The organism is Mesorhizobium sp. IMUNJ 23232, assembly GCF_044326205.1.
Classification (GTDB): Bacteria; Pseudomonadota; Alphaproteobacteria; order Rhizobiales; family Rhizobiaceae; genus Kumtagia.
In genome coordinates, this window is record NZ_JBIRCY010000023.1 from 54,540 (window position 1) to 111,291 (window position 56,752).

Below are 56,752 nucleotides of genomic sequence, written 5' to 3' on the forward strand. Positions count from 1 at the left end.
TCTCGTCGGGCGGGGAAATTCACGTCGTGGCGGACGTGCCTTATTCTTTCAGGCCGTACAATGCTTCCTGAAAGCGAGCCAGTTCATTCTCCGCGATCCGCGCCGTCTCAGCCTCGCCCGGATAGTCGCCGGCAGCCACGTCGGCGCGAAAGCCAGAGAGCGCCTTCACCCGCTCGTCGCACACTTGTCTGTGAAGCGAGGCGAGATCGCCCCAGGCACGGGCATGGCGCGGCAGGCGTTTTGCCTCGCCACAGATATCCGAGGTGAAGAGAAAGATGACGTCGGCGTCGGGGCCGGAGCCGAGCGACACGGTGACCAGACCCGTGCGGCGGTTGATCTCTGCCATCACGGCGCCGGGAATGACCTCGCATTCGACGGCGAAGGCGCCGGCGTCCTCCAGCCGGCAGAACCGGTCGAACAGGTCCAGCGCCTCATCGGCCGTCTTGCCAACGGCGCGCACGCCACCGACCCAGGTCGATTTGCGCGGCACGAAGCCGAGATGGCCCATGACCGGAATCTGCTCTGCCGAAAGCATTTTCACCGTATCCCAGCCGCGCCCGGTGATGACGGCGTCAGCGCCGGCGACGATGGCCGAGAAGGCGGTGCGCAAAACTTCATCGGCAGTGATGGCATCGGCAAAACCCAGCGCGGCGGTGACGAAGAGCTTTTTCGAGCCCTCGCGCACTTTCGGCACGTTGACGGCGCGGCAGACCACCATCTCGATGCCCGCGGCTTCGGCGGCCGCCGCCTCGTCGGCGGTCTCGGCGGTGACCTGAGCGACATGCCGGCCGCTGCCTTTCAGGGCGCGCAAGCCGGCGACGGTGACGCTGCGCTCGACCTCACGGCCGCCGAAATCGAAGATGCGGGGCATGTTTCTGCAAGACTCCGCGTTGACCGGGAACTGCGCCACCCCCTCCGCCTCGCTTCGCTCGGCACCTCCCCCATCGAGGGGGAGGAGATCGGCAAGCCTAGCGCCCTCCCTCCCCTCAATGGGGAGGGTCCGGCCACAGGCCGGGGGTGGGGTGAGAAGATATGTCGATAGGCTACTTCATCTTCTTCGCGTAATAATCCGGCGCGACGACGCCGGGTTTTGAAAACCATTTCGGCACATCGACGCCGGAATAGAGCAGGATGTTGCCCCACGGATCGAAGGCGCCGGTGCGCACGATGACTTTCGCCTTGGCCGCCATCTCGCCCAGAATGGTCTCGTGCTTGATCGGCGCGTGTTCGGCATCGGCGAACAGGCGCTTCACCTTCTCAAGCAGCGGCGCATTATGGGCCGGCAACGTGTCGGCATAGGACACTTTTTCCGCGATGAAATTCTCGGCGATCGGGGTGAGCACCGTCTCCAAATCCGGCACGTCGGGTGAAATCGCGAGGTCGATGCGCCAGGCGCTGGACGGGATCGGAAAGCCGGCGTCGCAGACGATCATCAGGTCGCCATGGCCCATCGAGGCGATGGCGTGGGAAAGCTCGGCATTGAGCAGTCTGTTGCGGTTCACGGTTTCTCCTTCCATGTGGTTTCGAGCGCGCTTGCGTACATGGCGTCGGCGCTGGCACGATCGGGCAGGCCGGGGATGACGCCGAGTTTGGTGCAGGCGATGCCGCCGCAGACGACGCCGAAGCGAACCGCATCGACGATATCGCGCCCTTCCGCCAACGCAACCGCGAAGCCGGAGTTGAAGGCATCGCCGGCACCAGTGGTGTCGATCACTTCGACCGGCACGGCGGGGACCATGAGGTCGAGATCGTCAGTCAGGATCAGCGCGCCGGCGCGGCCCAGCGTGACGACGACGTTCTTCACGCCACGCCGGCGCAGTTCTCCGGCCAGCTCTCGCGACGAGCGCGGATCGTCGGCGGGCAGGCCGAGCAGGATGCGCAATTCGCTCTCGTTGGGCGTCAGGTAGTCGACGGACGCGAAGATGCTGTCCGGCAGGTGCCTAGCCGGCGCCGGGTTGAGGATGGTTTTGGCGCCGTGTTTTCGGCCAAGCTCCATGGCCCGTGACGCCGCTTCGGTCGGCACTTCCAGCACGGTCATCACGACATCGCTTTGGGCGATCCGGCGTTCGGCGGCGTCCACGGCCTTGGCGTCCAGCAGCTCGTTTGCCCCCATGTCGAGGATAATGAAATTCTCGCCCTTGTCGTTGAGGATAATGAAGCCGACACCGGTGGCGCGCTCGGTGCGGGTCAGTACGAATTCGGTGTCGATGCCCTCGGCGGCGTAGAGATCGGTGGCGATGCCGGCCAATTTGTCGGTGCCGATATAGGCCACGAGGCCGGAGGACGCGCCAAGCCGCGCCGTGCCGACGGCCTGGTTCGAACCCTTGCCGCCCGGTCCCATGTCGAAATCGGTGCCAAGCATCGTCTCGCCGAAGATCGGCAGTTTTGGCGCGCGCATGGTCAGGCCGACCGCAAAACTGCCGACGATGGTGATGTTGGGTTTTTTCATGGTTCCTTCGCTCATGACACCATCGCCCGCGCCAGAATACCCTGCTCGTCTATGCCCGCGCCGGTCAGCTCGCCGGAAATGCGCCCCGCCCGCATGACCAGCACGCGCTCGGCGTTGAGGATCAGTTCCGGTATCTCGGACGAGATCATGACCACGGCGACGCCCTCGCCGGCAATGCCGCGCAGGATCGAATAGATCTCCGCCTTGGCGCCGACATCGATGCCGCGCGTCGGCTCGTGCAGGACGAGCACGCGCGGATTGGTGACCAGGCTGCGACCGAGGACGATCTTCTGCTGGTTGCCGCCGGACAGCGTCGCGAGTTTTTGGCCGAGATGCGAGATGCGCGCGTCGAGCCGCGCCACCTGGGCGCGCGCCTCGCGGCGGATCGCGCCGCGGCGCAGGAAGCCGGACAGGGAAAATCGCGGTAGCGACGCGGAGACGACATTGTCGGCGACGCTCATCGAAAGCAGGCCGCCGGCGCCGCGCCGGTCGGCCGGCACGAAGGACATGCCGCCGCGGATCGAGGCCAGCGCATCGGCAGGGCGCAGGTCGACGCCGTCTATGGCAACGCGGCCCTTGCGGTCGACCAGCCCGAACAGCGCCTCGCCGAGCCCGTCCTTGCCGGAATCCGGCAGGCCGCCGATGCCGAGGATTTCGCCGGCGCGAACGCTGAAGGAGATGTTTTCGAGGCCGGGAGCGGTCAGGTTTTCGACCGAAAGCACGACGTCATTGTCAACGGACCGGCCTTCCGCCTGCAACGACCATTGCACGGTGGCGCCGAGATCGCGGCCGACCATGGCACGGATCAGGCGGTCCTCTGAAACCTCGTGATTGTCCATCGTCTCGATCGTGCGGCCATCGCGCATCACAGTGATGCGATCGGCGAGGTCGATCACCTCGCTGAGGTGGTGCGAGACGTAGATGACGGTGACGCCCTCGGCGCGTAGCTGGCGGACGACCTCGAACAGGCGGTCGCTCTCGCGCCTGGACAGCGCCGAGTTGGGCTCGTCCAGCACCAACAGGCGGGCGTTCTGGCGGATGGCGCGGGCGATCTCGACAAGCTGCATCTCGGCAACCGACAGCCGGCTAACTTTCGTGTCCGGGTCGAGTGTGCCCATGCCGAGGCGGGCAAGCGCGGCGCGGGCCTCGCGGCGCATTTCTTCACGCGGGACGAGAGACGTCACGGAACGGGCGGCCATGTCCGACATCATGATGTTGTCGGCGATGGTGAGCGTCGGGCAGAGCGCCAGTTCCTGGTACACCACGGTGATGCCGACAGCGCGGCTGACCAGCGGCGACGAAATCACGGTCGCTTTGCCGTCGACGAAAATCTCGCCGCCGTCCGGCTGGTGGTCGCCAGCCAGGATGTTCATCAGCGTCGACTTGCCGGCGCCGTTTTCGCCGATGACCGCATGCACCTCGCCGGGGCGGAAATCGATCGAGATGCGGTCAAGCGCAAGCACGCCGGGGAACCGTTTGGTTACCCCGGCAATTCGGACGATCGCATCTTGGGAGGATGGATGAGTCATACGCTGCTGTCGTTGGCGGTTGGCTTACCCTCCCCCTTGAGGGGAGGGTCGGAGAACGAATGGAGCGAAGCGGAATGAGTGAACCGGGGAGGGCTTGCTTCAGGTTGGCACCCTGCCGCGCTGACCCCTTCCCGCTTCACAAGCCACTCGTTCCGAGCGGCTTGCTCCGCGCCCCTCCCCTCAAGGGGGAGGGTCAGGGCGCTGCTACTTCTTCGCCACCTCGCCGATGTTCTCCTTGGTGTAGATGCCGACGCCGGTGTCGAGATTGTCGATCGTCTTGCCCTTGATGAACTTCGCCAGCAGATCGACGGCGGCAAAACCCTGCTTTTCAGGTGCCTGGTCGATGGTCGCCTGGATGTTGCCGCTTTCGACGAGGCCGACGGTCTGGTCCAGCAGGTCGAAGCCGACAACTTTCACCTTGTCGGCGGCCTTGTTGCGCTCGACCCAGGTGCCGGCGGCGGGCGTGGAGCAGCATTCCAGCGACAGGATTCCGGTGACGGTCGGGTTTGCCAGCATGGCGTTTTCGATCGCCGAATAGATTTCCTGCGGATCGGTGCCGGTGTTCAGCGTCTGGATGACCTCGATGCCGGGCTCGGCGGCCAGCGCCTCACGCGCGCCCTTTTCGCGGTCGAGCGACCACTGCGCTGCGGCATCGATGGTGGTGATCATCACCTTGCCCTTGCCGCCCAGCGTCGTCGCCATCAGCTTGCCGGCCTCGCGACCCGACTGGACGAGGTCCTGGCCGGCGAAGGCGAGGCGCTTCGAGTCGGGATTGTCGGTGTTGAAGGTGACGACCGGAATGCCGGCGGCGAGCACGCGGTCGATCAGCGGCGCCAGCGCGTCGGTGGAGACCGAGGAGATGGCAAGGCCGTCGATCTTGCCCATCAGCGTCTCGATCTCGCTGATCTGGCCGTCCGCGTCCGCCCCGACCGGGCCGATGAAGTTGGCATTGACCTTGTCGGCCTCCGCCGCCTTGGCGACGCCTGCCTTCATGAACGGCGCGAACTCGTTGGAGACGTCGTGGTAGGAAATATAGATGTCGAGCGGCGTGCCGGCCGCGACCTTCGCCTTGATGCGTTCGGCCAGCGGGAAGTCCGCCGGCTTGGACTCGGCATGGGCGAATTGCAGCGGCAGCAGGCCGAGCGCCGCTGCCAGAATGAGATGTCTTGCTTTCATGGATAGTCCTCCCTTTTTGAAATCGTAGTCTTCAGGCCCGCTTGCGCATCGTCCATTTGTCGATGCCGACTGCGATGATGATGACGAGGCCGATCATCAGCTCCTGCACGAAGGGCGAGACGCCCATCAGCACGAGGCCGTTGCGCATGACGCCGATGATCAGCACGCCGAGAATGGTTCCGAGGATGGTGCCTTCGCCGCCCGACAGCGACGCGCCGCCAACGATGGTCGCGGCTATGACATCGAGTTCCAGCCCGAGGCCGGTGCGGCCGGCCTGGCCGCTGGGCAGGAAGGCGAGGCTCAAAATGCCGGCGAAGGCGGCGAGCACGCCCATCAGCACGAACGCCCAGATTTTCACCGTATTGACGGAAATGCCCGACACGCGCGCCGCCTTGGCGCTGCCGCCGACGGCGAAAACGCGAAAGCCGAAATTGGTGTAGGACAGCACGATCCAGGCAAGTGCGGCGATGACGATGAAGAAAACGAGCTGCATCGGCACGACGCCGAACAGGTAGCCCTGGCCCATATAGCTGAAGGTTTCGAGCACGCCGGCATCGGCGCCGTTGCGCACGTTGACAGTGACCGGCTGGCCGTTGGTGAGGATGAGCGCCGCGCCGCGCACGATCGACAGCATACCGAGCGTGGCGATCAGCGACGGCAGGCGGCCGTAGGTGGAGAGAACGCCGTTGATCAGCCCGATCACAACACCGGTAAAAAGTCCGACGGCAAGCGCCGGCATCAGACCCCAGCCGACGATGATCAGCATGCCGGTGGCCAGACCGGAGAACGCATAGGTCGAGCCGACGGAGAGATCGACCTCGCCCGAGATCAGCACGAAGGTCATGCCCACGGCCATGATGCCGAGCAGGGAAACCTGCCGGCCGACATTCAGCAAATTGAGCGAGGTCAGGAACCCGTCGGTGGCGACCGACAGGAACAGGCACAGCACGAGGAGCGCGAAAAACACGCCGGTTTCGCGTGCGCGCAAAAGCCTCGACAGCGAAAATCGGTCCATGGCAGGCGCGCGGGCGCCGGTCCTGACCGCATCGGCCATACGATATCCTCCCGTTGGGTTCGGCGGGCGTTATAAACGCGCCGCCTTGCCTTACTCACTCAGGTCGAAAAGTCCGGCCGAGCTCCTGTCCGGACCTTGCGTGTTATTCTTGCCGCCTCCTCAGGCGGCCTTTTCCGGCAGCATGCGGAAGGTGCCGGCCGGCACCTTCTTCAAGGCCTCGTAGTTTCCGTAGTCGCGCACTCGCTTGAACGGCGCGTTCTCGACCGCGTTGTAGGAACTGATATAGCCCCAGCGGTATGTGTCGGAATGGTTGGCGTCCGAGCGGTGCAACAGGTTGCCGTCGAACACCAGCGCATCGCCGGCTTCCATCTCGACATAGATGTGCTCGTAGCGCTTCAGCGCGGCTTCGAGATGTTCCTGCTCGACATTGGTCTGGCCGTCCTCGCGGATGTGGTTGAGGCGGCCGAGCTTGTGCGTGCCTTTCAGCACCTGAAGGCAACCATTCTCCTTGGTCGCCGTGTCGAGCGCGAGGTAGATGCTCATCATTTCCGGCGCGAGGCAGCCGTAATTATACCAGTAGCCAAAATCCTGGTGCCATTCCCAGGCGCCGCCCTCGTTGGGCTGCTTCATCGTCATCTTGTGGCTGTAGAGATAGATCGGTTTGCCGACGGCATCCTCGGCGAGGTCGACGAGACGCTCGTCGCGGGCGAGGTAGCCGTACTGGTCGTCCTCGGCGGTGTTCCACATCTTGAGAAGGGTCGTCTTGCCCTCCTTGTCGCCCTTGTGCATGACGGCGCCGGACTTGTTTTCAGCCTCGAGCTGCGCACGGGCACGGTCGCGGAACAGGTCGACCTCGTCTTTGGACAGAAGCCCCTTGCGGATGATGTATCCGTCGCGAGCGTAAAGCTCGGCCTCTTCCCTGGTCATCGCAAGCATCGGACTTCTCCCTGGCATGCACGAAAACTTCGCCCGTAGGGCACGGAACCAACCGCGAAAAGCTCGAAATCCCTGCTTTCCCGCCGACCCGGAGAGTTTCCTCAAACTCTCGACGCTCAGATTACGTCCGCTTGCCGAGAGGGGAAATGGACAAACAGAACGCAATTTTTGTATAAAACGCGCATGACTTCAAAAACCACCTTTCTCGAAAGTCTTCACTACGTCCCGGAAGCCGGGTGGACGCGCTCAGCGCTAACCGTGCTTCGCGCCGGCAAGGTCGCGGCCGGCCCAGATTACCGCGTTACCCGTGCCATCCATCAAGGCCAGGACATCGTCTATTGCCTGTCCGGCAACGGTTTTGTCGAAACGCTCGGCCAGCGCATCGAGATCGGGCCGGGCCAGTTGGCCTGGATCGCCAACGAGGCGCCGCACGCCCACATGGCCGATCCGCGCACGCCGTGGACAGTTCTGTGGTTCCGGTTCGACGGTCCCGATCCCGTCGCCCTGCGCGAAAAACTGTTCGGCGGCGGCCTGCCGCGGGTCGACTTTGTCGATGGCGCGCATCCGGTGCCCTGGTTCGAAAAATTGTTCGCGGCGCTGCGGCGGCGCGACGCCGGACTGGACCTGCGGCTCAACCACCTGGTCGCGGAATTCCTGACGATGGTCGACCAGACGCTGGCGGGAACGGCGGCGCGCGACTTCCCGATGCCGCTGGCCGTCTTGCTCGGCGCCATGCGCGCCGATCTCGGCCAGGCCTGGAGCGCCACTGACCTGTCGGAAGTCAGCGGCCTCGGTCATTCGCAGACCAGGCGGCTGTTTCGAAAACACCTGCGCACCAGCCCGCGCCAATGGCTGATCCGCGAGCGGCTCATGCAGGCACAGTCGCTGTTGCTGGAGAACGATGCGCCGCTGGCCGAGATCGCCGACCAATGCGGCTTCTGCGACGTCTACCATTTCGGGCGCGAGTTCAAGCGTTCCGTGGGCATCGCCCCCGCCGCGTGGCGCAGAAGCGAACTGGGCTCAAGGCCGACGGCACGACGCCTTCAACTGTTGGCCGAATAGCCAACAGGATTCCGGCATGGCGCCTGGCAGCTCAGCGCTGGCTGATGAACGGCATCCCCAGCGCCGCCGGCATGCGGCTGCTCCGCGATCCGACGGCGAGCGAGACGATCGCCACGACATAAGGGACGATGACGAAGAACTGGTAGGGCACGCCGGGAAAATAGGATTGCATGCGGATCTGGGCGGCGTCGGCTATGCCGAAGCCCAGCGCGACCAGCACCGCGAGCAGCGGATTCCAGCGCGCGAAGACCACGCAGGAGATCGCCAGGAAACCGCGCCCCGCCGTCATGTTCTCGACGAAACCCCAGAGCTGCGCCGTCGACAGGAACGCCCCGCCCATGCCGGCGAAGACCCCGCCAACCGTGACGCACAGGAACCGCACCCTGTCGACGCTACCGCCGGCGGCGTCGACCGCCGCGGGATAGTCTCCAGCCGCCTTGATGATCACGCCGAGCCGCGTCGCGGCAAGAATCCAGGCGAGCAGCAAGGCGGATGCAACGGCGATGTAGACCAGCGCGAACTGGCCGAACAGGATCGGTCCGACGAACGGAAGGTCAGCAAGGCCGAAGAGATCGAGTTCCTGGAAACCCGGCACCTGCACGGCCGATCCCCCCTGCGCCAGCGTCAGGCGAAATCCGTAGCCGGAGAGGCCGAGGCCGAGAAACAGCAGCGCGATGCCGCTGACGATCTGCTCGACTTTCAGCCGCACCGTAAAATAGCCATGCAAGGCGCCGAGCAGCGCCCCGGCAAGCATCGCCGCCAGCAGCCCGGTCCAGCCGTTTCCGGACAGCACGGTGAACAGCACCGCGGCGAAGGCGCCCACCAGCATGATGCCCTCGATGCCGACATTGATGACGCCGGCGCGCTGCGACAGCGTCTCGCCGATAGCGGCCAGCGCGATCGGCGTGGCAAGGCGGATGCCGGCGGCAAGCAGTCCACTCAGGAACAGCGCCTCATCCATCGGCCGTCTCCGCCACCGGCTCCTTGCGGCGGGCCGCATAAGCGACGCTGCCGGCCAGGAAGACCAGGATGATGGTGCCCTCGATGATGTTGATGATCGGGAACGGCACGACGCCGTTGCGCGCCAGAGCGCCGAGGCCGACATAAAACAGCGAGAACACGAAGGCCGAGAACGGCACGAGCAACGGATTGAGCCGCGCCACCAGCGCAACGGCGATTGCCGTGATGCCGAAGCCGGGCGCGAAACCTTCCTGCAGGCGGCCGTAGAGGCCCGATATCTCCACCGCGCCAGCCAGCCCGGCCAGCGCGCCGGAGATCGCCAGCACGATGCCGGCGATGGTCCCGGGATTCATGCCGGCATAACGCGCCGCATGCTCATTGGCGCCGACGACCGCCAGCTTGAAACCGAAGCGCGATTTTCCGGCAAGCAACGCGGTGACGATCACCGCGACAATTGCAACCAGAAGCCCGGCATGAATGCGTGTCCCGTCGAACAGTACCGGCAGCCGCAGCGCCCGGTCGATGGCGTCGGAGCGCGGGATGACCTTCATCTTTTCCTGCATCGGGCCGCGCACCAGCCATGATAGGATCTGGATCGCGACATAGTTCAGCATGATGGTGGCGATGATTTCGTTACCGCCGAAACGCGCCTTGATCAGCCCGGCAATGCCGCCCCAGAGTGCGCCGCCGGCGAGACCGGCTGCGAGGAAGATCAGCAGCCCGATGGCGTTGGCGGGCAGGAGCGGCGCAAGCGCCACGGCGAGCACACTACCGGCGATCAGTTGCCCGTCCATGCCGATGTTGAAGACCCGCGCCCGGAAAGCGAGGGCAATGCCCAGCCCCATGATGGTGAGCGGGATCGTACGCAGCACAGCTTCCAGCAGTCCTGCCCGCGTCAGCAGCGCGCGCTGAAAGATGCCGGCGAGGACGGAGAGCGGATTGGCGCCGGCGAGCAGGATCGCGCCCAGCACCATCATCACCAGCAAGGCGCAGGCGGCGAGCGCCTCGCGGCGCGGCAGGGCCGGGTTCATGCCGCTGCACCCGCGTGGCCGGCGATCCATGCGCCGATCTCGTCGCGCCCGACCGAGTCGCATCGTGCCGGGCCGAAGACGCGGCCATCGGCAAACACCACGATACGGTCGGCCAATTGCAGGATCTCGTCGAGATCGGAGGACAAAAGCAGCACCGTCTTGCCGGCGTCTCGGGCGTTTTCCAGCAGGCCATGGACGAAACGGATCGTCTTGATGTCGAGCCCGCGCGACGGATGGGCGGCAAGGATCAGGCGCGGGTCGCCGTCCATCTCGCGCGCAAGCACGACCTTCTGCTGGTTGCCGCCGGAAAGCCGGTCCATGCGGTCGGCCGGGCCGCGCGAGCGGACCTGGAATTCCGAGAGCCGCGATGCGACCCGTCGGTCGAGTGCAGCTTCGCGCAGAAGGCCGAGGCGGACAAGGGTGGGATCGTCCGCATGGCCGAGCAGATAGTTGCGGGCCAGCGTCATGCCGGCGACGATGCCGGAACGGCGTCGGTCTTCGGGGATATGCGCGACCCCTGCCCGCCTCAGCCGCGTTGCGGTCCAGCGGCCGCCTTGGGATGTCTCTCCCAGGCATTCGACGGAACCCGCATCCGGCAGCGCCATGCCGGCCAGCACCCGCACCAGCTCGCTCTGGCCGTTGCCGTCGACCCCCGCAACGGCGACGATCTCGCCGGCGTGCAGGTCGAGCGACAGGCCGGACACGGCGAACGAACCATTTTGCCGGCGAAGTGCGACGTCCCTGATCCGGCAGATCGCCTGGCCCACAGGTGCAGGCGCGCGCCGTGCCGGCCTCCCGGAGACAATGCCCGCCGCTTCGGTCGCATCGCGCGCGCCGATCATATGGGCCACGATGCCCTGCGGGGCAAGATCGGGTACGGCCGCCATCGCAGTCACGGCCCCGTTGCGCAGCACCACCGCGCAGTCGGCGACGGCAAAAATGTCGTCGAGCTTGTGGGTGATCAAGATGACCGCCGTGCCCTCGGCCTTCAGGCGGCGGATGGTGGCGAACAGATGCGCCTTGTCGTCCGGCCCGAGCACGGCGGTCGGCTCGTCGAGGATCAGCAGCCGTACCTTGCGTATCAGCGCCTTGACGATCTCGATGCGCTGCTGATGCGCGACATCCATGGCATCGACGCGCTGGCCCTCGTCGAACTGGAAACCCAGCCGCGCGACAGCTTCTCTTACGCGCTGCGTGAGCGAGGCCCGGTCGAGGCGGCCATGCCCCAGTTCGGGAAGGCTGAGCGCGATGTTGTCCAGCGCCGTAAGCGTCGGCACCAGCATGAAATGCTGGTGCACGACGCCGATGCCGGCTGCGGCTGAAGCTGCCGGAGAAGAAAAATGCGCCGGTTTTCCGTCGACGAGGATGCGCCCTTCGTCCGGCAGCAGCAGGCCGGAAAGCAAGTTGACGATCGTCGACTTTCCGGCGCCGTTCTCGCCGACAAGCGCCACGACTTCGCCGGCCGCGACCGAGAAGTCGACGGCCCGGTTGGCGACGACCGTTCCGAACCGCTTCGTTACGCCTTCCAGCGCGACGAGCGGCGGCTTTGCTGCGGGGCCGGACATCGACGGATCAGGGCAGGTCGGTGATCTTCCCGGCGGCGATGTCCTTCATCAGCCCGTCGATCTTCGCCAGATCCTCCGGCTTGAACTGCTTCTCAAAGTCGCGGAATGGCGCGAGGCCGATGCCGCCTTCATTGAGCCCGAGCACATAGGTCTCCGGCTTGAGGCTGCCGTCCATCAGGCGGCCGACGGCCAGATCGATGTTGACGTCCATGTTGATCAGCGCCGTGGTGATGATCGTCTCGGGCGCCATCGCCTGGCTGTCGAAGGCCGTGCCGATGGCATGCACCTTGGCCTTCTGCGCGGCCTGGATAGTTCCGACGACGTTCTCGTTGCCGGTCGAGGTCACCACGTCGGCGCCCTGCTCGATGAGCGAGGTGGTGATCTCCGCGCCGCGGGCAATGTCGGAAAAGGAACCGACATAGGCCGAAAGCACCTTGACGTCGGGGCGGAAGCGCTTGGCGCCCGTCTCGAAACCCTTGTTGTAGTCCTCGATCACCGGCACAGGGATGGCGCCGATGTGGCCGATCGTGCCGCTCTTCGAATAAAGCGCCGCGACGGTCCCGGCCATGTAGCCAGCATCGCCCCAGCGATTGTCGAAGGAGGCGACATTGGGCTCGGCGGCCACCTGTGCGGTGTTCACCACGAACCACGTATTCGGGTAGTCCGCGTGGATGTTCATCACCGGCTCGGCGAACTGGAAGCCGTGGCCTATGACCATGTCGTAGCCTTCCTCGGCATAGGAACGCAGCACATCCTCGATCTGCGCGAAATCGGTGTTCTCGCGGACCACGACCTCGATGTCGTATTTCGCCTTCGCCGCCTCGATGCCCTTGTTGGCGGCGGAGTTGAAGGTTCCGTCGGTGATCGGCCCCGGCAGAACCAGCGCGATCTTCTTGCTCGCGGCCTGCACGGGCGCGATCAGCAGCCCCAGCGCAAGCGCCGTACCCATCAGAAATTTCAGCATGTCGGTTCCCCTTGCTTATTTATTAGTCGATTAATTATCGTCTGCCGTCAGGCGCGCAGCCGCTCCAGGATCTCCTCTGTCGTCATGACGTCGCCGAACTGCTGGATGATGTTTTCGAGACTGGCCTGGTGCTCCTGGTCGGAAAGCGCGGCGGTGCCGTCCGAAACCATCACCACCTTGAAATCCATCATCATCGCGTCGCGGGCGGTGGATTCGCAGCAGATGTTGGTCTTGGTGCCGCAGATCAGCAGCGTGTCGATGTCGAGGCTGCGCAGCATCCGCTCCAGTTGCGAGGAGCCCGGCACCAGCGCGCTGTAGCGGTTCTTGAACAGTTTCAGGTCCGAAGCGTCGACCTCCAGCTCGTGCCAGATGGCCTGACCCGAGCCGCCCGGCGACAGGCTCTCGATGGTGCGGCGGCGCACGTCGTCGGCGACGAAATGGTCGAAGAAATTACGCCAGTCGCTGTTGTTGCCGACGCCGACATTGGCGTGCGTGCACCAGACCACCGTGCCGCCGGCCTCGCGTAAGCCTGCCGCCAGCCGGTTAATCGCCTTGACGATGCTGCGCGACGCAGGCACCTCCGCCGGCGCGCCGGGCTCGCAAAAGGTCTTCTGCATGTCGATGACGACCAGCGCCGTGCGCGCCGCCGACAATGTGTCGAACAGGTGCAGTTGCCCCCTGCGGGCGACGACGCGATCGATGATGTGCTGGCTGATCATTTTTCTCTCCTAGAATGACAGGCCGTCGGAGAAGACCCACAACAGCACCGCCGTCCCGTCGCCCTGATTCATCCAGCGATGCGGCGTGTCGCATTTGAAGTGCAGCGTATCGCCCTCGGTGAGCCGGTACTCGGTGCCGTCGACATCGTAGGTGATGGTGCCCGACAGCACGTGCACAAGTTCCTCGCCGGCATGGCTCATGCGCTCCGAGCCGGAATGCGCGCCGGGGCTGATCGTGCCGATGCGCGATTCAAGCACGCCCGGCACGAAGCCGATGTTCAGATCTTCCAGCACCATCGCCATTTCGGGAAAGTCGCGACGCCCGCGCTGCGCCCGGCGCACCACGGAATGCCGGGCGTGCCGCGTGCGGGTACGGTCGACCAGGAAGCCGAGATTGGCGTCGAGCGCGGAAGCGAGGTTGATCGCATGGACCAAGCTGGGATTGAGCAGGCCATTCTCGATCTTGCTGATCGTGCTGCCCGGCACGCTGGAGCTGGCAGCGAGGTCGGCGATGCTCAGGCCGCGGTCACGGCGCAACAGGCGCAGCCGCTGCCCGAGCGTCTCCGCCGCCATGCTCTCGTCCCTGGCCCTGACCTTTCCCGTCGCCACGGCCTAGCCTCTCACCCGGTCGATCAGGAACGGCTCGCCCGGCAGCGCGGTTTCGGCGTCGAGCGTCTCGCCGCAGGACGGGCAATAGAAACGCCGGAACAGAACCGGGCTCTCGGTGCGGAACGTCTCGCCGCCGACTTCCGCCAGCGGCCGTTCGTCGAGCACGGCCTGTTCCTTCCAGACGCCCGTTGCCGGGCCGAGGTCGTGCCCGCAGCCGCGGCAGGCGATGCGGCGCGCCGCCATCTCGCCCGTGAGCACCAGCGTTGGCGAAAAGGAGACGCTCATCGTGCCGCCTCCTTGCCGATCCGCGCCGATTTGCGCGCGTCGCGCATCGCCAGCGTGGCGTCGGGGTCGGCAACGCCCGCGCTCGACAGGACGACGCCATAGACATCGCGGGCGGTTTCCAACCCCACCAGCCCGTCCGCCACATCGGCGGCGACGCGCTCGGGCTCGCGGTCGAGCGGGTCGCCATAGCCGCCACCGCCATTCCAGCGGACATAAAGCGCATCCTCGCCCATCAGCGGGAAGACGCCCCAGGAGACCGCCTCGCCGGCGCCGGGCAGGCCAGCCGGCGGCGCAGGATCGGCAACGCCGTCGCCATGCTTCTTCACCCAGACATATTTGTTCGGCGCGCCGGGCAGCCCGCCGGCGAGACCGTCGCTCATCGGATGGCGGGCGCCCTTGCCGGAGATCACGTAATGGATGCCGCCGTCCGGCGCCTTGTGCGGCACGATGGCGAGTTCGCCGCCGCTGCCGCCACGCCAACGCCCAGGGCCGCCAGAATCCTTCATGCGGCGGCGGAACAGGTAGCGGACCGGGAAATTCGCCTCCGCCGTCTCGACATTGGCCATGCGCGAGATCGGGTTGGGGATCTCGCCGCCGATATCGACGCCGTCACCGAAGGAGCGCGCCCCGCCGGCCCCCGCGAAAGTCTCGGTAAGGATGCCGATCGAATGGCCGCCTCTCTGGTTGCGACCGAACTTGAAGATGGCGAAATGGTTGGCGTGCCAGACCGCCGTCGCCTGCTCGCGGTAACGGTCGCTCGCGGCCAGCATCTTGCCGATCGTCGCGCAGGCCGCGTTGTTGACCGACTGGATTGCGGCGACGGTCGCCACCGACACCGGCGCCGGCCGGGTGCAGTTCACGATCGAGCCCTCCGGCGCGATCATCTCGACCGGCCGGATAACGCCTTCGTTCCAGGTGATGTCGTAGCAGAGCAGCGGGAACAGCGGCGCAAACAGCCCGCCGAGCGACGCCCATTTCGTGCAGTTGATGGCGTGCCGGCTCTGCTCGCTGGAACCGGTGAAGTCGAAGACCAGGCTGTCGCCGCTCTTGGTCATGGTCAGCCGCACGGTGGCCGTTTCGCCGTTCACGTCGAGATACTGGCGCGACTGCCACTCGCCGTCAGGCAACTCCTTCAGGCGCGCGCGGAACAGCATTTCGGACTGGCGGATCAGTTCCGATCCAGCCGCATCCACAGTCTCGTAGCCATATTTAGCGGTTAGCGCCTGCATGCGTTCGCGCGCGACATTGTTGCAGGCGATCATCGAGCGCAGGTCGAGCATGACCATTTCGGGCGAGCGCACCATGTTCAGCATGGTGTCGATCACGTCCTGCACCATCTCGCCCTGGTCGACGATCTTGATGCCTGGCGAGGAGAAACCCTCCGTGTAGATGTCCACTGATTGCGGGCTGAAGCCGCCGGGGTTCATGGCGCCGATGTCGTAGACATGGACGAAGCAGGCGCTCCACGCGACCAGCCGGCCCTCGAAATGGATCGGCGCCACCAGATAGATGTCGGAAGTGTGGAGCGCCGCCGTATAGGGGTCGTTGAGCAGGAAGACATCGCCTTCGCGGATGCGGCCTTTGAAGCGCCTGATGATCGACTTGCAGGCCTCGGCGGCGCTGGTCAGGTGATGCAGGAAGCCAACGCCGCCCATCAGCAGGGAGCCGTCGGCGCGATAGAGCGACACCATCAGGTCGTGTCCCTCATTGGTGATGGCGCTGCCGGAAACATGCTTCAGCGTAATCACCGCCTCGTCGACGATGCGGAACAGCCGATGGCGGATGATCGAGAAGGTCATCGGATCCATGGCCTCAACCCTCCATATCGAGCACGATGTTGCGATAGCCGTCCATGCGCGCGCTCTGGCCCTGCTGCACCGCGATGGTGGTGATCGGCGTATGGATCACCGCCGGGCCGCTCAGCCGGTTTCCCGGCGCGAGTTTTGTGAAGTCATAGATATCGGCTTCGGCCAGCGCGCCCCTGGCCTCGACGAAAATGCGGCGGCGGCCGATCCGGGCGGCGCTTGCATCGGCAGCCCCCTCCGTCTCCTTCGGCAGCTTCGGCCGCTGCATCAGGCCGCTGGCGGTCAGCCGGAACATCGTCATCTCGATGCCTGCCTCCCGATAGGCGGAACCCCTCCCGAACTTTCGTTCGTAGAGGCTCTCGAAATCGTCAATCAGGGCAGCGAGGGCAGCCGTGTCCAGCGGCGTGCGGGCGTGCACTGGCGTCGTCACTTCGTGAACCTGGCGGCGGTAGCGAAGGTCGACCGACCAGTCGAAACGCGTATCGCTGCCAGTGAACCCTTCCGCCTCGAGTTGGCGGTGGGCGCTCTCCATCAGCGGCGCGAAGATGGCGTTGACCGCCTCCGGTGAAACATCCGAGGGCAGCGTCGTGGTCGTCGAATATTCGTGGCGGACATCCGCCGTGACCAGCCCGAAGGCACAGTTCACCGAGGCCGTGTAGGGGATGACGATGCGGCGCACCGCCAGTTCCTCGCCAAAGGCGGAAGCCAGCATGCCGCATGTGCCGCCGAAGGAGTGCAGCACGAAATCACGCGGGTCGAGACCGCGTTCGACGGTGATCTTGCGGATCAGGTCGGTAATCTGCGCGGCCGCGATGCGGTAGATGCCGATCGCCGCTTCCTCGACCGAAACGCCGAGCGGATCGGCGATCTTCCCCTTGAAGATGCGATGCGCGTTGTCGCGGTCGAGCGTCATGGAGCCACGCAGGAAATGCGACGGCTCCATGTAGCCGATCAGCAGCATCACGTCGGTCAGCGTCGGCTCGGTGCCGCCCAGCCCATAGCAGATCGGTCCGGGGCGCGAGCCGGCCGAACGCGGCCCGACCGTCGGCAGCCTGGTCTTGGGATCGAGTTGCACGATGCTGCCGCCGCCGGCGCCGATCGACACGACGTCGATCTTCGGCGCGACATAATGGAAGCGGTCGACCAGCGGTTCGCGCGCATAGTCGAGTTCGCCGCCCTGGATGACGCCGACCTTGAAAGTCGTGCCGCCCATGTCGGCGGCGATGATGTCGCCGTCGCCCATTAACTCGCCCAAAAATTTCGCGCCGATGACGCCGGCGGCCGGACCGCATTCGATCATGCCGACTGCGCGCTCGGCCGCCTCGCCGGCCGGCAGCAGCCCGCCATAACCCTGCATGACCATGGTCTGACCCCGATAGCCGTTCTCGCCAAGCAGCCGCTCCAGCGAGTTAAGGTAGTCCCGCGTGATCCGTCCGGCATAGGCGTTGATGACCGCCGTCGAAGTCCGTTCATATTCGCCGGGCACCGGCGCGATGTCGCTCGACAGCGTGACATAGGCTTGCGGCGCGACCTTGCCGATCAGGTCGCGGACCGCGCGTTCGTGATCGGCGTTGAAGAAGGACCAGAGAAAGGAGACGGCGATGGCTTCGACCTTCTTCTCCTTGACCAGGAAGCGGACGGCCCGCTCGGCCGCGGCAAGATCCAGTGCCTCGACCACCTCGCCGTTGCAGTCGACGCGTTCACGCACGCCGGCGATCGCACCGGTCTCGACCAGCGCCGGTGCACGATCGGTCTTGACCGGGTTCTTGATGCCTTCCTCGGTGAGGCCCGACCAGCGGCCATAGGCGCCGCGCGTGACCAGCAGCGTGTCCTCGAACCCTTCAGTGGTGATCAGCCCTGTGCGCGCGCCCTCGCGGGTCAGCACCGTATTGTCGACGACCGTCGAGCCGTGGACGAACAGGCTGGTGCGTTCAAGCAGTTCGCGGCGCGAGATACCCATGATCTCGGCGGCGGACTGGATCGAGTTCAACACGCCGTCGGCGAAGTCGGGCGGCGTCGACAGCGCTTTGCCGATATGGATCTCGCCGGCCGACGTGACGACAATGGTGTCGGTGCAGGTGCCGCCGACATCGGTCGCCACGATGTAAGTCGTCCCGGTCATTCCCGCTCCTGTCGCTCCGCCGATCCCTCGGCGCCGTCGGCCGCCACCGCTTCGACGACCAGCAGCCGTCCGCCGGACGCATTGCCGCGCCAGCCGCCGAGCACCCCCGCCTGCGCGTGAAAACTGTCGCCCTGCCGCAAGCTGCTTTCCTCACCGTCGAGGGAAACCGCGACGGCTCCGTCCAGCACATGGCCGAACACGGCGCCCGCAGGCAGGACGGCAGCAGGCTCGCCGTCGAACCGCAGGATGCGCGCCCGCATGCGCGGCTCGGGAAGCCGGCGCGTCAGTTCAACGGATGTTTCATTTGGTTTCGGTGCCGGCGTGAAATCGAGAATCGGCGCGTTTCGCCGCGCTGCGCCGACGAGCTCGTCGAGCGTGACGCCGAGCACGTCGGTGATGCTCACCACAGTGGCAAGGCTGGGATTGGTCCGCCCGGCTTCCAGATCGCGGATCGCCCGCTCGGAAAGGTCTGCTGCTTGCGCCAGTTGCGTCAGCGTCCGGCCGGACTTTTCCCGGAGCAGGCGAAGCTGCCTGCCGATCCGGCGGATCTCGGTATCTCTCGATCGCGATGTCATCGGTCTCGTACGGCATTTCAAAATGCACCGCAAAGAGAACCGAATTGAAATAGCCTGTCAATGCCCAATCGGCCGCGTTCGGAAAGCAAACACGACGCAGGTTGCCGTCGGTCCGCAACGCCCAAAGCGCGGTTTTCCGCCACAAAAGACGCGCGTCAGGTCGATGAAGCCTCACTATCTTGACCGCTCGTCAAACCAGTGAAATTGTTTCACTTTCTGCACATGACGCGACGCTTGAGTGGCAACAACCCAGCCTCTGACAAAAGCGTGGCTCAACGGCGGATTCGCGCTTCACGGGCACCCATGGCGTCCTGTATTTGGCCGCGTCAGCCGCCGTAGTGAGAAATATCGGCAGCTCCTTGCAATCCTGCGCCTTCCACCAGAAATCCCATACAGACCGACGAACCGTCGGGGAGGTTGAGTGAACCGATGCCGAGCGGAGCCGGTATGGCTCAGCCCGGCTGCGGCTGGACCGTTCAGACCACGACGAAATCCGCTGCGGTCAGCAGGGGCGACCCGGTGATGGTCGCGAAGCGGATGTTGGCGAAGGCGGTGCCGGAACCGTCGGCGTCGTAGGCGAGCGCACCGGTGTCGGAGTTGTAAATGATGCGGTCGTCGGCGTCCTTGACCCCCGTCGCGGTGTCCTTGAAGGCCGTGGCGGCCAGCGCGCCCAGCCCGCCAAGCGCCGTGAAGATCGCGTCATCGAGATGGATCTTGTCGGTGCCCGCCGCGAAATCGGCGATGTCGGCGACGTTGGTGGGGCCGAGCGCCGTCGAGAAGCGGAAATTGTCCGCTCCGCCCATGCCGAACAGCACGTCATTGCCGCCGCCGCCGTCCAGGGTGTTGGCGCCGTTGTTGCCGCGCACGAGCTGGACAAGCTCGTTGCCGGTCAGATTGATCGAATAGGTGGCAAACAGCGACGCGGTATTGAGCCGTTCGATGCTCACTCCGGAGGCCAGCACGTAGTCCCCGCCCGCACTCAGCCGGTCGACGCCCTCGCCAGCCACCTCGACGATAGTGGCCCCGGCCAGATACACGACATAAACGTCGTCGCCATCGTGGCCGATCAGCGTATCGGGATCGCCGTCGTAACCCGGAAGAGGTCCGGTGCCGCCGTCGTGCAGGATGTTGTTGCCGTCATTGCCTTCGATCGTCTGCGCAAGCGAGTTACCGCGAAGGTCGATCGCCGTGGTGGCGCTTGCGTCCGACGTTTCCAGGAATTCGATCTCCTGGCCCGCGCCGAGCGCGAAGCTGACGCTGGTCAGCACGCGGTCGGCCGTGCCGTTGCCGGACAGTTCGGTCACCGTGTCGGCCGCATTGTCGACCTGATAGGTGTCGTCGCCGATGCCACCCGCAAACGTATCGGCGCCGGCCGTGCCTTCCAGCACGTCGTTGTCGCTGTCCAGGCCCGAGACCGTGACGGTGACGGTGGCCGTGCCGCCGCCGGCAAGCGTGTAGGTAAAGCTGTCCGTTGCCGTCAGATTGTTGGCGCCGGATGCCGGTCCCGGCAGATCCTCGAACTTGCCGTTCGGGTCGTAGTCGAACGTGCCGTCGGCATTCATCGTCAGCAGCGCGCCGGACGCCAGCGTGATCGCCACGCCATTGGTGAAGGCAGCACCGTTCACTAGCGCCACCGACAGCGCCGTGTCCGGATCGTTGTCGGCGCCGCTGCCATTGTCGGCAAACACGTCCGCGCCCGACAGCTTTGTCGCCTCGTCGGTCGCCACCGCGTCGTTCTGCGCGACGCCCGGATCGTCGGTGTTGTTGACGGTGAAGTTGAAGGTCGAGGCGACCGGGGCCGAGACATCCTCGTTGCCGTCCTCGACCGATACGCTGAACGAGGCGGCGGGCCCCTCCGAGCCGTTATGCAGGAAGCTGACCAGGCCGCCGGCAAGCTGCGTGCCGGTAAACGTCGTTGCGGCGCTGCCGTTGACCAGCACCGTGCCGCTCACCTGGCTCGACACGGTGAAGGTGACGCCCGCCGCGACGTCGTCCGGATCGCTGAAGTTCAGATCCGTCGTAGTGATGACGTAGCTCGCTCCTTCGCCCACGGCCGCGGAAAGGTCGCCCGTCAAGGTTGGCGCGTCATTGGTCGCGGTGACATGGATGGTTGCGGTCGCGGTGTTGCTGTTGGTCTCACCGTCATTGACCGTGACAGTGATGCTGCGGTCGGCCGTGTTCGGCGTGTCGGATGAATTGCTGAACCTGAGCTGCTGCAAGGCGGTCTGGTATTGGGCGAGCGTGGCCGAGCCGGTCAGGGTGAGCACGCCGGTGCCGGCATTGTAGGCCGAGGCGATGATGCCGCCGGGCAACACGCCGCTTACCGACAGGAGGTCGCTGGCCTGGTGGTTGGTGATGGTGATGGTGGCGGACGTGATGGTCGTGCCGTCGTCGACGATCGTCGTGTCGGCATCGGCGACCGCCACGGCGGCCCCGCCTTCGGTGAAGGTCGCCTGGTAGCCGGTGCCGATGCTGGAGGAGTTGTTGGCGTCAAGGTCGAGCGTGGCCACGACGTTTCCGACGAATTCGATGCCGCCGATATTGGCATCGGAAGTGGTGAGTGGGGGGTCGATCACGTTGAGAAACGTCGCCGTCTTGCCATCGGCGCTGAGCTGGAAGCGATAGATCAGGTCATCGCTGTTGCCGGAGCCCGGGTTCTCCTCCGACTCGACGTAAAGCTGGTGCGTCGACTGGTCGATCGTGAAGTCGCCGGGGATGAAGGTCGCGCCGCCGGGCATGCCGGAAAGCGTCAACGCGGTCGCATCGGTGCTGCCGATCGCGGTGTCGGAAATCACCCACAGCTTGTTGGTCGGCCCGGCGCCGAAAGGCTGGGCGAACGTGCTGAAGTAAACCTGGTTGCGGCCGGCGTCGACATCGACGTCGGCAATGAAGCCGTTGGTGAAGTTGGTCGGAAACTGCGACTGCTTGAGCAGGGTCGTTATGTTGTTGCTGGTGTCAACCCGGTAGATCATGTTGGTGCCGGCGCCGGCGGTCGACTGCGCGAAATACAGGGTGCCGTCGCCGTCGTCGCGGGCGATGTCGGTGGTCAGGATGAAGCCCGAGGGAAGCGGGTCGGTCGTCTGCGTGACCAGGAAATTATTGGTGTTGCTGACCGCGCCGGTCGCAGGATTGTAGTCGATCTGCAGGAGGCCGGTGGCCGCGTTGTTGATGTTCGTCTGCGTGGCGTCGAAATCGAGCCGGCCGATGAAGAGGTGGTGATTGACCGGATCGATCTCGAGGCCGCGCACAAGGTCTTCCGCCTGGAAGGTGAAAGCGACGGTCGGCGCCGCCGAGCTGTTGAGCTGGCCGGTATAGAGGGTCGCGTTGTCGTCGGTTCCGTTAGCGTGCTGTAGAATAAAGTACCGGTTGTTGGCGGCATCGATCACCGTTTCCTGCCAGGGCGAGCCGGGCGTCGTGTCCGCGACCTGGCTGACCACGTTCGTGCCGTCCACGTTGGCGGAGGTGAGAAACGTGTCGGTGGCGCCGGCCTGGGTGGTGAAGAATATCCTGCTGGGCATACTGATCTCCCTTGCGGCGGGGCGTGACCCGCCAACGCTTGCCGACTACGGCCGCGCCGGGCTCCGCGGTGAAGCGGTTGGCCGGACCGGGTGCGGGGTGTTGTCGATGATGGCGGTCGGGGTATGGCTGCCACTGCCGCCGCGGTCGACGAAGATATCTTCGTCGTGCCTTCGGCGGAGTACCGGTGTTGACCGGCGGCTGGCATGCAGACCCCCCTTTTATTGTATTGAGGACACGCTATGGCGCGGCCCTGGCATTGATTACGGCCATACATGCGGCCGTCTTGGCGCCTAATCTATCGGCAGTGCAAAGCGCGCACAAGCGAAAGTTGCCAATGTTTTAATTTTTGTTCCCTGCGCGGAGGAGGGTTGTTATTGCCCAATACAGAAAAGAGCGATTATTTCGAAAGCGCCCTAGAGCATATTCTCCAATTTTCTAAAAAGCCGAATAAGCATGAAAACCCTGAAAAACCAGCAGGATGCGGAATATTCCACTGGCAGTGTATGAGAACTGGCGACAGGCCGCGAACCGAAATCCGAAAGTATTTTTTACAGCGCCCGTCCGTCTATCCGGCGAACCGCATCCGATCCGGCGTAAATCTCTCTTGATCCTACGCGAGCGTATTGAATATCTACGGGCAGAAGGAAAATCCATCCCTAGAACATCTGAATTTTCCGCGATTGACCTGTTGATGCCAAGCAAAGAGTGCGGTAGGCTCAATCAACTGATGGCTGAGATAAGAGGGTGGCGCCATGAGTGAAGCCTATCTCGGTGAGATTCGCATGTTTGGCGGCAACTACGCGCCGCTGGGTTGGGCGCTATGCGCCGGCCAGGTGCTGGCGATCTCTCAGTATGATGCCTTGTACAATTTGATCGGCACGACCTATGGTGGCGACGGCGTGCAGACCTTCGCCCTGCCCCAGCTCGGCGGCCGGGTGCCGTTGCACAACGGCAACGGAATGGTCCAGGGGCAGATGGCCGGATCCGAGACTGTGACGGTCACCTGGAACCAGATGGCCGCGCACAGCCATCCATTCACGTCGACCGGCGCGCCGGGCAACGTAAGCAGCCCCGCGAATACGATCATGGCCGACCAGGGGCCAGCCGGCCTCAACGTGCTCGGATACATTCCCTACGACGGCTCCAACCCGGTGGTCATCAACGCCAACACCATCAGCTTCACCGGCGGCGGCCAGCCTCACCAGAACATGCAGCCCTTTCTGGCGGTCACATTCATCATCGCGCTGCAAGGCCTCTATCCGAGCCAAGGCTGATTTCAGCATACGACACCTGCCGGCAATACACGCGGAGCAGTTTCCATGTCCGAACCCTATCTCGGCGAAATTCGCATCATGGGCTTCAACTTCCCGCCCCGCGGCTGGGCGACGTGCGATGGGCAAATACTGGCCATCGCGCAGAACACGGCGCTGTTCTCGCTGCTCGGCACGTATTACGGCGGCAACGGCCAGACGACCTTCGGGCTTCCCGACTTCCGCGGGCGGGTGCCGATCGCGGCTGGCCAGAGTCCCGGCCTGTCGCCATATGTTGTCGGGGAGGTGGGCGGCTACGAAAACGTGACGCTGCTGCTGCAGGAGCTTCCGGCGCACAATCATGGCCTTGCCGTGACAACCACCGTTGGCACAGCCCAGACCTCGAATGGCAACCAGCTTGCCAGGGCGCAAGTCGGCAACGCGATCAGCGGCATCACTCAGATCCGCATCTACAGTCCGGGACAGCCTAACGTGCCGATGTCGCCGAACGTCCTGCGTCCAACAGGCGGCAGCCAACCACACAACAACATGATGCCCTATCTGGGGCTCACCTTCTGTATAGCGCTAGCAGGTATTTTCCCGCCCCGCGGATAGGCCGACAGGCAGCGGTCCACGGGCGACAGAGGAGACGGAGATGGGCGAGCCCTACATCGGTGAATTGAAGATTGTGTCGTGGAATTTCGCCGCGAAGGGCTGGGCCCTGTGCAATGGACAGATCCTGGCGATCGCCCAGAACCAGGCGCTGTTCTCGCTGCTCGGCGTCACTTTTGGCGGCAACGGCGTCACCACTTTCCAGCTTCCCGACCTGCGCGGCCGCGCCCCGGTGCATTCCGGCACGATGCCTGGCGGGGGAACCTATGTTCCCGGACAGAGCGCCGGGGAGTCCGCGCACACGCTACTGGTCAGCGAGTTGCCGCTGCACCCCCATACGGCCTCAGGCAACAACACAGTGGCGGCCGGCGAGAACTCTAACACTGCCACGAGCAGCAGCTCGCTCGGCCAGTCGATCGGCACGCCGCCGACAGGTGCCGCCTTCACGGCCAATATGTATGGCAACGGTACGCCGACCGTGACTCTTGCGCAGCAGACGATCGTGCCCGCCGGCGGCAGCCAGCCGCACGACAACATGCAACCCTACACGGTGCTCAACTACATGATCGCGCTGGTCGGGGTTTACCCCTCGCGCAACTGAACGCTCAGTTGAAGAGAGCCTGATAGTCCTGCCGGTCGTTTCCGACGGTCATAATGGGCATGATGTAGAGGTTGAACCACGGGCCGCCGTCGAGCTGCAGCGTGTAGAAGCCTTCGCGCATAACCTTTCCCGGAGGCCCGCGGAAGATCAGAGTGAACGGTTCCCGCCGCTCCTCGCCCGCGTGCCAGCTTTTCCCGCCGCCGGTTTCGACCGCGGTCAAAGCCATCGGATGCGGCCAGCCGGGGATGCGAAAATCCTTGTCGATGTGGGGCCGGAAATGGTCGGCGGTGACATCTGCGGGCGATAGTGGTTCTGTCATGGTCCGGTTCTTCAACAGACTGGCTGATCGACACAATATGATCGGACCAGCCGCGGGTTGTAAACGTCCCCCTGCCCGGGGCTGCCGTGCTTTCGGAGAATTCTTTGCATGGACCAAGTGATCGACGTCGCCTCTCCCCTGGGCCGGCTTCGGCTGAGGCCCGAGCGCGACGACGATGAGGATTTCCGGTTGGACCTGTTCTGCACTTCGCGGCCACCGGAGTGGCAGATGGCCGGCTTCGAGCCGAACATGCTGCGGCTTCTCATGCGCCAGCAGTTCCAGGCACAGACCGTGAGCTATCGCGCCCAGTTCCCGGGCGCGCGCTTCGACATCATCGAACTCGATGGCGCGCCGATCGGCCGCATCGTCGTGAATCGTCCTGGCGGCTTCATCCACATCATCGATCAGGCGATCGTGCCAGACCTGCGTGGACGCGGCATCGGCACCAGCCTCATGGCGAAGCTGATGGACGAGGCCGCTCGAGGCGGCATCCCGGTGCGTCTCAAGGTCGCCTCGGACAACGATCCCTCGATGCGGCTCTATCTCCGGCTCGGCTTCGAGGTGATCGACAGGACCGAAATGTACCTGGAGATGGAATGGCGCGGCAAGGACACGGGTGCCGCGCCGCACTGAGGGCGCGTCCGGCGGGGCGGGAAGCGGGCGGGCCTGAAGGCTATTGCGTACAAGCTCCGGCAAACTCGCCCGGCAGCAGACCTATCCTCGCTTGATCAGGTCGGCGCCCTTTTCGGCGAGGCAGTAGGTGGCGGCAACGGTGTTGGCCGAGACGATCGCGGGCATGATCGAGGCATCGACCACGCGTAGGCCCCCGACGCCGTGCACCCGCAACGTTTGCGGGTCCACCACCGCCTCCGGCCCCTGCCCCATCGCGCAGGTGCCGACCGGGTGGAACAGCGTGCCGACACTCTGGCGGATGAAGGCATCGAGCGCCCCGTCGCTCGCGGCCTCGGGGCCGGGATCGATCTCGGCGTCGAGATGCGGCTCGAAGGGTTTTTGCGCCATGATTTTCCGCGCCAGCCGGATGCCGGCGCGCAGCGTATCCATGCGGCTTTCGCCGCGAAAGAAATTGTAGAGGATCGACGGCTTCTCGTCCGGGTCGGCGCTTTTCAGCGCGACGCGCCCGATGCTGCCGGGCCTGAGCTCGCAGATATGCATGAGGAACCCGTGGCCCGTGAATCCCGACGCGGCCTGCGTGTTGGCACGTCCGGCGCAGAAGAAGAGCTGGATGTCGGGCCGCTCGCTTTTCGGATCGGTGGAGATGAAGCCGCCGCCCTCGCCCGTCGTGGAGGAAAACAGCCCGCGCTTGCGGAAAATCCAGTCGAGCACGTGCAGGACGTTGCGTGGCAGCGCCCTCCAGGAGATGCCGTAGGGCGCGGTCGACTTGGCGCGGTATTCCAGCGTGACGTCGAGATGGTCTTGGAGATTCTCGCCGACGCCGGGCAGATCCCGCACCAGCGGAATGCCGTGTTTTGCAAGCTCGCGCGCCTTGCCGACGCCCGACAGCATCAGCAGTTGCGGAGAAACGAAGGCGCCGGCCGCAAGGATGGTTTCCCGCGCGGCGATCGTGCCGGTTTCGCCGCCGCGTTTCCACGCGATCCCAGTCGCCGTCCGGCCGTCGAACAGAATTTTGGTGACCTGCGTGTCCGCGATCACCGTAAGATTTGGCCTGTGTCGGACAGGATCGAGATAGGCGCCTTCAGCAGTCACCCGCTGCCCGTTCCTCTGCGTGAACGTGTAGAGGCCGACGCCATTCTGCCGGGCGCCGTTGAAATCCGGGTTGAGTTCGTAACCGGCGCGTTGCGCCGCCTCGAGATAGGCGTGCGCCATCGGGTTTACGCTGCGCAGCGGCGCGATGTTCAGCGGGCCGTCGATGCCATGGAAGGCCGGGTCGATCTGTTCGGAAAGCGGGCGCTTGCCGAAGCGGATATGATCGCCGGAGCGTGGCTCCGCCAGCAGCTCGAAACGCTCCAGCTTGCGAAAATAAGGCAACAGGTCGTCATAACCCCAGCCGGAGCAGCCGCCGTCGCGCCACCCGTCGAAATCCTCACGCTGGCCGCGGATGAAGATCTGGCCGTTGACGTTGCTGCTGCCGCCAGAACCTCTGCCGCGCGGCAGGGCGATGGAGCGGCCCTGCAAACCCGGTTCCGGTTCGGTCTCGAACCACGACATGAATTTCGGCCCGCCGAGAAAGGCCAGCGCCGGCGCCATGAAGGTGACCATGGCAAGCGGAATGCGAACGATGGCCTTGCGCGCGTTGCGGTCCGGTCCCGCCTCGACCAGCACGACACGGACGGTGGGGTCCTCGGTCAGCCGGTTGGCGAGCACGCAGCCCGCCGGCCCGGCCCCGACGATGACGTAGTCGAACGGCTCCAAAGTTTTAGATATCCTGGTTCTGCGGCAGAATGACCAGATCGCGGATGGTGACGTTGGCCGGCCGCGTCAGCATGTAGAGGACGGCGTCGGCGACGTCTTCCGAACGCAGTCCCTCGCGGCTTTCCACCTTTGCCTCGATCGCCGCCGGATCGGTGTAACCCCACAATTCGTTGAGCACGACGCCGGGCGCGATGGCGCCGACGCGGATGTTGTGCGGGGCAACCTGACGGCGCAGGCCATGCACGAAGGACTGGATGGCGTGTTTTGAGGCCGAATAGACCGGCTCCCAGTGCAGCGCCTGGTGACCGGAAATCGACGAGGTGACGAGGATGTGGCCGGCCTTGCGCTCGATCATGCCCGGCAGCACGGCATGGACCAGCCGGAAAACGCTGTTGACGTTGACCGACAAGAGTTCGTCCCAGGCATTGGGATTGCCGTCGGCGACATCGCCGGGAATATAGAGGCCCGCATTGGGCAGAAGAATGTCGATCCGGCCGAAGCGGGCAAGCGTCTCCTTGACCACCCGCTCGACCTCTCCGGTCTTGGTCAGGTCGGCGGCCAAAACCAAAGCATCCCCGCCGATCTCTGCGGCAACCGCGTCGAGGCGCTCGGCTGAGCGCCCGACGAGGGCCAGTTTCACGCCTTCGGTCGCCAGCGTCTTCGCCATCGCCCGACCGATGCCGGAACTCGCGCCGGTGACGAGCACAATCTTGCCGGATAAATCCTGTCCCATGACCCATCTCCTCCCTGACGATGCCAAACGCATTCTTCGTTACCCGAACGCTACGGCCGATCCTTCAGCTCGTCAATAATAAAATTCCCCCGCGTAAAGAATTTCTCATCGAGCCCGCACCGCGCTCGAGGTGCCGGTCACAGCGCATGCAGCCAGCGCATACGAGCCGCGAGATCCTCGGCGCCGAAAGCCAGCGAGCCCATGACGACGGTCTCCGCCCCCGCGCCGCGCAGCAGCGGCACGGTGTTTTCGCGGATGCCGCCGTCGGCTGCGAGAACGATCCGCTTGCCGGCCTCCGCTATGTATCGGCCGGCCTCCCGCAGGCGATCGGTGGCTGTGGGATCGAGCCCCTGCCCTTTCACGCCAATCGCCGTGCCGAGCAAGGTCAGGAAATCGACGCGACCGAGAAACGGCCGGGCAGCGGCGACCGGCGTCTCGACACGCAGCACCACTCCGGAGGCAAGCCCATGCCCCTTGATGCGCGCCAGTGCCTCGCCGGCGTTTTCGTTCTCGGCATGGACACTGATCAGATCGGCTCCCGCCTCGGCGAACTGCTCGGCCTGGTCGAGGAGAATGGCGTCGGCAACCATCAGATGGACATGGATCGGCAAGGTCGACGCCTTGCGCATGCGGGCAACGAGATCGGGAAAGAACAACAGCGCTGGCGCGAAATGCCCGTCGGCCACGTCGATATGGAGCACGTCGGCATGGCTCTCGATGCGCTTCAGGTCGGCGGCGAGATGGATCAGGTCAGCCGACCACATGGAGAATTCGGCAAGCAGGCGATTGCGCGACAGGTCGGCGAGCCAGTTTGGGCTTGGCATGGTCAAAAATCCTTGAGGAAAGCGAGTAGCGCCGCTTGGAAATCGGCGAGATAGGCCGGTTTGTCGACGCCTTTGGGCGTCAGGGTTTTCAGGACCGCGCCCGGGATGAGCTGCGCCAGCAGTTCGGCGTGGCCAAGCGGATGAATGAAATCCTGCCCGGTTGCCAACACGAGCGTCGGCACCGACAGATTTGCCAGGTCGGCCTCGGCGATTCCCGGTCCGTCGGGGGAAATCGTGGTCAGCAGCGCCGATGTGGCGACGAAAGGCTGGCGCTCGAAGAAACCGAGCAGCGAGGCCAGATTATCCGGCGCTTCGCGGGCAAGCAGGGCGTGCGTGGGGCTCGCCTCGAACGCCGCGCGCGCTTCGTTCGGCGACAATCTCACCAGCAGCTCGCCGACCTCCAGGTTCGGCCGCATGTTGGCGGGCGCCGCTTCCACCACCCAGGCGGGCCGCGCAAGCACCAGTCCGCGCACCAGTTCGGGGCGGCGGACGGCGATGCGGCTGGCGATCGCCGCACCCATCGAAATGCCGCCGATGACGACGGGCGGCAGGCCGAGATGGTCGATCAGGGCGGCAACGTCTTCGACAAAGGTGGCGATGGAGAACACGTCCCCGACCTGCGAAGCGCCATGGCCGCGGCATTCCAGCGTGATCAGCCGGAAGACGGCATCATCGGGAAAGGCTTCCGCCGTCTGCCGCGCGTCTCCGCAGAGACCGTGCTGGAACACGACCGGTTGGCCATCTCCGCCGGAATCATAGGCGGCGAGCGCCAGCCCGTCGCGGACAAAGTCGAAGCGCCGCAGCCGGTCGAACCTCATCGCAGCAGGCCGCCCAGAAAGGCCGCCACGCCCGGCGCCTCATGCGCGGCGAGGCCATGGGTCACCAGATCGCCGGTGAAGCCGATGGCGCGCATACAGCCGAGATAATGGGGATAGTCGAGCACGCCCTGTCCCGCCGCTGCAAACGCGCCCGACGCCGCGCGGTCCTTGGCGTGGCCCATGCCGATGCGGTCGGCCAGCAGGTCGATCGCTTCGGCGACGATGCGGCGCTGGTCGGACAGCTCCGCTTGCTCGAAGAGATTAGCCGGATCGAGCACGATGGCGAGGACCGGGCTTCCCATCTCGTCCAGCAGCCGGCGGGCTTTTGTGGCGGTAGAGACGATGTTGGCGAGCTCCGGCTCGATGCCCAACCGCAGCCCATGCCGTTCGGCTATCGCTATCGCCTTCTCCATCTCGGTACGCATGTCGCGCCAGGCTTCGGGCGAACCGTTGTCGGGGTGGCCGCGCCACTGGTCGTCGGGATCGCGCGTGCCCGTGCACAACGTGACGAGGCTGGTGCCCATCGCGGCGCAGGCGGCGGCGATCACCTCCAGCCGGCGCAGCCCGTCGGCACGCACTGCCGGATCGGGGTGAGCCATGTTGTATGTGCCGGAAACGGCGCAGAGCGAGACGCCGTTCTGTTCCACGGCATCGGCAACCGCGGCGGCAACCTCCGGCGGAATTTCATCCGGCATGGGCGGCAGGCCGGAACAGGCCATGTTGTATTGCGCCGTGGCGAAGCCGGCCGCCTTCACCTGCGCCAGAACGGTGTGCGGATCGGTGCCAGCAAACGTCTTGGCAAAAATGCCGAGGCGCATCAGACCTCTCCCGACACTTCGTCGAGGCGAACCGGCCTGTCGCTGCGCACCGACTCGGCGATCGCCACCATCGCGCGCACCGAGGCGACGCCATCGTCGATGTCGGCCCCACGCATCGGCGCGCCGTCGAGGATGACGTCGGCGAAACCTTCGAGCTGGCGGCGGTAGAAATGGCCGTCGGCGCCGAGCACGCGGCGCGACCCGCCTTCGGATTCGTGAAAAATGTCCACTTCGCTCGACTTGTAATACCAGGGATTAAAAGTCTTTCCGAGGATCGAGCCGTTCTCGCCGTAGATCTGAAAACCCTCGTGCCAGTCCATGCGCACTGCCACCGTCAGGTCGAGATGGCCGAGCACGCCGTTCGAGAATTCCACGTCGATGAACCAGCAGCGCATGCCGCCGCTTTGGCTTTGGCGGGCGGCGACGGCGACCAGGTCACCCCCGAAATAACGCGCGGTATCAACAAGATGGCTGCCATGAGCGAGCATATAGTAGCGATCGAGGTTGCTCTTGGGGTCGACGGAAGGCCTTTTCGCCGCCTTGCTGGTTACCATCAGCGGCTGGACCGCGTCGGTCATCGGATAGCGGTGGGTCGAGTCGCAATACCAGGCTTTTAGCGCCACCATCGCGCCCATGCCGTTGTCGATGAAGTCGCGCGCCGCCTGCAGGCCGGGGTCGAAGCGCTTCATGTGGCCGACCTGAAGCACGAGCCCGCTCTTCTCCACCGCCGCCTTCAGGTCCTCGACGGCCTCGACGCTGGTGGCGACGGGCTTTTCGCACAGCACGTGCTTTCCGGCTTCCAGCGCCCGGATCGCCGCCGGAACGTGGAACGCATCCGAAGTGGCGATGATCACCGCCTCGAGGTTGGGATCGGCCAGCATGGCGTCATAGTCGGCAAAGCTCTTTTGCGGCGCGTGCGTCGCCGCCATGCGATTGCGCAGGTCGTCGGCAACATCGCAGATCGCATAGAGGTCGGCGTTGCGCGCCTTGGTGCAGCTTTCGAAATGCGCCGCCTGAGCGATCGGGCCGCAGCCCAGCACGCCGACGCGCAGACGCCGATCCTGTTTCACTGGCACGACGACCTCCTGTGGAATTCCATTCGATCAATCCCCGGCCGCCGCGCGGTACTTGCGCACGACGTCGCCGACCATGGTTTCGATGATGTCGCGCGGCAGGTCGGCGGGTTCGCCCCGTGCCTCGACCAGACGGCCGGTGAACTGCGCCACCAAGCCCGGCTCGGGCCGAGCCGCTGCGATGTTCTCGTAAAGCTTCGTCAGCGCCGCCTGGATGGCGGGGCGCGGCCAATAATAGCGGACGCGGTCCGACAGGCCGTAGAGCATCATGGTGGCCTCGCGGTCGTCGGCGGCGACGTAAGCGCGCCAGTCGTGCGGGTTGGCGCGCATCTCGGCTGTGATAACGTCGAGGATGCGGGAAGGCTCGGCGAGGTTCAGCGCGGCCTCGATATGCGCCAGCGCCGTCACCGCCTGGCGGAAGGCGAAGGTGAGTTCCGGCCCGACCTTGAGGATGGCGAAATGCGCGGCAACCAGGTCGGACAGCGCTCCCTCGGACTGGTAGTCGGTAGAATGCGCCTCGAAGACGAGGCCCGGCAGCGCCTCGACCGACCGCGACAGGGTTTCGGCCTTTTCGGGCGCGAAGGCAAAGACCTGGGCATTGCCGAAATCGACGCCGGGCTGGACAACGATGCCGACGACACGCTCGAACGCAGCACTCAGGCCGCGCGCGGCGAAGGCCTCGCGGTGCAACTCATGGGTCCGGGCAGCGGCCTCCGGCGCGGTCACGCCGAGCGTATGCAAAACTTCGGTTTCGCCACCGGGAATCGGCACCTCGGTGCCGATAACGTAGCAGAGATCCGTCTTGGCTGACGCTTCCGCCACCGCGCAAAGCTCGGCGGCCCGGGCGGCCATCGTGGCATCGTCGAGCGCAACGTCGTCGGCACAAGCTATAGAGGCGTCGAGGTGGATTTTCGTAAAACCCGCGGCGACGTAGGCCGCAACCATGTCGCGCGCCTTCGCCATAGCGACTTCGCCCGGCTCGCCCTTCCACGGGTTCGGGCCGAGATGATCGCCGCCCAGGATCAGGCGCGTCGGGTCGACGCCTTCCCGCTGCGCCAGATTCTTCACAAAGCTCCGGAACTGCGCCGGATTCATGCCGGTGTACCCGCCGAACTGGTTGACCTGGTTGCAGGTGGCCTCAATCAGAATCGGCGCGTCGTCGTCGCGATAGGCGGCGAAGATGGCGCTCAACGTCTCGGGATGGGCGGTGCAAAAGGACGGGATGCCCCGCCGTTCGCCGGCTCGGTTGGCGCTGACGATGTCGCCGAGCACATTCATGGCCGGCTCTCCAGGAAAGCCTCGATTTCGACGAGCGTGCTGTTGCCTTCCATCGGGCCGATCCTGCCGACGGCCAGCGCGCCGGCCGCATTGGCCCGCCGCAACGCCTCGCTAAAGGAAAAATTTCCGGACGTGACGAGCGCGACGAAAGTGGCGCAGAAACAGTCGCCGGCGCCGGTGGGATCGACGACCTCGACCTCATGCGCATCGAAGGCCTCGGCCGCGCCTTGCCTTTCCACACCGATGCAGCCCTTCTCGCCGCGTTTGAGAACCACGTAGCGGGCCCCGCCACCGAGGAGGCGGCCTGAAAACGTGGCGAAATCCTCGCCCGGAAACAGCACCTCGGCATCTTCAGCGCTCGGCAGCACGAAGGTCGAGATCGCCAGCAGTGCGCGTACGGTTTCCATATAGGACGGGTCGGTCAGCAGTTCCTTACGGATATTGGGATCGAAGGAGATGGCGACGCCGGCTTCGTGCAGCGCGCGGCAGATGCCGAGAGCCGCCTTCGCCATTGCCGGATCGCCCAGCGTCGAACCCGAGATGTGAAAGGCGGCGAGCCCGAAGCCACGCAGCGTTTCGATCGCGTCCGCATCCCCCGGAAAATGCGAGGCGGCCGAATGTGCGATGTTGAAGACGAAGTCTCGGCTGCCATCGGTATTGTAGCTGACGAAGGCCGAACCGGTCGGAACGCCCGGGACAGTCCTGATAAGCGTGTTCGACACGCCCGCTTCGTCGAACCGCGCGCGCAGCACGTCGCCGAAGGCGTCGTCGCCGACCGCGCCTGAAAAGATCGCCCTGGCGCCGACGCGCGCAGCCTGATCGATGAAGATGCCGGGGGCGCCGGAGGCGAACGGTCCGACATAGGGCGCCGCGCGGCGGTTGTGGCCGTCCTTCCCGGTGCAGACGAACTCGACCAGCAGTTCGCCCAGCGAGCCGATCCCGCCGCGGCCGGATTCTTTCCCGCTCATTGCCGGCGCTTCCAAATGTTGTTGAGGTATGTAAACATACTGGTTTTCGCGCGCTAACTCATATTAGAATTGGTTTTTGCCGGCCGGCAAGATTGCACGTTACGAAGACTGAGCGCGAGGCAAGCCGATGAAGGAAAAACCGGTCCGGACGATGGAAGCCTTCGCCGAGAGCGTCGGCCTGTCGCGACCGACGGTGTCGAAGTATTTTCAGGACGCCGCGTCGGTTCGTCCAAAAGTGCGTGAAAAGATCGAGGCGGGGCTGAAGGCGACCGGCTTTCGCCCTAATCTTTTTGCCGTCAACCTCAATCGCCGCCGCTCGAAGATTCTCGGCGTCATCTTCCCGACCTCGCTCGATTCCTTCTACATGGGCCTGCGCCGCCGCATCGAGACGGAAGCCACGGAGAGCGGCTACCTGCCTTTTGTCTTCTCCTCCGACGGCAAGGCCGAGCTGGAAGCCGAGGCGCTGGAAACGCTGACCTCGCTCAATGCGGCGGGCGTCATCATGGTGCCGGTCGGGGGGGACGCCGCGCACCGCAGCAAGGTCAAGGCGCTGGCGCGGAACATCCCGGTGGTCTTCATCGACGCGCCCTTCGACGAGGAGGAGGCCTTTGTCGGCACCAACAACGAGCAGTCGATGGCGCTGATCACCGACTATCTTACCCGGCTTGGCGACCGGCCCTGCTATTTCGACATGCCCTGGGTCAATTCCAACGCGCAAGGGCGGCGGGAAAGTTATATCGCGACCATGCGCCGGCGGGGACTGGAGCCGGTGGTGATCCCGGTCCAGCATTCGACGACCTGGGATTTCGAGCGTTATGCCTTCGACGAAGCCAACCGCATCCTGCGCGAGGGCGGCTTTCCGACCAGCATCGTGTTGTGCGGCAACGACCGCGTCGCCTTCGGCGTGCTTGCCGCCATCAACCAGGCCGGCAAGAAGGTCGGCATCACGCCGGATTGCGATCTCAGGGTAGCAGGCCACGACAATCAGCCCCTGTCCGAATACATCTGGCCGCCCTTGACCACCGTCCAGCAGAACACGGCCGAGATGGGGAGGCTGGCGATCAACCTTCTGCTTTCGCGCATCGACAATTCGCGGACCTTCGACGAGCCGCGCGCGCGCGGTGAACATATCCTGGTCAACGCCGATCTGGTCCTGCGCTCTTCCGCGTGAGAGGTTGTCTCCGAGCGCCCTCAGCCGCCGACCATGAGCTTGACCACCTCGTCATGCGTCGTCTCGGAAATCTTGCGTTCGCCGGCGGTCACGCCGCGGCGAAGCACGATGATGCGGTCCGACACGGCAAAGATGTCCTGCAGATTGTGCGAGATGAAGATCACCCCGCGCCCCTGCGCCTTGAGTTGGTGGATGAGCGAGATGACCTTGCGCTGCTCCGGCACCCCGAGCGCGGCGGTCGGTTCGTCCATGATCAGGATCTGCGCGTTCCAGTAAACGGCGCGGCCGATGGCCACCGCCTGGCGTTGACCGCCGGAAAAGTTGCTGACCGGCGCCTCCATGCGCGAGACGTGGAAATCGAGCAGCGCCATGGTGTCGCGCGCCGCATCCGCCATCTTCTTGCGGTCGAGCACCGGCAGGAAGCCGAAAGCCTTCTTCATCGGCTCGCGGCCGAGGAAGATGTTGGCGCCGATCGACAGATTGTCGGCGAGCGCGAGGTCCTGGTAGATCGTTTCGATGCCCCGGTCACGCGCCTCCTGCGGCGTCGAGAAGCTGACCGGCTCGCCCTTGAGCCGGATCTCGCCCGACGATGGCCGATAGACGCCGGAGATCGCTTTGATCAGCGTCGTCTTGCCGGCGCCGTTGTCGCCGGCAAGCGCCACGACCTCGCCGGGACGCACGACCATGGAGAAGTCGCGCAGCGCCTGCACCGCGCCGAAATGTTTCGAGAGATCGTTGATCTCAAGAAGGGGCTGGGCCGCGTTATTCATCCACCCGACCTCCGCTGAAGCGACGCTGCGCCTGATCGATCAGCACCGAGATGATGATGACGACGCCGACGCTGATGAACTGCCAGAACGGCTCTACATTGACGAAGACCAGGCCGTACTGGATGACCGCGATGACGAAAGCGCCGGCGACCGTGCCCAGAATGGTGCCCGAGCCGCCGAACAGGCTGGCGCCGCCGATCACCACCGCCGCCACGCAGTCGAGCAGCAGCGGCTCGCCCGCCTGGGCCGCGCCCGCATTGAAGCGGGCCGAATAGAGCACGCCCGCAAGACCGGCGCAGCCGGCGGACAGGATGTAAAGCCTGAGCAGGTGCGCCTTGATATCGATGCCGGCGCGCCGCGCCGCCTGGACATTGGCGCCGATGGCGTAGTTGTGCTGGCCGAACCGCGTCTGGCTGAGCACGTAGTGCATGATCAGGACGAAGACCGCGGTGATGATGACAATGTAGGGGATGCTGAGGAAGCGGCCGTTGCCGATCACCGCGAAGAACGAGTTGCTGACCGGAACCGTCGTGCCGCCGGCAAGCAGGAAGGCCACGCCGCGCGCCACGCCGAACATGCCGAGCGTGCCGATGAAGGGCGGCACGCGCAGCCGCGACACCAGCAGGCCGTTGATGACGCCCGGCACAAGGGCGACAAGCACGCCCACCAGGAATCCGAGCAGCACGGCGAACGGTATGCCGAGCGAAGGCGTCACCGCGTTGATGACGTGTGCGGCGACTACCGCCGCCAGGCCCATGATGAAGCCGAGCGAAAGGTCGATGCCGCCGGAAATGATGACGAAGGTCTGCCCGGTCGCCAGCAGCAGCGGCGCCACCGCGAAGATGGCGATCGACTGCAGGTTGAACGGATTGAGGATGAAGGTGCCGCCGAAATCGAAGCGGGCCCAGGCCTCGAAGACCAGGATCAGCCCGGCAAGGAACAGCCAGGCGCGCAAATCGGCGATGCGCTGGACCAGCGTCTTGGCGCGATCGGCGTGGTCGGCCTGCGGCTTGGGATGCGTGTCAACGACCAACGGGTCGGCCTTTGTTGCGGTCATGGCTGCACCTTGTCGGCGCCAGCCCAAGGGCTGGCGCGCAAGAATTGGTCAAGCGGAGAAAATCGGCTCCCCGGATACGCCGGGGAGCCGGCTCACGCTCAGTCGGAATAGACGTATTTGGCGACGTTCGGGTCGGTGACGTTGCTCTTGTCGATGACCGTGAAACCCGTGCCGATCGAGACCGGGATGGACTGGCCGCTCAGATGTGCAAAGGCCGAAACCACGCCGTAATAGCCGATCTCGGCCGGATGCTGGGCGATCGCCACGTCGACGAGACCGGTGTTGATGTTGTCGACGATCGAGGTCGGCGCGTCGAAGGCGACGACCCGGATGGTGCCGGTCTGGCCGGCCTGCTGCACGCCGTTGCCGGCGCCGAGCGCCGAGAACAGGTTGGCGCCGAACACGCCCTTCAGATCGGAATTGCGGGCGAACACGGCCTGCAACTGGCTCGCCGCCTTGTTGGCGTCGTTGTCGTTGAACTGCGTCTCGAGCACGGTGACCTTCGGGAATTCCGCGGCCATGGCGGCCTTGAAACCTTCCTCGCGCTGGTCGGTGGTCGAGATGCCCGGCTTGACGTTGGATACGTAGACCTTGCCCTCGCCGCCGATCGCGGCGGCCAGCGCGCGGGCCGCCATCTTGCCGCCAAGCACGTTGTCCGAAGCGATGTAGGAGAGCGGGAAGTCGGCGTCGCCCGCGCCGGTCTGGTACATGCCGGTGCCGATGAAGGTGTCGACGGTGATGACCGGAATGCCGGCGTCATTCGCCTTGCGCAGCGGCTCGACCAACTGGGTCTTATCGGTCGGCGCGATCAGGATGGCCGACGGCTTCTTGGCGATCACTGCATCCAGCACCGGAACCTGGGTGACGGGGTTGAAGTCGGGCGCGCCCTGGAACACCAGTTCGACGCCGAGCGCATCGGCGGCGGCCTGGGCGCCCTTGCGCATGGTGATGTAGAAGGCATCGGTGGTCAGGCCCGGAATGAGGGCGATGGTGTACTTCTTGTCCTGCGCATTGGCCGAGACTGTTCCCAGCCCGATCGCAGCGGCGACACCCACCAACGCGGTGGCCTTCAGAATTGAACGACGCTCCATGGTTTCCTCCCTGATGAGCTGTTCTGATCGATTTTCACTGAGCGTCGAACCCGTTCGCTCAGTGGACATGATTGGTTTCGACTTGGCCTGCCGTCAAGTGCAATTTTTTGCAGAAAGCAATTTCATATGGCGATCGGCTTGAAATCGCAAGCCGAAAAAGCCCGCCGTCGTTCGCGCTGCTTCCCGCCCTCCGCGATCCCGGCGTTCGCGTAAAATCCCCTCCTCGTTCTCACTCCCATGCCTCCTCCAAATAACATGCCTCGGCCATCGGACTGTCAATAGATTTATGCGCGGAAATCTGAATTTTTCCGCGAAGAAAGATTTGACGCGCGTGACCTATGCCCGATCGAGGATCGCTTCCGCCGTGCGCGTGTCGGTCACGACGGCCGAAACCAGGCCGGCGCGGGCCGCGCCGACGATCGCCTCGGCCTTGTTCTCGCCGACCGCGACGCCGATCACCAGCGGCGCGCGCCGAAGCTGTTCGGGCGACGCCGCGATCATGCGGCCCTCGCCCTCCCAGTCGATCAGCCTGCCAGCGGCGTCGAAATAGTGGCGGATGACGTCGCCCGCCGCGTCGACCAGCGCCTGCTCGCTCGGCGTGGCGGCGCTGGCGTCGGGCGTGTTGGCGCCATGCGGCAGTCCGACGCCGACAACCGCCGCGTCGATGCGATCCCACAAGGCCGTGCTGTCCGCGATCACGGGATCGGCGAGGAAGGCGTCGCGCGAAGACGACGAGGGAAGATAGGGCGCGTGGACGAAGTGCGGCACGCCGCCGGTATGCTCCGCCGCCAGCCGCACGAACTCGTTGACCTGGAAATGCGGCTGATGCTGCTGCATGCCGCCCGTCGCCGGCACGACGAAAACGCCGGGGATCGCCGGCAGGCCGGCCTCCACCACCGCGCGCACCGCCCGGCCCCAGCCGATCGCCAACACAGAGCCTGCAAGCAGCCCGGCCTGAGCGAGCATCGCTCCCAATGGCTCCGCCAGCGCCGGGAGAATGCCGGCGCTTGGCGCCTCGACCACGGCAGCACGCTTGAGCCCGAGCTTGCCGATCAGATCGCTGGTCAGCGCATCGGGAGCGGCCAGGTCGCGGATCTCGATGCGCACGATACCTTCGGCGCGCGCCCGCTGCAGCAGCCGCGAGATCGTCGCGGTCGACACGCCGAGACGCTTGGCGATGTCGACCTGGCTCATCTCGCCCTCATAGTGCAACTTGGCGACCGCATGCAGCGTGGCGCGCGAGTTTATGTCCGATGTGGGTTGCGCAGGCAGCTTGCAATTCCTTTCAGCAATATGTTACAGCGTAGCGCCAAGAACCTCGCTCCGCAAGGACCAATCCGTCGGCAACGATGCCAAGCATCGCTGCCGCTTGAACATAATAGATGGAAGAAGACGCCCATGGCACGCATGACCACAGCAGAACTGCGCGGCTACCATCAGATTTGCGGCAGCGACGGCGCCATGATGGTGATTGCCTGCGATCAGCGCGGCAGCATGCGGTCTTTGCTCACCAGCGACAAGGACGAACAGGCGAAGATCAGCAACGATATGCTGGGCGACGTCAAGGCCGATATCACCCGGTATCTAGCGAGCAAGGCGTCCTGCGTGCTCGTCGATCCGGTCTGCGCGGTGCCGAACCTCGTGGACAAGGGTCTGATCGACCGCGGCACGGCGCTCCTGATCGGCATCGACGCCTCGGGCTGGGACACTTCACCGGAGGGTTACAGACTGTCGAAGCTGGTCGACGGCATCACGGCGCGGCGGGTGCGCGAGCTTGGCGGCACCGGCGGCAAGATCATGATTTATCTGCGCTCCGACACGCCGGCGGCCAATACCCACAATATCGACATCCTCGACCGGGTCGTCGCCGACTTCGCTAGGGAAGACCTGCTGCTGGTGGTCGAGTTCCTGACCTACGCGCTGGAAGGCGAAAGCCCCGAGGCCTATGCGGCGAAGATACCGGAACTGATCCAGGGCGGCTCGAAGATCTGCCTCGACCATGGCGCGAAGGTGCTGAAAATCCCCTATCCCGGCTCCGCCGAGTCCTGCGCGGCGGTGACGGAGATGGCCGGTGACGTGCCGTGGGCGGTGCTGTCGGCCGGCGTCAACCACGAGACTTTTGTGGGCCAGGTCGACGTCGCCATGGCGAACGGCGCCTCCGGCGTCATTGCCGGGCGCTCGCTGTGGAAGGACTGCATCTCGCTCGACCGCGCCGTCACCAGGCAGAGGCTGGAGACGATCGCCGTGCCGCGCCTGCGCGAAATCCAGGCGGCGATCGCCCTGCATCGCGCGCCGGCCGTGAAAGTCGCCTGACCGCGACGCCATGGGCAGGAACGCGATAGGCGTCGACATCGGCGGCACGCATCTCCGCGCGGCGCTCGTTTCGGACGACGGCATGATCCAGAAACGCGCCAGGGCGGCGAGTTCGCCCGATCCGAAAATCGTGCTCGAACGGATCGGGGAGCTGATCGCCGGACTGGACAGCCCGACGGTCTCCGCGATCGGCATAGGCGTCCCCGGCCGGGTCGATTTCGCCAGCCGAAAGGTCTTCTCGGGAGGCTTCGTCAATCTTTCCAGCGTGGCGCTGGCTGAGCGGATCGAAGAGCGGTTCGGTCGTCCGGTGACGGTCGACAACGACTGCACCATGGCGCTGGTGGCCGAAGCCGCGTTCGGCGCGGCGAAGGGTCTTCGAAACGTCGTCATGCTCACGATCGGCACGGGCATCGGCGGCGCTGCGATCGAGGCCGGGCGCGTCGTGCGCGGGCGGGCGACGGCGGGCCAGCTCGGCCACATCGGCATTGATCCGAACGGGCTGACCTGCGCCTGCGGCAAGCGCGGCTGCGTCGAGACGACGAGTTCCGGCACAGCGCTCGGCCGGCACATCCTTGAGGCCGGGCTTCCAGCCGGCACGACGGCGGCGGAACTGCTTGCGCGCCGTGAGCAGGGCGACGAGGTCGCGGTGAAAATCCTGCATGCGTGGGCCGCGCCGCTGCGCCTCGCCATCGACAACCTGGTGACAACTCTAGATCCCGACATCGTCGTGCTCGGCGGCGGTCTCGGGGAAGCCGCATGCGCCGCACTTGCGGCGGTACCGGAGGCGAAGTCGTGGTTCAGCAGCCATGTCGTTCCGGCGACGTTAGGCGATGATGCCGGCGTGATCGGCGCCGGCATCGCGGCGTTGCGGGCGGCGGCGCCGGCCGGCAAGCGGCTTGTGATGGTCAACGGCGTGCCGGCTAGCGGCAAGAGCCGGGTCGCGCGAAAACTGGCTGAAGCGACCGGCTGGCCGTTGCTCTCGCTCGACACGGTGAAGAACCCGTTCCTCGAAGAGATCGAAGGGGTCGACAGGCCGTTCAACCGCAAGCTCGGCCGGGCAAGCCTGAAGGCGATGTTCGCGGTGCTCGCCGAGGCGCCCGCCGGCACCACCGTCATCATGGATGCCTGGTTCGGATTCCAGCCGCGCGAACTGCTGGCCGAACTGATCGCCCAATCCGGGATCGACGCCCTTGCCGAAATCTGGTGCGCTGCGCCTCCAGAGCTGATCGGCGCGCGTTATGGCGCCCGCGTCGGCAAGCGCCTGCCCGGCCACCCCGGCGCCGACTACGTCCCGGAACTGATCGCGCTCGCCGGGCGCGCCGAACCGATGCGCTTCGGTCCGGTGCTGACCGTGGATACGACGAAGAAAAAGGTCAATGCCGAAGCATTGCGGGAGTGGCTCGGCGAAGCGCTGACCTTAGCGTCCGCCAAGCAAAGTCACTGATCCATTCCCGCGCAGGCCGCGCGTGACGCTGCCGTTCGCCGGGACGAGCGGGATCAGGCAGGCCTGGAAAGCGTGGTAGAGGTCCGGCTTGCCAACGAAGACGCGGCTGATCGGCTTCAGTTCGCTGTTCAGCTCCGGATACCAGCCGCCGCGTTCGTGATCGATGAAATGATCGGTCACAAAACCCCAGATGCGGCGATACCATTCCTCGAATCTTGGATCTTCGTCCACCGACCCCAGCACGGCTGCCGCGCCGATGCCTTCCGCGCAGGGCCACCAGAAGCGGTCGGACTGGTCCGGCCTGTCGTTCCAGTCGAGCGTGTAATAAAACCCGCCCGTCCCGCGATCCCAACCGATCGCCGTGGTGGTGAGGAAGAGCTGTTTCGCCGCCTCCTTCATCCAGCCATGCTTACGGCCGCCGAGTTCCCAGAGCTGGACGAGCAAACGGCTCCACTCCAGCGCGTGCCCGGGCGTCGTGCCCGAGGGCCGGAACATCGGGTCGCCGATGTAGTTCCGGTCGACCTGCCACTTGCTGTCGAAATGTTCGGCGACGCGCCAGCCCTGTTCGCGCGCATGACGGCCGATGATCAGCGAAGCAATGCTTTCCGCCATATCGAGATAGGTCCGGTCGCCGGTCGCCTCAAAGGCGGCCATGGTGGCTTCGGTCAGATGCATGTTGGAGTTCTGACCGCGATAGTCGCCGAGCGGCTGCCAGTCGGCGGCATATTCCTCGGTCGTCGCACCAACATTCTTGTCCCAGAAGCGCGTGTGCAGGACTTCGGTGATATCGGCGAGGAGCCGGTCCGCATCCGGATGCCCGACGACCTTGGCCGACGAAGCGGCCAGCAGCACGAAGCCGTGACCATAGGCTTGCTTGCTGGCGTTGGTCGGCCGCTCGTCATCGACGCCCCAGAAATAGCCGCCCGACTGTTGATCGCGATGGCGCTCCCACAGGAACGCCATGCCGTGGTCGATGATACGGTCGGCGCCGGGGAGGCCAAGCATGTGGGCGATGGCAAAACAATGCACCATGCGCGTGGTATCGTGGATCTGCCGTTCCACCCCCGCATGGCCGGACTTGGGCGGCAGAGGACGCCCAAAATCGTCAAGCGGGAAGAAGCCGCCCGCCGGGTTGAACAGGTTGCGGCTGAAGAAGTTCAACAAGGCCTGCGCTTGCCCAAGCAGCCAGTGCCGATGCGCCGCGCGCTCGACGAACCTTGGGCCGGAGGTCCCGACCCAGCTCCCCGCATTTTCCGTCTCCGGCATCGCTCTGTCTCCCGCTCGCGGCCTGGCAACTCAGGCTTCTGACGCTCTCTAGAGGATGATAGAACTGACGGGAAGCGTCTCCCGGCGCAGCTTGGACGTCTTCGACAATTGTCTCAAGAGAAACGGCCGGCCCGTTCGCCGCTGGATCAAAATTCCGTCGCAGGTCATCGTCAGGCCATGCAGGACCGGACAAAGCTGGCACGACACCATTCCAATCGTATGTCGGCGAAGATTTGTTATCCTGTCGGAAGGCCTGCCAGCCTCAACCCGTCGACGAGCCGTTTTCGAACTTCCTTTTCCTTGATTGGGATACCACTCAACATCCAATCGACGATCGCACGGTCGTCAGGACGATTGCCCGCCCATTGCGCTCGCGCTCCAGCAAGGAAGCCCTCGGCCGCCCGGCGCGATTCTTCCGCATTTCCCATCAGCGCCAGCGCGGCCGCTTTCCATACATGTGTGTCGTGCATACTTCCGGCACCCAAGTTTGCCGCCTCGACGGCACCCGGGTAATCGCCAACGATAAATCTGATTCCGGTGAGGTATTCCCATTGGAAAGGTGTGACAAACGGGGTCAGGCCGAGCGCCAGGCGTGCCAGTTCGCTTGCCCTCTCCGTTTGTCCGGTGAAGGCGAATCCGTGTGCGCAGGAAAGCAGCGTCTTCGGATTGTTGGGATTGAGATCGAAGGCTAATTCGTAGTGGATGTCCGCCTGCTCAAATCTTTCCGCCATCAGATATGACCACGCCAGGGTCAAGTGCGCGCGGGTTTCCAGCGGGTCGATCTGCACCGCCTTCTGCGCCAGCTTGAGCGCTTCAGCCTCGAGCGCGGGGTCACGATGGAAACCGGCAACGATGATGTGACGGACGTTGTAGATACTGGCGAGGCTTGAATAGGCTGGAGCAAAGCGCGGCATCTGCTCGATAACCGACTTGAAAAGACGCTCGGCCTCGATCTCGGCTTCCGGCTGCCAGAGGGTAAGCAGGTTTTCCCCGCGCAGCCAGTTATCATAGCTCGCCAGCGACCCGTCCCGCGTGCCGGTACGGCCACCCACGCGTTCGGCGGATAGATAGATGTCAAGCACGGCTGCGGTCTTGCGCGCAATTCCGCTGGGAGCTGTCCCCCACTCCTGCAGCTCGAGGGGGAACCGTTCGCTCCAGACAACACGATCGTTGGAGCAGTCGACAAGAGTGAACCGCACGGTCTCCCCCGAAGTGGACGACTGCATGCGGGTCTCGAGGCGGTAGTCTATCTTGACGTTGGAACTTGCGTCGGGCAGCCGCTGCCCGTCGTGCTCTTCGACGATCACCCAGTCGCGGAACTTGATCAGGCAGAAGATCACTTCGGCGCGAAAGCCCTCGAGCAAATGGTCCTTGCCGTCTTTCTCGTCAGCCGCGACGAAGGGACGGACCACGATCACCGGAAGTCGCCCCTCAAACGCCATGGATGCCTGGATTACCTCGCTGCCGGCCTCGTCGAGCGGCACCGGTTGGCCGGAGCGTATCTGCTGGATCGTTTTCTGGGTTTCGGCCGAGGGTTCGATGCCGAAATCCCTCGCCAAAACCTCTCGCAGAGATTCGTAAACGCGGATAGCGGCTGCGGTCTTGCCCTCCTCGCCATGGACCTTCATGAGCATTCGCGCAGCAGGCTCATGCGTGGAATCGATGGAAAGCAGCGCTATGGCGGCATGTTTCCTGGTCAGACTGTCTCCCAAGGTGCGGTCGAGACACGTTTCCAGTTGCTCGATCAGCCGGTTGCGCCAGCGATGGCGAGTGACCCTGAGCCAGGCATCGAATACCTGGTCGGTCCGGTCGAGGTCTGCCATGATCTGTTCTGGAGACACCCGGCCTTCGAACAGCTCAGGCGCCACCAGCCCTTCATCCAGACTGTCGCTGATCGTGAGAAGATCGACCCGCAGCGCAGACAGGGTCATGCGCACATCGTTGGCATTCGAATGGAAGGCATCCGACCCTGCTCTCTGGAATGTGGTCTGGATCTGCCGCACCACGGAACGGTACTCTTGCTGAGCGAGATGGATGTCCTGGTTGCTCCACAGGAGACCGATCACACGCTCCCTCACCTCCTTGTGCTGGTTGCCGAGTATGAGATAACCGACCAAAGCCCGCGCCCTGACGGATTTCAACGCAAGATCGGTGCCCTCGGCGTCGGACAACGAGAGCCTTTCGATCAAGCAGATTGAGATCTCGCCCGGCGCTATCCCTTGCCCTTCGGCGGAAAGCACATTGCTGCGGTGGACGCGGTAAGCGACAATGGGCTGTGGAATATTTTTCAGGCTGCGTGGACCGAGGCTACCGTAAGCCGCGGGCACAGCTTGGCGGACCTGTTCGAACACGGTCTGGGAAATACAGATGCCACCCGGTTCAGCCAGGTGTTCCAGACGCGAGGCAACGTTGACGATGTGGCCATAGACGTCGCCATCGCGGTGCTTCACTTCGCCAAGATGGATGCCAATCCGGAACCGGATCTGATGGTTTTTGGGTTGGCCGTCGGCGAGCGACCTCAGTTGCTCCTGAGCGGCAAGTGCGTAGAGAACCGCCTCGGTCGCCGACGTGAACTCGACCAGTGCGCCATCGCCAGTCGTCTTCAGCATCTCGCCGTCATGCATGGGAGCGAGGTCGCGGAAAGTGGCGAAGCAGCGCTGCATGAAATCCAGCGTTGCCTGCTCGTGGGAGTGCATATGCCTCGAATAGCCTTCAGCGTCCGCGAATAGGATGGCTCGCAGGGCAGACTGGGTTACGTTCGAACGCATGTGCCGGACCGCCATAATTCAACGGTGCTAGATTACACCCACTTCGTAGCTGCCGCAAAAGGAGCCGAGCAATGGCGAAACGTCAGGCGCAGTCTCGAACAGTCTCCATTTCTCCGAGATTTTCGGCTCGATAACGGAGACTTGTCGGCTCTCCCATGTTGTGCGATAATTCACCTACATTAAGCTTGAGTGCCAAATAAAACGGTGGGCAGCCGCCGGCGCGATGTATTTGCCCGCAACAGCGAGGCAATCGAGGGGGCGCAGCTTGGTCGCTAAGCATGGGCGCTTGATCTACGTCGTCGATGGCGAGCCCATCGTCAACAAGGACGCGAACCCCTCCGACCGCTTTCTCGATACGCAAGAGCCATTGGACTCGCCCTTTCGATTCACTCGGATGTTCGAGGAGCAACGGGAGCAGCCTCCTGACCATCTTCTGAGGTGTCTTGGAGAGAAGATGGCCCGGGATACGAGCGATGCGCAATTGGACGGCCCAATTCCAGCTGGATACACCTACCTGGGGCAATTCATCGCACATGAGATAACACACAACGGATCGGAATATAAGAAGGCGCTCCAAAATATTGAACAATTGACTTCGCCTAGCGTGAATCTAGGTAGTCTCTACGGGGATAAATTATATCTCGGGGACGAAGACACGTCGTACTACCTCGAGATAGGTCAAACCAAGCTGGATGATATCAACGTTGAACTTCCACAATTTCTCAATGACCTACCCAGAACAGACGGGCAGCCAAAGATTAATGAAAAGCGCAATGATAACAATCTTAACCTCGCTCAGATTCACGTAGCGATGATTCGATTTCACAATGCGGTGGCTTCCCGTCTGTCACAGAGCGGGGAGGTCTCGGCTAAAAAAATTCGGAAAACCGTGATACAGCATTTTCAGTCTGTCGTTCTGAATGATTTTTTACGGAAAGTCGTCAACGAATACGTTTACAGCGATGTAATTGAGCATGGTCCGACTTTCTACCGACCGGCGCGGAGCCCCGAGAATCCTTATCCAGCAATGCCGTTGGAGTTCGCAATGGCTGCGTTCAGGTTCGGACACAGCATGGTGCGAAGTAAATACACTCCTGCCTGGAACGGCTATCACCATCCAGGGCTGGACACGCTGCTCAGACAAACGAACAATGTAGGTGGGATAGACCAGCTGCAGAGCAGCTGGGTCGCAAATTGGTCTCGGTTGTTCGACTTCCGCGAACTGGGCATTACCGTTGAGCAGCCGCTTTTCGCCCGGCGGATCGACACCAGAATAGCGCGAGCCTTGGGTGACCTTCCCGCTGGCGCCTTGCCCGCTCCGGCGCCGTCAGCGAACCTGCCCATCCGCACGTTATTGTTCGGCGCGGCAGCGCGTCTTCCGTCTGGAGAAGCCGCGTCTCGTCAAATGAATTGCGCCTTGTCGCGAGCAAGGCGGAGGATCGAACCTATACCCGTCCTTTCCGAGGATGAGATCACCGCGGACGAAGACGAAGACGTCCGATGCATTCTGGAAGATCCCAGAATGAGGGGAAATACACCGCTCTGGTTCTACATCCTGAAGGAGGCCCAGCTTCGGGAATGTGGGGAGAGACTTGGCCCGCTTGGCGGTCGGATTGTCATGGAAGTGCTCTACGAACTGATCGCGAACAGCGACTACTCGATTTTGCAGGAGAAGAATTGGAGACCAAGCTTGCCGTTCAGAAGTGGCAAGGAAGGCTACGTCATGACTGATTTGCTGGCTTTGGCTGGTGATATCGATCCGTTTCCACAACCTATATGTGCGTAAGTCGGGAGAGGTGATATGGCACAATCTAGCAACGGAAGTTTGAGAATTGTTCCCAATGCGGGATCGACAGCGATACACCCGCAGGGGTATATTGAATTAACAGAAGACTATTTTGCAATTACAGACAACAATCTGGAAAAAATTGGGAAGAAGAATCAGGCAGCAATTGAATTTCTGAAAAGAAACGGCGCACGCATCGTTAAAGATAAACTAAATAGAATAATAGACAAGTCGACAAACAAAATTAAGGTTATGATCGATGAAGACGACGACGAAGATGGAAAGACACGGACTCACGTATCTCTTCCATCTCAACATCTTACTAGTGTAGGTGATTTGGCGTATCTCGACGATTATATAAACATAATCACCAATTTTGCTGATGGAACGACAGCGGGTTCAGAAAAGGCCCGAAAATTCCTGTTCGGGTTGATGATGATCACCAAGTGCAGGTGACTGTTCCTGTCGCAGGGAAGGAGACTCGAAGCAAGAAGAAAGTCCTTTCTTGGGTGAAGACTCAGTCACGGAGCCGAGCAACGATGAAGACATGGTCAAGATCGGATGGCTATAACAGATTGGTTTGGTGCCCATTTGGTGACACCTTCGTCTTTCCCGGCTCACCTTGCGGTAGCCATCCCGGCAACCGGGGAGGGTAGCTGCGGAGCACACCTTCCGAGAGCCTCACGAGTTGAGGCGGGCCGTGTGGCGTCCGGGCGGGGGGTGACGATCGAGCAGGCTCGGGCAAGCTGTATGGGGGAGGCCGCCGAACTGGCCAGTGCTTGCTTCTGGGGCAATGAGGCGAGGGTTCGGGCTACCTACGGCGAGGTGGCGCCAAGTGGAGTGCACCCTGCCTCTCTGCTTCTTCTGAGCGAAGACCAATATCGGCAGCGGCAAGCTTCCAATGCCGCGCACGGGGTGGTCGACTGGATACCCACTCGCTTCGATGAAGCCCTTCCTGTCGACTGGGTCGCGGCGAACTCGCCGGATGGAGAAGATCGCGCCCTAGTTCCTGCTGCCTGCGTCTACATCGGCTACTTCGAAGTCGGTGACGAGGGCGCATTCGCGGTTGCGGACAGCAATGGCTGCGCGACAGGCGCCACGCTGGACGATGCTACCGCTACCGCTTTCCTCGAGCTGGTCGAACGCGACGCCACCGCAATCTGGTGGTATGGCCGCCACGTCTGCCCTAACTTCAACCTTGGCGCCGTGGATGGCGAGGAAAAGCTCGTTGCTTCGCTCGAGGCCCGCAGCCGAAGTTTCCACCTTTTGGACTTGACGACGGATCTGCGCATTCCAGTTTGCGCCGCTGTTTCGGCCGAGCCGGGAGGCGGCGCGGTCGCTGTCGGCGTAGCGGCGCATTTCGATGCGTCCCGCGCCGCAATCGCAGCGCTCACCGAAATGCTCCAGGTGGAGTTCTCGATCGCGGTCCGATGCCGGATGGCACCGGTCGACGATAGCGATCGCCTCGGCTTTTGGCTCCGCCGCGTCTCGCTCCATTCGATGCCCCATCTTCAACCATCCGGGGAGAGTTCCGTGCCCCCTTCTGGCACCGGTCCTGCTGGGGTCGCGGAATGTCTTCGGGTCTGCCGCGAAGCCGGCCTGCGGTTACTTGCTGTCGATTTGACGCGGCCGGAAATCGGAGTGCCGGCCGTCCGAGTCATCGTTCCGGGACTACGGCCGCTGCAACGCCGTCTCGCGGCTGGACGACTGTTCGACGTTCCGGTCAGCCTCGGCTGGCGGGATGCGCCAATGGCTCCAGAGGAACTGAACCCGATTCCGATGTCAGCATAGGAAATTCACGACAAATCAAAAATACTCTCGCAAAATCCACCATGCCGGAAGAGTATCCATATCTGCTAAAGCAACGGAGAGAGAACATGAAGGGAATCTGCGCGGCAGCAACTCTAACCATGGCTCTAGCCTTCAGCAGCGCGGCGCGAGCCGAACCCGTCAGGGTGGGCTTCACCCCGGAGGCCTACCCGCCCTTCTTCTACTCCGACGCATCCGGAAACTGGATAGGGTGGGAGATCGAGATGGTCGAGGCGATCTGCGCCGAAGCCAAGCTCGAATGCGTTCTGACGCCAACCGCCTGGGACGGGATCATTCCCGCTCTCACTGTCAAGAAGATCGACATGATCGCGGCATCGATGTCGATCACCGAGGAGCGGAAGAAGACAATCGATTTCTCCGACCGCTACTACAAGACCCCGACGGTCGTGGTCGCGCCGAAGGGATCGAAGATCGACCCGTCGCCGGATGGCCTGAAGGGCAAGGTGATCGGGGTGCAGGTGTCCACCACCCATGAAGATTACGCCCGAAAACACTTCGCTTCGGCTGCTGAGATCAAGGCGTACCAGACTCAGGACGAAGCGTTCCAGGACCTCGCCGCCGGCCGCATCGACGCCGTGCAGTCCGACGGGATCGCTGCGGACGGCTACCTGGCTTCGGATCAGGGAAAGGCCTGTTGCGAGATCAAAGGCACCGTGACAGACGACCCGGAGCTACTCGGCCTCGGCGCCGGCTTCGGGTTCCGCAAGGGAGACAACACCCTCAGGGAGAAGATCAACACCGCGATCAGGGGCGTTCGAGAGAACGGCACCTACGCAGAGATTTCGAAGAAATATTTTACCTTCGACATCTACGGCGAGTGATGGTCAGTCCTTTGACCCGATGGGAAGGACCCTAAACTGCACCAATGCCGATGTTTGAGCTCGACCGCTCCGCAGCTAAGGAGGGGGTCGTTTCTCAACAATCACACGCAGATTTCACAGGGCGTCGCATCACCGAGCTTGTCATCCGCCGGTAATCGTCGCCTCAGAAATGCAATTCCGGTTGTGCGATTTCAATCGCTTCAGAAACACAAAAGCCGCGGAGTTCCGCGGCTTTGAGTGGTTGGGAAATTTGGAGCGGGCGAAGGGATTCGAACCCTCGACCCCAACCTTGGCAAGCCATTGATTCTCCTTACCTTTCTGTCCCGTCTCGTAACCTATTCATCCCAAAATTGATTGTCGTAGCTCCGGGGAGCGGACACGATCAGTCCCATAGGGTCGCTAGGAAAACCGCCACTTGCGGCTCCCCGTGGAAACCCTCGGAAGATCGACCCAACCCAACCCATGACAGCGGGGGAGCGATAGCTATGACGACGAAAAAGCGCCTGACCAACCAAGTTCTGGAGCGAATAAACCCGCCCAAGTCGGGTCGGCTGGAGATGGGTGACGAACTTTGCCCTGGGCTTGTGCTACGGGTGACGGAGCAGGGCGCCAAGTCGTTCTCCGTCATCTACCGGGTGCTAGGGGAAGGTGGGGAATCTGACAGCGGTCGGCCGCTTGCAGGCAAGCAGCACCGTATTACCCTTGGAAAGTGGCCGGTAGTGAGCCTTGCCGGCGCCAGGGACCGAGCCAGGGCGATCATCGCAAAGGCCAACGAGGGCGTCGACCCGAGGGGGGAACGAATTGAGGCGGTAAAGGAGCGCCGAGCCAATACCTTCTCCGCCGTTCTCGACCGTCACGTGAAACAGGACGCCATGCGGACCATCTCCAGTTGGCAGAACGTTGAGCGCGTGCTTCGCCTGCATGTCGTGCCGCGTCTTGGCGACCGACCGATTGCCGATATCCGCCGTTCAGAGGTCCACGAGATCATGGACGATCTCGTCGCCAGCGGCCGAGTCGGCACAGCGCGCGAGGTGCGCAAGCAGATGTCCCGCATCTTCAACTGGGCGGCTGACCGCGAGATTATCGAGAGCAACCCCCTTTCGGGCATGAAGCGGACGGACCTCGCACGGAACACGGAAGCCGGCCGCGCGCTTACCGACGTCGAGCTACGCGCGATCTGGAAGGCGGCGGAAGAACTGCGCTACCCGTTCGGCTCGCTGTATCAGACCCTCATGCTGACCGGACAAAGGCGCGCCGAGTGGGGTTTCTGCAAGCGGTCCGAGATTGACACCGACAACCGTTGGCTCGACCTTGGCAAGGAGCGCTTCAAAAGCCGGCGCGAGCATATCGTGCCGATGTCGGAGTTTGTTTGGACGCTGTTCGAGGCTTTCCCCGTCTGGGCGGGTCGCAACGACTATTTCGTGTTCTCTTCGAGGCATGGCCGGGTGCCGGTAGCCGGGTTCTCGCAGGGCAAGCGCGCGCTCGATGCTGGCGCTTTGAAGCATCTCCGGCAGGAAACGGGCAACGACGCGGCAACCCTCCAGCATTTCCGCATTCACGATTTGCGAGTGACCTGCGAGACGCGGCTGGCCAATCTCGGCTTCAATCAGGAAATTCGTGACGCGGTGCTGGGTCACGCACGGCCTGGCTTGCAAAAAATCTACAACAAGCATGATTATCTGAAGGAGAAGCGCGAGGCGCTTCAGGCCTACGGCGCGCACCTGATGGACATCGTGCGGAAATGAATACGCAGGCCGGACTGAACGGGCCGGAGCCCAAGCTCGATGAGGAGACGCTTGGCTATCTTATCGGTCTGCGCGACTACGGATACGAGCATGTGCTTCTGCCGAAAATCGGCCCGCTGAGGGACTTTATCGCCGCAATTGAAACAGTGATAAACGGCTTAATGGACCCCAGCATTGGTCCATACGTCGGTGATGCGCTCCAAGAAACCGACGAAACGAAAGATATTGGCAGTCGCGTGTCCGATTTAGTGGGCGAGTTGGAATCGGTGCGACACGCTGTTGCAGATAGCGGCGCGGCCACCCGGCGAGGCAGACCACGGTCGCCCGCGAGCGACGAGTCGGTGGCGCGAAAATTGATCAGCTTCTATCGCAGCAGGACAGGCGACATCTCCGGCCCATACTTTGTGCTCGACGATGCGCACAAGCCGGGTAACGCGTTTACCAAGTGGTTCTGTGCCACGCTTCCGCTCATCCTCCCTGCGGTGAGTGCTTCGACTTGTCAGACCTTGGCGAGGCAGTTCGGACAAAAAACCGGAAGATAGGCAGCCGATTTAAAACCCGTGCGCTGCTTGTGCCGCCCGGCCATGTTCCTTCGAGTTCTGCGTTACTTGAAGGGAATCACGATGAGCGACCGTTTCATATCTATGGACGAGGTTATCGACCGCGTCTCCTTTTCCAAGACCCATATTTACAGGAAGATCGCCGACGGCACTTTTCCGCGACCGGTACCCTTGGGGCTGCACAAGGTCGCCTTTCTAGAACGTGAGATAAACGATTGGGTTGCTGGCCGACTTGACGCACGAGAGCGCGGCGAAGGGGCAGAGGCCCGACGCACCCATGCGCGCAAGCTTGCGTCCCGGCTATCGAATACCGGCGAAGACGGATCACCTGCCTAAGGAAAAGACGCCTCGGCTCAGGGCCGAAGGCGTCTTCCTTTTGGCCGCCAGTCGCAGGCAGCGGGTCGCAACCATGAACATAGAGAACGGTACCTTTGTCCAAGAGGCAATCAACAATTGCCGAGCGGAACAGGCTGTCGAGTTTCTTCATAAACTTGCACCAGACGGCCCCTGGGTTCTCTGGGCGAAAGAGGCGGACGGGCCGTTTCTTTGCTGCAGCCGCGCCTATTACCCGGGCGACGAAGCGGAGGTTGCGGCTTGGATAGAAGCTCACGCCGCTCGGAATCAGTATTTCCATCTCAATCCATATCCGGATGTTCGGCGCGATGGCGCTAGGAGATTCACCAAAGCCCGAAAGGTTGACATCCCCGAGGTCCGGTATCTTCACGTCGATGTCGATCCGCGCCCGATTGATCCCAACTCGTCCGACACCCAAAAGGCCGATCACCTGGAGTCCGAGCGAGAGCGCATCCGATTGCAATTGGAAACGCAATCTCCGACGTTTCTAATCGACAGTGGGGGTGGATATCAGGCGCTATGGCGCCTGGAGGAGCCAATGGTCCTTGATGGCTCCGAGGCATCAGCGGACCGCGCTAGCGCCTACAACTTTGCCCTGGCGAATCAATTCGAGGGGGATATCGCTGCACGCGATGTGAGCAGGGTTTTGCGCCTACCAGGCACCGTTAACTGGCCCGACGCCAAGAAGCGCGCGAAGGGACGCAAGCATGCATTGGCGCGTTTGGTCCATTCAAACGACCAAAGCTTCCCGATCCGACATTTTGAAATGGCCGAACGGGTGGACGCTCCGCCGAGCATCCAACCTCAAGCTAGTGAGGCGCCAAAGTCCGGCATCGCTGAGCAGGTTTGGAACATTATCCGCGCGGGTCACGATTCCAAGAACCCGAACCGCTGGCCGTCGCGGTCGGAGGCTGTCTTCTATGTCTGCTGCGAACTGATCAGAGCAGGCTACGACGACGCTGCGATAGCCGATGTTATCACCAATCCCAGGCACGGCATCAGCGAACATGTCCTCGAACAGGGACATCCGCAGGCCTATGCAATGCGCCAAGCGGCGCAGGCGCGCGCAAGGCTGGACGCAGAGCCGCCGTCGTTAAATAGTGGTGACCCCTTGCGCTCAGCGCGCGAGTTCATCAGGCGTCGCCGCCCGACTTTGATGCGTTACAACCATGACTGGCTCGCGCATGATGGCGCCGCCTATATCGATGTCGAGGAAGGCACAATAAAGTCCGAACTATATGGTTTCGTCGCGGCAGCCATCGAAGCGGCGCCTGATGGAAGCCCTCGCCCCTTTTTGCCGACCAAGGCAAAGGTGGCGAATATCATGGACGCTTTGGACGCCTGCGCGCATACCCCGCGAGACACATATGCACCACCCTGCTGGCTCGATGGTGATGGACCCCGGCCAAGCGAGATCGTCGCATGCCGGAACGGCCTCCTTCACCTTCCTTCCGGCCAGTTGCTGCCGTCGACGTCGCGCTTTTTCACGAGAAATGCGCTATCCTTTGACTATGACGCGACGACCGCAGAACCGACGCACTGGTTGGAGTTCCTAGCATCCATCTGGCCGGGCGACGCCGAGTCAGTTGCCACGCTTCAGGAAATGTTCGGGTACCTATTGGTACCTGATACCTCGCTACAGAAGATTTTTCTGCTGGTTGGCCCGCCCCGTTCAGGCAAGGGGACCATTGGTCGTGTCCTCATGAGCCTGGTCGGCGACCGAAACGCGTGCGCACCGGCCATAAACAGTCTCGGCAACCCTTTTGGCCTTCAGCCACTGATCGGCAAGCAGGTTGCGATCGTCAGCGACATGCGGCTTGGGCGCAAAACGGATCATGCCGCCCTCGCGGAGAACCTGCTCCGCATTAGCGGCGAGGATATGGTGACCGCCGACCGGAAGTATAAGGAAGCCTGGACGGGTCGCCTAGCCGCAAGATTTGTGATCATCACAAACATCTTGCCAACATTTGCGGATGCATCCGGGGCGCTTGCCAACCGATTTATCCCACTGGTCATGACTGAGAGTTTTTGCGGTCGGGAAAACCCTAACCTGTCGAACCAGCTCCTCCTGGAATTGCCCGGCATTCTCAATTGGGCGGTAGCCGGGTGGAAGCGGCTTAAGGAGCGAGGATATTTCGTCCCTCCACCGGCGGCGGCCGAAGCGATGGCCGATCTCTCCGACTTGGCATCGCCTGTGGCGGCGTTCGTTCGGGAAGAATGTGACCTCGATCCACAAGGCATCGTCTCAAAGCTAGAACTTTTCGATGCCTGGCGGAAGCACGGTGAACGGCGGGGCCAGACACATTGCGGAACCTTGAGCACGTTCAGTCGCGATCTCTTGGCCGCGTTCCCCAAAGAGATCAAGCCGGCAAAACCCCGCCAAAGCGGCGAGCGTGTGCCAAGTTACCAAGGCATCCGGCTGCGGTCTTCGCCGTTCTGAAGCGAAGTGGAATACCAACTACCTGGCTCATTCGTCGAACCGGTCCGACCGGTCCGGGTCTATGACATATGTGTTTTGATCGGGCTTGTTGGTCGAAGCTGTTTACCACGCGTACAAAAGAGTTGGGTTAGGGTCGGACCGGTCGGACCGGCCGCGTTCATCCACCGGATCTTCGGCGGGAATTATCGCTGGCACGAGGGTCCTTCGCTCCCCTGCCGCTCCCCGACTGCCGGTTCGCCTTTATCAAGGTGCTGGAAATCCAGAATTTTTCGCCGAGCACCCTTACCCTAAGGAGAGAAGGGTGCCGCCTACGCGCCTGGCCGGCCGGGCATGGCCGTGATGCTGTAGCCGCGCCGTCGACGAGGCTGCTCCCGCCAATCGGCGCTCCACCGGCTTCGCCCTGATGTCGGCCGCCCGAGCGCGACGGCCATCCCCGATGACGACAACCCCCCTCCCCCAAAAAAACCTCCCGGGAGGCCATTTCCGTCGTGGCAGGCGGGTCAACTGCGGCAGATAGGACGGCTTGTCGCCATTTGGGCTATGTGGACCGCTCGCGGTCGCGCGCGAAGCGCCAGCGCCGCCGCTGGCGGCCAACGGTTGAGCACTCACGCTAGCCACTGCCCTTTTTCTGTTTGACCGCGATCTGTCCGCCGCATCATGGCGCCCCACCACCAGAAGACCATCGCGACCGGCAGAAATCATCTTCTGCACCAAGACAAGTAGTCCCGGTTAGAAGGACGCCTAGGCCAGAACATCTCCATCCACATTTGCCATCAAAAACACGTCGCAATTCGCGCGACAATCTTTGGTCGCGATGTTGGTTTGGCACAATATAGTTTACAGGCGTAACTTCGAGACTTGGCGGGTGCCAGGCGAGAAACGCAGTCTGAAAGCGGTCGGCATCCAATTAGCTATGTTAAGAGGCAGAGGGGGAGGGATAAAGTGCGCGCATTGGTGGCAGTGCTGGGAGGTTTAGTGGGTGCAGTTTTCGGCGTCGCTAGCACGTTGGCTTTGGCCCCAGCCTTGGTCGCGCTGACAGGTAGAGATCATGGAGCGGGTTCGCTCTCGTGGCTGGCCGTTGTCTTGGTCGGCGTGCTGTTGGGTGCTTCTGCCCCCACGATCCGCCGGATTTTCGGTCGCGGCTTCCTGCTGCTCGGAGCAAGCGTCTTCCTGCTTCCGCTCTCGACAATTCTTTTCTCCGGGTGTGAACCGGCGTGCAATTTTGACCCCTTAGCTGGGAGGATCGGCGTCCAAAATTGACCCCCCTCATTCAGTCGATCTGCGACCATCCGTTTGTTTCGGCAAGCGGATGGAGAGGGGATGAAGTCAG

The 56,752-nt window shown here is 63.5% G+C and carries 50 protein-coding genes; 16 read left to right on the plus strand and 34 right to left on the minus strand.

Annotated elements, in window-relative coordinates; genetic code table 11:
• Positions 1–40 precede the first annotated feature (40 nt).
• From ACH196_RS17850 to ACH196_RS17880, 7 genes are all read right to left on the minus strand, one after another.
• Positions 41–871, minus strand: a complete 831-nt coding sequence (locus ACH196_RS17850) for a 3-methyl-2-oxobutanoate hydroxymethyltransferase (RefSeq protein ID WP_396648263.1) — start codon at positions 869–871, stop codon at positions 41–43.
• A 172-nt stretch (positions 872–1,043) separates the two neighbouring features.
• Positions 1,044–1,502 carry a D-ribose pyranase gene (gene rbsD / locus ACH196_RS17855; RefSeq protein ID WP_396648264.1) on the minus strand — a complete coding sequence of 153 codons (459 nt, stop codon included), beginning with the start codon at positions 1,500–1,502 and terminating at the stop codon, positions 1,044–1,046.
• Entirely contained in the window at positions 1,499–2,464 is a 966-nt protein-coding gene (locus ACH196_RS17860) for a ribokinase (protein WP_396648265.1), read from the minus strand. Before ACH196_RS17860 ends, rbsD begins: the two co-directional genes overlap by 4 nt.
• Entirely contained in the window at positions 2,461–3,978 is a 1,518-nt protein-coding gene (locus ACH196_RS17865) for a sugar ABC transporter ATP-binding protein (protein WP_396648266.1), read from the minus strand. Before ACH196_RS17865 ends, ACH196_RS17860 begins: the two co-directional genes overlap by 4 nt.
• 204 nt (positions 3,979–4,182) lie before the next feature.
• Entirely contained in the window at positions 4,183–5,154 is a 972-nt protein-coding gene (locus ACH196_RS17870; RefSeq protein WP_396648267.1) for a sugar ABC transporter substrate-binding protein, read from the minus strand.
• Between the two features lie 31 nt (positions 5,155–5,185).
• Positions 5,186–6,208, minus strand: coding sequence for an ABC transporter permease (locus ACH196_RS17875; protein WP_396648268.1), 1,023 nt, complete (start codon positions 6,206–6,208; stop codon positions 5,186–5,188).
• Positions 6,209–6,328: 120 nt separating this feature from the next.
• Entirely contained in the window at positions 6,329–7,105 is a 777-nt protein-coding gene (locus ACH196_RS17880; RefSeq protein WP_396648269.1) for a phytanoyl-CoA dioxygenase family protein, read from the minus strand.
• Positions 7,106–7,288: 183 nt separating this feature from the next.
• Here ACH196_RS17880 and ACH196_RS17885 point away from each other — a divergent pair, with 183 nt between their 5' ends.
• Complete coding sequence (locus ACH196_RS17885) at positions 7,289–8,167, plus strand: helix-turn-helix domain-containing protein (protein WP_396648270.1); 879 nt, start codon at positions 7,289–7,291, stop codon at positions 8,165–8,167.
• 31 nt (positions 8,168–8,198) lie between these two features.
• On the opposite strand, the gene ACH196_RS17890 is transcribed toward ACH196_RS17885, so the two are convergent.
• From ACH196_RS17890 to ACH196_RS17945, 12 genes are all read right to left on the minus strand, one after another.
• Complete coding sequence (locus ACH196_RS17890; protein ID WP_396648271.1) at positions 8,199–9,128, minus strand: ABC transporter permease; 930 nt, start codon at positions 9,126–9,128, stop codon at positions 8,199–8,201.
• Positions 9,121–10,188, minus strand: coding sequence for an ABC transporter permease (locus ACH196_RS17895; RefSeq protein ID WP_396648272.1), 1,068 nt, complete (start codon positions 10,186–10,188; stop codon positions 9,121–9,123). The genes ACH196_RS17890 and ACH196_RS17895 overlap by 8 nt, the downstream gene beginning before the upstream one ends.
• On the minus strand, positions 10,155–11,723 hold the full coding sequence (locus ACH196_RS17900; RefSeq protein WP_396648273.1) for an ABC transporter ATP-binding protein: 1,569 nt from the start codon (positions 11,721–11,723) through the stop codon (positions 10,155–10,157). Before ACH196_RS17900 ends, ACH196_RS17895 begins: the two co-directional genes overlap by 34 nt.
• Before the next feature lie 7 nt (positions 11,724–11,730).
• Positions 11,731–12,687: a BMP family protein gene (locus ACH196_RS17905; RefSeq protein ID WP_396648274.1), complete on the minus strand. Its 957-nt coding sequence runs from the start codon at positions 12,685–12,687 to the stop codon at positions 11,731–11,733.
• Positions 12,688–12,734: 47 nt separating this feature from the next.
• Positions 12,735–13,406, minus strand: coding sequence for an isochorismatase family protein (locus ACH196_RS17910; protein WP_396648275.1), 672 nt, complete (start codon positions 13,404–13,406; stop codon positions 12,735–12,737).
• Positions 13,407–13,415: 9 nt separating this feature from the next.
• Positions 13,416–14,015: a cupin domain-containing protein gene (locus ACH196_RS17915; protein ID WP_396648276.1), complete on the minus strand. Its 600-nt coding sequence runs from the start codon at positions 14,013–14,015 to the stop codon at positions 13,416–13,418.
• A 3-nt stretch (positions 14,016–14,018) separates the two neighbouring features.
• Positions 14,019–14,300 (minus strand): acetone carboxylase subunit gamma, encoded by a 282-nt coding sequence (locus ACH196_RS17920; protein ID WP_396648277.1) that lies wholly within the window; start codon positions 14,298–14,300, stop codon positions 14,019–14,021.
• A complete protein-coding gene (locus ACH196_RS17925; protein WP_396648278.1) occupies positions 14,297–16,108 on the minus strand; it encodes a hydantoinase B/oxoprolinase family protein in 1,812 nt (603 codons plus the stop codon). Before ACH196_RS17925 ends, ACH196_RS17920 begins: the two co-directional genes overlap by 4 nt.
• A 4-nt stretch (positions 16,109–16,112) precedes the next feature.
• On the minus strand, positions 16,113–18,227 hold the full coding sequence (locus tag ACH196_RS17930) for a hydantoinase/oxoprolinase family protein (RefSeq protein WP_396648279.1): 2,115 nt from the start codon (positions 18,225–18,227) through the stop codon (positions 16,113–16,115).
• The gene (locus ACH196_RS17935) at positions 18,224–18,802 is read right to left on the minus strand and encodes a helix-turn-helix domain-containing protein (protein ID WP_396648280.1); all 579 of its coding nucleotides are present in this window, start codon (positions 18,800–18,802) and stop codon (positions 18,224–18,226) included. The genes ACH196_RS17930 and ACH196_RS17935 overlap by 4 nt, the downstream gene beginning before the upstream one ends.
• Before the next feature lie 326 nt (positions 18,803–19,128).
• On the minus strand, positions 19,129–19,251 hold the full coding sequence (locus tag ACH196_RS17940) for a hypothetical protein (RefSeq protein ID WP_396648312.1): 123 nt from the start codon (positions 19,249–19,251) through the stop codon (positions 19,129–19,131).
• A gap of 27 nt (positions 19,252–19,278) precedes the next feature.
• Positions 19,279–22,320 (minus strand): beta strand repeat-containing protein, encoded by a 3,042-nt coding sequence (locus ACH196_RS17945; RefSeq protein ID WP_396648281.1) that lies wholly within the window; start codon positions 22,318–22,320, stop codon positions 19,279–19,281.
• Positions 22,321–23,073: 753 nt separating this feature from the next.
• Here ACH196_RS17945 and ACH196_RS17950 point away from each other — a divergent pair.
• Genes ACH196_RS17950 through ACH196_RS17960 form a run of 3 tightly spaced genes read left to right on the plus strand, consistent with a single transcriptional unit; the run spans position 23,074 to position 24,784 of the window.
• Complete coding sequence (locus ACH196_RS17950; protein WP_396648282.1) at positions 23,074–23,595, plus strand: phage tail protein; 522 nt, start codon at positions 23,074–23,076, stop codon at positions 23,593–23,595.
• 45 nt (positions 23,596–23,640) lie between these two features.
• Entirely contained in the window at positions 23,641–24,186 is a 546-nt protein-coding gene (locus tag ACH196_RS17955; protein ID WP_396648283.1) for a phage tail protein, read from the plus strand.
• Between the two features lie 40 nt (positions 24,187–24,226).
• Positions 24,227–24,784: a phage tail protein gene (locus ACH196_RS17960; RefSeq protein ID WP_396648284.1), complete on the plus strand. Its 558-nt coding sequence runs from the start codon at positions 24,227–24,229 to the stop codon at positions 24,782–24,784.
• Between the two features lie 4 nt (positions 24,785–24,788).
• Here the strand turns inward: ACH196_RS17960 and ACH196_RS17965 are convergent, their stop codons facing one another.
• A complete protein-coding gene (locus ACH196_RS17965; RefSeq protein WP_396648285.1) occupies positions 24,789–25,103 on the minus strand; it encodes a DUF6916 family protein in 315 nt (104 codons plus the stop codon).
• 108 nt (positions 25,104–25,211) lie between these two features.
• Between ACH196_RS17965 and ACH196_RS17970 the strand changes: the two genes are divergently transcribed.
• Complete coding sequence (locus ACH196_RS17970) at positions 25,212–25,736, plus strand: GNAT family N-acetyltransferase (protein WP_396648286.1); 525 nt, start codon at positions 25,212–25,214, stop codon at positions 25,734–25,736.
• Positions 25,737–25,817: 81 nt separating this feature from the next.
• On the opposite strand, the gene ACH196_RS17975 is transcribed toward ACH196_RS17970, so the two are convergent.
• The 8 genes from ACH196_RS17975 to ACH196_RS18010 all read right to left on the minus strand — a co-directional run bounded on the left by ACH196_RS17975 (position 25,818) and on the right by ACH196_RS18010 (position 34,006).
• Positions 25,818–27,494: a GMC family oxidoreductase gene (locus ACH196_RS17975; RefSeq protein ID WP_396648287.1), complete on the minus strand. Its 1,677-nt coding sequence runs from the start codon at positions 27,492–27,494 to the stop codon at positions 25,818–25,820.
• Positions 27,495–27,498: 4 nt separating this feature from the next.
• Complete coding sequence (locus ACH196_RS17980) at positions 27,499–28,227, minus strand: SDR family oxidoreductase (protein WP_396648288.1); 729 nt, start codon at positions 28,225–28,227, stop codon at positions 27,499–27,501.
• A gap of 137 nt (positions 28,228–28,364) precedes the next feature.
• Positions 28,365–29,057 carry a ribulose-phosphate 3-epimerase gene (locus tag ACH196_RS17985; protein WP_396648289.1) on the minus strand — a complete coding sequence of 231 codons (693 nt, stop codon included), beginning with the start codon at positions 29,055–29,057 and terminating at the stop codon, positions 28,365–28,367.
• Positions 29,054–29,869, minus strand: coding sequence for an alpha/beta fold hydrolase (locus ACH196_RS17990; protein ID WP_396648290.1), 816 nt, complete (start codon positions 29,867–29,869; stop codon positions 29,054–29,056). The genes ACH196_RS17985 and ACH196_RS17990 overlap by 4 nt, the downstream gene beginning before the upstream one ends.
• Complete coding sequence (locus ACH196_RS17995; protein WP_396648291.1) at positions 29,866–30,687, minus strand: sugar phosphate isomerase/epimerase family protein; 822 nt, start codon at positions 30,685–30,687, stop codon at positions 29,866–29,868. The genes ACH196_RS17990 and ACH196_RS17995 overlap by 4 nt, the downstream gene beginning before the upstream one ends.
• Entirely contained in the window at positions 30,687–31,763 is a 1,077-nt protein-coding gene (locus tag ACH196_RS18000; protein ID WP_396648292.1) for a Gfo/Idh/MocA family protein, read from the minus strand. Before ACH196_RS18000 ends, ACH196_RS17995 begins: the two co-directional genes overlap by 1 nt.
• A gap of 27 nt (positions 31,764–31,790) precedes the next feature.
• Positions 31,791–33,038: a class II D-tagatose-bisphosphate aldolase non-catalytic subunit gene (locus ACH196_RS18005; RefSeq protein ID WP_396648293.1), complete on the minus strand. Its 1,248-nt coding sequence runs from the start codon at positions 33,036–33,038 to the stop codon at positions 31,791–31,793.
• Entirely contained in the window at positions 33,035–34,006 is a 972-nt protein-coding gene (locus ACH196_RS18010; RefSeq protein ID WP_396648294.1) for a sugar kinase, read from the minus strand. Before ACH196_RS18010 ends, ACH196_RS18005 begins: the two co-directional genes overlap by 4 nt.
• 151 nt (positions 34,007–34,157) lie before the next feature.
• Here ACH196_RS18010 and ACH196_RS18015 point away from each other — a divergent pair, with 151 nt between their 5' ends.
• Positions 34,158–35,177: a LacI family DNA-binding transcriptional regulator gene (locus ACH196_RS18015; RefSeq protein ID WP_396648313.1), complete on the plus strand. Its 1,020-nt coding sequence runs from the start codon at positions 34,158–34,160 to the stop codon at positions 35,175–35,177.
• Positions 35,178–35,197: 20 nt separating this feature from the next.
• Here ACH196_RS18015 and ACH196_RS18020 read toward each other — a convergent pair whose 3' ends face one another.
• The 4 genes from ACH196_RS18020 to ACH196_RS18035 all read right to left on the minus strand — a co-directional run bounded on the left by ACH196_RS18020 (position 35,198) and on the right by ACH196_RS18035 (position 39,343).
• Positions 35,198–35,947 (minus strand): ATP-binding cassette domain-containing protein, encoded by a 750-nt coding sequence (locus ACH196_RS18020; protein WP_396648295.1) that lies wholly within the window; start codon positions 35,945–35,947, stop codon positions 35,198–35,200.
• A complete protein-coding gene (locus ACH196_RS18025) occupies positions 35,940–37,004 on the minus strand; it encodes a ribose ABC transporter (protein ID WP_396648296.1) in 1,065 nt (354 codons plus the stop codon). The genes ACH196_RS18020 and ACH196_RS18025 overlap by 8 nt, the downstream gene beginning before the upstream one ends.
• A 98-nt stretch (positions 37,005–37,102) precedes the next feature.
• Positions 37,103–38,095: an ABC transporter substrate-binding protein gene (locus ACH196_RS18030; RefSeq protein ID WP_396648297.1), complete on the minus strand. Its 993-nt coding sequence runs from the start codon at positions 38,093–38,095 to the stop codon at positions 37,103–37,105.
• Positions 38,096–38,431: 336 nt separating this feature from the next.
• The gene (locus ACH196_RS18035) at positions 38,432–39,343 is read right to left on the minus strand and encodes a sugar-binding transcriptional regulator (RefSeq protein WP_396648314.1); all 912 of its coding nucleotides are present in this window, start codon (positions 39,341–39,343) and stop codon (positions 38,432–38,434) included.
• Between the two features lie 150 nt (positions 39,344–39,493).
• Between ACH196_RS18035 and ACH196_RS18040 the strand changes: the two genes are divergently transcribed.
• Both ACH196_RS18040 and ACH196_RS18045 read left to right on the plus strand, forming a co-directional pair.
• Positions 39,494–40,408 carry a tagatose-bisphosphate aldolase gene (locus ACH196_RS18040; protein ID WP_396648298.1) on the plus strand — a complete coding sequence of 305 codons (915 nt, stop codon included), beginning with the start codon at positions 39,494–39,496 and terminating at the stop codon, positions 40,406–40,408.
• Between the two features lie 10 nt (positions 40,409–40,418).
• Positions 40,419–41,852: an ROK family protein gene (locus ACH196_RS18045; RefSeq protein ID WP_396648299.1), complete on the plus strand. Its 1,434-nt coding sequence runs from the start codon at positions 40,419–40,421 to the stop codon at positions 41,850–41,852.
• On the opposite strand, the gene ACH196_RS18050 is transcribed toward ACH196_RS18045, so the two are convergent.
• Both ACH196_RS18050 and ACH196_RS18055 read right to left on the minus strand, forming a co-directional pair.
• Positions 41,826–43,118 (minus strand): AGE family epimerase/isomerase, encoded by a 1,293-nt coding sequence (locus ACH196_RS18050; protein WP_396648300.1) that lies wholly within the window; start codon positions 43,116–43,118, stop codon positions 41,826–41,828. The genes ACH196_RS18045 and ACH196_RS18050 overlap by 27 nt on opposite strands.
• 236 nt (positions 43,119–43,354) lie before the next feature.
• On the minus strand, positions 43,355–45,886 hold the full coding sequence (locus ACH196_RS18055; RefSeq protein WP_396648301.1) for an adenylate/guanylate cyclase domain-containing protein: 2,532 nt from the start codon (positions 45,884–45,886) through the stop codon (positions 43,355–43,357).
• Positions 45,887–46,172: 286 nt separating this feature from the next.
• On the opposite strand from ACH196_RS18055, the gene ACH196_RS18060 reads away from it, so the two are divergent.
• From ACH196_RS18060 to ACH196_RS18095, 8 genes are all read left to right on the plus strand, one after another.
• The gene (locus ACH196_RS18060) at positions 46,173–47,672 is read left to right on the plus strand and encodes a peroxidase family protein (protein WP_396648302.1); all 1,500 of its coding nucleotides are present in this window, start codon (positions 46,173–46,175) and stop codon (positions 47,670–47,672) included.
• Between the two features lie 15 nt (positions 47,673–47,687).
• Positions 47,688–48,128 (plus strand): hypothetical protein, encoded by a 441-nt coding sequence (locus ACH196_RS18065; RefSeq protein ID WP_396648303.1) that lies wholly within the window; start codon positions 47,688–47,690, stop codon positions 48,126–48,128.
• Positions 48,129–48,392: 264 nt separating this feature from the next.
• Positions 48,393–49,463, plus strand: coding sequence for a YcaO-like family protein (locus tag ACH196_RS18070; RefSeq protein WP_396648304.1), 1,071 nt, complete (start codon positions 48,393–48,395; stop codon positions 49,461–49,463).
• Between the two features lie 86 nt (positions 49,464–49,549).
• Positions 49,550–50,323 (plus strand): transporter substrate-binding domain-containing protein, encoded by a 774-nt coding sequence (locus tag ACH196_RS18075; protein WP_396648305.1) that lies wholly within the window; start codon positions 49,550–49,552, stop codon positions 50,321–50,323.
• Positions 50,324–50,808: 485 nt separating this feature from the next.
• Positions 50,809–52,068 (plus strand): tyrosine-type recombinase/integrase, encoded by a 1,260-nt coding sequence (locus ACH196_RS18080; protein ID WP_396648306.1) that lies wholly within the window; start codon positions 50,809–50,811, stop codon positions 52,066–52,068.
• A complete protein-coding gene (locus ACH196_RS18085; protein ID WP_396648307.1) occupies positions 52,065–52,610 on the plus strand; it encodes a hypothetical protein in 546 nt (181 codons plus the stop codon). The genes ACH196_RS18080 and ACH196_RS18085 overlap by 4 nt, the downstream gene beginning before the upstream one ends.
• 81 nt (positions 52,611–52,691) lie before the next feature.
• Positions 52,692–52,964: a helix-turn-helix transcriptional regulator gene (locus tag ACH196_RS18090; RefSeq protein ID WP_396648308.1), complete on the plus strand. Its 273-nt coding sequence runs from the start codon at positions 52,692–52,694 to the stop codon at positions 52,962–52,964.
• Positions 52,965–53,037: 73 nt separating this feature from the next.
• Entirely contained in the window at positions 53,038–55,422 is a 2,385-nt protein-coding gene (locus ACH196_RS18095; protein WP_396648309.1) for a phage/plasmid primase, P4 family, read from the plus strand.
• Positions 55,423–56,752 lie beyond the last annotated feature (1,330 nt).

Bases quoted from the DNA above. Each gene is read 5' to 3' on its own strand.
- ACH196_RS17850 (WP_396648263.1), bottom strand. From the start codon at position 871: ATGCCCCGCATCTTCGATTTCGGCGGCCGTGAGGTCGAGCGCAGCGTC.
- ACH196_RS17860 (WP_396648265.1), bottom strand. From the start codon at position 2,464: ATGAGCGAAGGAACCATGAAAAAACCCAACATCACCATCGTCGGCAGT.
- ACH196_RS17865 (WP_396648266.1), bottom strand. From the start codon at position 3,978: ATGACTCATCCATCCTCCCAAGATGCGATCGTCCGAATTGCCGGGGTA.
- ACH196_RS17870 (WP_396648267.1), bottom strand. From the start codon at position 5,154: ATGAAAGCAAGACATCTCATTCTGGCAGCGGCGCTCGGCCTGCTGCCG.
- ACH196_RS17875 (WP_396648268.1), bottom strand. From the start codon at position 6,208: ATGGCCGATGCGGTCAGGACCGGCGCCCGCGCGCCTGCCATGGACCGA.
- ACH196_RS17880 (WP_396648269.1), bottom strand. From the start codon at position 7,105: ATGCTTGCGATGACCAGGGAAGAGGCCGAGCTTTACGCTCGCGACGGA.
- ACH196_RS17885 (WP_396648270.1), top strand. From the start codon at position 7,289: ATGACTTCAAAAACCACCTTTCTCGAAAGTCTTCACTACGTCCCGGAA.
- ACH196_RS17890 (WP_396648271.1), bottom strand. From the start codon at position 9,128: ATGGATGAGGCGCTGTTCCTGAGTGGACTGCTTGCCGCCGGCATCCGC.
- ACH196_RS17895 (WP_396648272.1), bottom strand. From the start codon at position 10,188: ATGGATCGCCGGCCACGCGGGTGCAGCGGCATGAACCCGGCCCTGCCG.
- ACH196_RS17900 (WP_396648273.1), bottom strand. From the start codon at position 11,723: ATGTCCGGCCCCGCAGCAAAGCCGCCGCTCGTCGCGCTGGAAGGCGTA.
- ACH196_RS17905 (WP_396648274.1), bottom strand. From the start codon at position 12,687: ATGCTGAAATTTCTGATGGGTACGGCGCTTGCGCTGGGGCTGCTGATC.
- ACH196_RS17910 (WP_396648275.1), bottom strand. From the start codon at position 13,406: ATGATCAGCCAGCACATCATCGATCGCGTCGTCGCCCGCAGGGGGCAA.
- ACH196_RS17920 (WP_396648277.1), bottom strand. From the start codon at position 14,300: ATGAGCGTCTCCTTTTCGCCAACGCTGGTGCTCACGGGCGAGATGGCG.
- ACH196_RS17925 (WP_396648278.1), bottom strand. From the start codon at position 16,108: ATGGATCCGATGACCTTCTCGATCATCCGCCATCGGCTGTTCCGCATC.
- ACH196_RS17930 (WP_396648279.1), bottom strand. From the start codon at position 18,227: ATGACCGGGACGACTTACATCGTGGCGACCGATGTCGGCGGCACCTGC.
- ACH196_RS17935 (WP_396648280.1), bottom strand. From the start codon at position 18,802: ATGACATCGCGATCGAGAGATACCGAGATCCGCCGGATCGGCAGGCAG.
- ACH196_RS17945 (WP_396648281.1), bottom strand. From the start codon at position 22,320: ATGCCCAGCAGGATATTCTTCACCACCCAGGCCGGCGCCACCGACACG.
- ACH196_RS17950 (WP_396648282.1), top strand. From the start codon at position 23,074: ATGAGTGAAGCCTATCTCGGTGAGATTCGCATGTTTGGCGGCAACTAC.
- ACH196_RS17955 (WP_396648283.1), top strand. From the start codon at position 23,641: ATGTCCGAACCCTATCTCGGCGAAATTCGCATCATGGGCTTCAACTTC.
- ACH196_RS17960 (WP_396648284.1), top strand. From the start codon at position 24,227: ATGGGCGAGCCCTACATCGGTGAATTGAAGATTGTGTCGTGGAATTTC.
- ACH196_RS17965 (WP_396648285.1), bottom strand. From the start codon at position 25,103: ATGACAGAACCACTATCGCCCGCAGATGTCACCGCCGACCATTTCCGG.
- ACH196_RS17970 (WP_396648286.1), top strand. From the start codon at position 25,212: ATGGACCAAGTGATCGACGTCGCCTCTCCCCTGGGCCGGCTTCGGCTG.
- ACH196_RS17980 (WP_396648288.1), bottom strand. From the start codon at position 28,227: ATGGGACAGGATTTATCCGGCAAGATTGTGCTCGTCACCGGCGCGAGT.
- ACH196_RS17990 (WP_396648290.1), bottom strand. From the start codon at position 29,869: ATGAGGTTCGACCGGCTGCGGCGCTTCGACTTTGTCCGCGACGGGCTG.
- ACH196_RS17995 (WP_396648291.1), bottom strand. From the start codon at position 30,687: ATGCGCCTCGGCATTTTTGCCAAGACGTTTGCTGGCACCGATCCGCAC.
- ACH196_RS18005 (WP_396648293.1), bottom strand. From the start codon at position 33,038: ATGAATGTGCTCGGCGACATCGTCAGCGCCAACCGAGCCGGCGAACGG.
- ACH196_RS18010 (WP_396648294.1), bottom strand. From the start codon at position 34,006: ATGAGCGGGAAAGAATCCGGCCGCGGCGGGATCGGCTCGCTGGGCGAA.
- ACH196_RS18015 (WP_396648313.1), top strand. From the start codon at position 34,158: ATGGAAGCCTTCGCCGAGAGCGTCGGCCTGTCGCGACCGACGGTGTCG.
- ACH196_RS18020 (WP_396648295.1), bottom strand. From the start codon at position 35,947: ATGAATAACGCGGCCCAGCCCCTTCTTGAGATCAACGATCTCTCGAAA.
- ACH196_RS18025 (WP_396648296.1), bottom strand. From the start codon at position 37,004: ATGACCGCAACAAAGGCCGACCCGTTGGTCGTTGACACGCATCCCAAG.
- ACH196_RS18030 (WP_396648297.1), bottom strand. From the start codon at position 38,095: ATGGAGCGTCGTTCAATTCTGAAGGCCACCGCGTTGGTGGGTGTCGCC.
- ACH196_RS18040 (WP_396648298.1), top strand. From the start codon at position 39,494: ATGGCACGCATGACCACAGCAGAACTGCGCGGCTACCATCAGATTTGC.
- ACH196_RS18045 (WP_396648299.1), top strand. From the start codon at position 40,419: ATGGGCAGGAACGCGATAGGCGTCGACATCGGCGGCACGCATCTCCGC.
- ACH196_RS18050 (WP_396648300.1), bottom strand. From the start codon at position 43,118: ATGCCGGAGACGGAAAATGCGGGGAGCTGGGTCGGGACCTCCGGCCCA.
- ACH196_RS18055 (WP_396648301.1), bottom strand. From the start codon at position 45,886: ATGCGTTCGAACGTAACCCAGTCTGCCCTGCGAGCCATCCTATTCGCG.
- ACH196_RS18065 (WP_396648303.1), top strand. From the start codon at position 47,688: ATGGCACAATCTAGCAACGGAAGTTTGAGAATTGTTCCCAATGCGGGA.
- ACH196_RS18075 (WP_396648305.1), top strand. From the start codon at position 49,550: ATGAAGGGAATCTGCGCGGCAGCAACTCTAACCATGGCTCTAGCCTTC.
- ACH196_RS18080 (WP_396648306.1), top strand. From the start codon at position 50,809: ATGACGACGAAAAAGCGCCTGACCAACCAAGTTCTGGAGCGAATAAAC.
- ACH196_RS18085 (WP_396648307.1), top strand. From the start codon at position 52,065: ATGAATACGCAGGCCGGACTGAACGGGCCGGAGCCCAAGCTCGATGAG.
- ACH196_RS18090 (WP_396648308.1), top strand. From the start codon at position 52,692: ATGAGCGACCGTTTCATATCTATGGACGAGGTTATCGACCGCGTCTCC.
- ACH196_RS18095 (WP_396648309.1), top strand. From the start codon at position 53,038: ATGAACATAGAGAACGGTACCTTTGTCCAAGAGGCAATCAACAATTGC.